Source organism: Bradyrhizobium sp. C9, assembly GCF_002532045.1.
Lineage (GTDB): Bacteria > Pseudomonadota > Alphaproteobacteria > Rhizobiales > Xanthobacteraceae > Bradyrhizobium.
In genome coordinates this window covers 57,672-114,024 of sequence record NZ_NWTG01000004.1, presented here as the reverse complement: position 1 = coordinate 114,024, position 56,353 = coordinate 57,672, and the positions used below count along the sequence as shown (strand labels likewise).

The 56,353-nt window shown below is 65.3% G+C and carries 50 protein-coding genes and 1 tRNA gene (1 of these 51 running past the window's edge); 25 read left to right on the top strand and 26 right to left on the bottom strand.

What is annotated here, in order from left to right; all coding sequences use genetic code 11:
• The 3 genes from CO675_RS10850 to CO675_RS10840 form a co-directional block, all read left to right on the top strand.
• Positions 1-5,880, top strand: partial view of a HAMP domain-containing protein gene (locus CO675_RS10850; RefSeq protein ID WP_502693374.1) — the 3' portion only. Its footprint begins 405 nt before the window's first position; 5,880 of the gene's 6,285 nt are visible here — the last part of the coding sequence; its start codon lies off the left edge, out of view; its stop codon occupies positions 5,878-5,880.
• A gap of 16 nt (positions 5,881-5,896) precedes the next feature.
• A complete protein-coding gene (locus CO675_RS10845; protein ID WP_097672276.1) occupies positions 5,897-7,390 on the top strand; it encodes a sensor histidine kinase in 1,494 nt (497 codons plus the stop codon).
• Between the two features lie 139 nt (positions 7,391-7,529).
• Positions 7,530-8,873, top strand: coding sequence for a PQQ-dependent sugar dehydrogenase (locus CO675_RS10840; protein ID WP_097671927.1), 1,344 nt, complete (start codon positions 7,530-7,532; stop codon positions 8,871-8,873).
• 18 nt (positions 8,874-8,891) lie between these two features.
• Here the strand turns inward: CO675_RS10840 and CO675_RS10835 are convergent, their stop codons facing one another.
• Entirely contained in the window at positions 8,892-9,149 is a 258-nt protein-coding gene (locus tag CO675_RS10835; protein WP_028340659.1) for a hypothetical protein, read from the bottom strand.
• A 200-nt stretch (positions 9,150-9,349) separates the two neighbouring features.
• Here CO675_RS10835 and CO675_RS10830 point away from each other — a divergent pair, with 200 nt between their 5' ends.
• Complete coding sequence (locus CO675_RS10830) at positions 9,350-10,168, top strand: aminoglycoside phosphotransferase family protein (protein WP_097671925.1); 819 nt, start codon at positions 9,350-9,352, stop codon at positions 10,166-10,168.
• A gap of 12 nt (positions 10,169-10,180) precedes the next feature.
• Here the strand turns inward: CO675_RS10830 and CO675_RS40915 are convergent, their stop codons facing one another.
• Both CO675_RS40915 and CO675_RS10825 read right to left on the bottom strand, forming a co-directional pair.
• Positions 10,181-10,348, bottom strand: coding sequence for a hypothetical protein (locus tag CO675_RS40915; protein WP_176531327.1), 168 nt, complete (start codon positions 10,346-10,348; stop codon positions 10,181-10,183).
• Positions 10,349-10,433: 85 nt separating this feature from the next.
• Positions 10,434-10,904 carry a winged helix-turn-helix transcriptional regulator gene (locus CO675_RS10825; protein ID WP_097671924.1) on the bottom strand — a complete coding sequence of 157 codons (471 nt, stop codon included), beginning with the start codon at positions 10,902-10,904 and terminating at the stop codon, positions 10,434-10,436.
• Positions 10,905-11,039: 135 nt separating this feature from the next.
• On the opposite strand from CO675_RS10825, the gene CO675_RS10820 reads away from it, so the two are divergent.
• On the top strand, positions 11,040-11,960 hold the full coding sequence (locus CO675_RS10820) for an alpha/beta fold hydrolase (RefSeq protein ID WP_097671923.1): 921 nt from the start codon (positions 11,040-11,042) through the stop codon (positions 11,958-11,960).
• 103 nt (positions 11,961-12,063) lie between these two features.
• On the opposite strand, the gene CO675_RS10815 is transcribed toward CO675_RS10820, so the two are convergent.
• The 3 genes from CO675_RS10815 to CO675_RS10805 form a co-directional block, all read right to left on the bottom strand.
• The gene (locus CO675_RS10815; protein WP_245452719.1) at positions 12,064-12,351 is read right to left on the bottom strand and encodes a DUF5658 family protein; all 288 of its coding nucleotides are present in this window, start codon (positions 12,349-12,351) and stop codon (positions 12,064-12,066) included.
• A gap of 156 nt (positions 12,352-12,507) precedes the next feature.
• Positions 12,508-13,488: an acyltransferase family protein gene (locus tag CO675_RS10810; protein WP_097671922.1), complete on the bottom strand. Its 981-nt coding sequence runs from the start codon at positions 13,486-13,488 to the stop codon at positions 12,508-12,510.
• Between the two features lie 161 nt (positions 13,489-13,649).
• A tRNA-Ser gene (locus tag CO675_RS10805) sits at positions 13,650-13,739 on the bottom strand.
• A gap of 237 nt (positions 13,740-13,976) precedes the next feature.
• Between CO675_RS10805 and CO675_RS10800 the strand changes: the two genes are divergently transcribed.
• Positions 13,977-14,414 carry an arsenate-mycothiol transferase ArsC gene (locus CO675_RS10800; RefSeq protein ID WP_245452718.1) on the top strand — a complete coding sequence of 146 codons (438 nt, stop codon included), beginning with the start codon at positions 13,977-13,979 and terminating at the stop codon, positions 14,412-14,414.
• Here the strand turns inward: CO675_RS10800 and CO675_RS10795 are convergent.
• Positions 14,407-14,841, bottom strand: coding sequence for an NUDIX domain-containing protein (locus tag CO675_RS10795; RefSeq protein WP_097671921.1), 435 nt, complete (start codon positions 14,839-14,841; stop codon positions 14,407-14,409). The genes CO675_RS10800 and CO675_RS10795 overlap by 8 nt on opposite strands.
• Positions 14,842-15,692: 851 nt before the next feature.
• Here CO675_RS10795 and CO675_RS10790 point away from each other — a divergent pair.
• Entirely contained in the window at positions 15,693-16,625 is a 933-nt protein-coding gene (locus tag CO675_RS10790; RefSeq protein WP_097671920.1) for a septal ring lytic transglycosylase RlpA family protein, read from the top strand.
• A 51-nt stretch (positions 16,626-16,676) separates the two neighbouring features.
• Here the strand turns inward: CO675_RS10790 and CO675_RS10785 are convergent, their stop codons facing one another.
• Entirely contained in the window at positions 16,677-17,612 is a 936-nt protein-coding gene (locus CO675_RS10785; protein ID WP_097671919.1) for an alpha/beta fold hydrolase, read from the bottom strand.
• A gap of 162 nt (positions 17,613-17,774) precedes the next feature.
• On the opposite strand from CO675_RS10785, the gene CO675_RS10780 reads away from it, so the two are divergent.
• The 8 genes from CO675_RS10780 (at position 17,775) to CO675_RS10745 (ending at position 25,830) form a co-directional block, all read left to right on the top strand.
• On the top strand, positions 17,775-19,034 hold the full coding sequence (locus CO675_RS10780; protein ID WP_097671918.1) for a D-alanyl-D-alanine carboxypeptidase family protein: 1,260 nt from the start codon (positions 17,775-17,777) through the stop codon (positions 19,032-19,034).
• Between the two features lies 1 nt (position 19,035).
• Positions 19,036-19,722, top strand: a complete 687-nt coding sequence (tmk, locus tag CO675_RS10775) for a dTMP kinase (RefSeq protein WP_097671917.1) — start codon at positions 19,036-19,038, stop codon at positions 19,720-19,722.
• The gene (locus CO675_RS10770) at positions 19,719-20,759 is read left to right on the top strand and encodes a DNA polymerase III subunit delta' (protein ID WP_097671916.1); all 1,041 of its coding nucleotides are present in this window, start codon (positions 19,719-19,721) and stop codon (positions 20,757-20,759) included. Before tmk ends, CO675_RS10770 begins: the two co-directional genes overlap by 4 nt.
• Before the next feature lie 102 nt (positions 20,760-20,861).
• Complete coding sequence (gene metG, locus CO675_RS10765) at positions 20,862-22,862, top strand: methionine--tRNA ligase (RefSeq protein ID WP_097672273.1); 2,001 nt, start codon at positions 20,862-20,864, stop codon at positions 22,860-22,862.
• A 14-nt stretch (positions 22,863-22,876) separates the two neighbouring features.
• Positions 22,877-23,668, top strand: coding sequence for a TatD family hydrolase (locus tag CO675_RS10760; RefSeq protein WP_097671915.1), 792 nt, complete (start codon positions 22,877-22,879; stop codon positions 23,666-23,668).
• Positions 23,665-24,471: an MBL fold metallo-hydrolase gene (locus CO675_RS10755; protein ID WP_097671914.1), complete on the top strand. Its 807-nt coding sequence runs from the start codon at positions 23,665-23,667 to the stop codon at positions 24,469-24,471. Before CO675_RS10760 ends, CO675_RS10755 begins: the two co-directional genes overlap by 4 nt.
• A gap of 152 nt (positions 24,472-24,623) precedes the next feature.
• Positions 24,624-25,382 (top strand): nitroreductase family protein, encoded by a 759-nt coding sequence (locus tag CO675_RS10750; RefSeq protein ID WP_097671913.1) that lies wholly within the window; start codon positions 24,624-24,626, stop codon positions 25,380-25,382.
• Positions 25,363-25,830: a MarR family winged helix-turn-helix transcriptional regulator gene (locus tag CO675_RS10745; protein ID WP_097671912.1), complete on the top strand. Its 468-nt coding sequence runs from the start codon at positions 25,363-25,365 to the stop codon at positions 25,828-25,830. Before CO675_RS10750 ends, CO675_RS10745 begins: the two co-directional genes overlap by 20 nt.
• A 9-nt stretch (positions 25,831-25,839) precedes the next feature.
• On the opposite strand, the gene CO675_RS10740 is transcribed toward CO675_RS10745, so the two are convergent.
• The 5 genes from CO675_RS10740 to CO675_RS10720 form a co-directional block, all read right to left on the bottom strand.
• Positions 25,840-27,489, bottom strand: coding sequence for an acyl-CoA synthetase (locus CO675_RS10740; RefSeq protein ID WP_097671911.1), 1,650 nt, complete (start codon positions 27,487-27,489; stop codon positions 25,840-25,842).
• Between the two features lie 24 nt (positions 27,490-27,513).
• Positions 27,514-29,400 carry a TRAP transporter large permease gene (locus tag CO675_RS10735; RefSeq protein ID WP_097671910.1) on the bottom strand — a complete coding sequence of 629 codons (1,887 nt, stop codon included), beginning with the start codon at positions 29,398-29,400 and terminating at the stop codon, positions 27,514-27,516.
• A 34-nt stretch (positions 29,401-29,434) separates the two neighbouring features.
• Positions 29,435-30,454 carry a TRAP transporter substrate-binding protein gene (locus CO675_RS10730; protein ID WP_097671909.1) on the bottom strand — a complete coding sequence of 340 codons (1,020 nt, stop codon included), beginning with the start codon at positions 30,452-30,454 and terminating at the stop codon, positions 29,435-29,437.
• Between the two features lie 403 nt (positions 30,455-30,857).
• Complete coding sequence (locus tag CO675_RS10725) at positions 30,858-31,418, bottom strand: phosphatase PAP2 family protein (RefSeq protein WP_097671908.1); 561 nt, start codon at positions 31,416-31,418, stop codon at positions 30,858-30,860.
• A 115-nt stretch (positions 31,419-31,533) separates the two neighbouring features.
• Positions 31,534-31,737, bottom strand: a complete 204-nt coding sequence (locus CO675_RS10720) for a CsbD family protein (RefSeq protein ID WP_097671907.1) — start codon at positions 31,735-31,737, stop codon at positions 31,534-31,536.
• Positions 31,738-31,910: 173 nt separating this feature from the next.
• Between CO675_RS10720 and CO675_RS10715 the strand changes: the two genes are divergently transcribed.
• Positions 31,911-32,399, top strand: a complete 489-nt coding sequence (locus CO675_RS10715) for a YciE/YciF ferroxidase family protein (RefSeq protein WP_050404515.1) — start codon at positions 31,911-31,913, stop codon at positions 32,397-32,399.
• Positions 32,400-32,486: 87 nt separating this feature from the next.
• On the opposite strand, the gene CO675_RS10710 is transcribed toward CO675_RS10715, so the two are convergent.
• The gene (locus CO675_RS10710; protein WP_097671906.1) at positions 32,487-33,188 is read right to left on the bottom strand and encodes a L,D-transpeptidase; all 702 of its coding nucleotides are present in this window, start codon (positions 33,186-33,188) and stop codon (positions 32,487-32,489) included.
• Positions 33,189-33,423: 235 nt separating this feature from the next.
• Between CO675_RS10710 and CO675_RS10705 the strand changes: the two genes are divergently transcribed.
• Positions 33,424-34,671, top strand: coding sequence for a DUF763 domain-containing protein (locus tag CO675_RS10705; protein WP_097671905.1), 1,248 nt, complete (start codon positions 33,424-33,426; stop codon positions 34,669-34,671).
• Between the two features lie 9 nt (positions 34,672-34,680).
• On the opposite strand, the gene CO675_RS10700 is transcribed toward CO675_RS10705, so the two are convergent.
• Positions 34,681-35,487, bottom strand: a complete 807-nt coding sequence (locus CO675_RS10700; protein ID WP_097671904.1) for an enoyl-CoA hydratase/isomerase family protein — start codon at positions 35,485-35,487, stop codon at positions 34,681-34,683.
• Between the two features lie 74 nt (positions 35,488-35,561).
• Here CO675_RS10700 and nthA point away from each other — a divergent pair, with 74 nt between their 5' ends.
• From nthA to CO675_RS10685, 3 genes are read left to right on the top strand one after another with little or no spacing between them, the layout of a single operon-like run.
• Positions 35,562-36,191, top strand: coding sequence for a nitrile hydratase subunit alpha (gene nthA, locus CO675_RS10695; protein WP_050626492.1), 630 nt, complete (start codon positions 35,562-35,564; stop codon positions 36,189-36,191).
• Entirely contained in the window at positions 36,188-36,847 is a 660-nt protein-coding gene (nthB, locus tag CO675_RS10690) for a nitrile hydratase subunit beta (protein WP_097671903.1), read from the top strand. Before nthA ends, nthB begins: the two co-directional genes overlap by 4 nt.
• Positions 36,847-37,224 (top strand): nitrile hydratase accessory protein, encoded by a 378-nt coding sequence (locus CO675_RS10685; protein WP_198964566.1) that lies wholly within the window; start codon positions 36,847-36,849, stop codon positions 37,222-37,224. The genes nthB and CO675_RS10685 overlap by 1 nt, the downstream gene beginning before the upstream one ends.
• A gap of 340 nt (positions 37,225-37,564) precedes the next feature.
• On the opposite strand, the gene queC is transcribed toward CO675_RS10685, so the two are convergent.
• Positions 37,565-38,284 (bottom strand): 7-cyano-7-deazaguanine synthase QueC, encoded by a 720-nt coding sequence (queC, locus tag CO675_RS10680; RefSeq protein ID WP_097671902.1) that lies wholly within the window; start codon positions 38,282-38,284, stop codon positions 37,565-37,567.
• 128 nt (positions 38,285-38,412) lie between these two features.
• Here queC and mazG point away from each other — a divergent pair, with 128 nt between their 5' ends.
• Positions 38,413-39,252: a nucleoside triphosphate pyrophosphohydrolase gene (gene mazG / locus CO675_RS10675; protein WP_097671901.1), complete on the top strand. Its 840-nt coding sequence runs from the start codon at positions 38,413-38,415 to the stop codon at positions 39,250-39,252.
• Here mazG and CO675_RS10670 read toward each other — a convergent pair.
• The gene (locus CO675_RS10670; RefSeq protein WP_143278942.1) at positions 39,244-40,233 is read right to left on the bottom strand and encodes an SMP-30/gluconolactonase/LRE family protein; all 990 of its coding nucleotides are present in this window, start codon (positions 40,231-40,233) and stop codon (positions 39,244-39,246) included. The two genes, mazG and CO675_RS10670, sit on opposite strands and share 9 nt — an antisense overlap.
• Positions 40,234-40,342: 109 nt before the next feature.
• Here CO675_RS10670 and CO675_RS10665 point away from each other — a divergent pair, with 109 nt between their 5' ends.
• Positions 40,343-41,230, top strand: a complete 888-nt coding sequence (locus CO675_RS10665; RefSeq protein ID WP_097671899.1) for a LysR substrate-binding domain-containing protein — start codon at positions 40,343-40,345, stop codon at positions 41,228-41,230.
• Between the two features lie 6 nt (positions 41,231-41,236).
• Here the strand turns inward: CO675_RS10665 and mgtE are convergent, their stop codons facing one another.
• The 9 genes from mgtE to dusB all read right to left on the bottom strand — a co-directional run bounded on the left by mgtE (position 41,237) and on the right by dusB (position 53,683).
• The gene (mgtE, locus tag CO675_RS10660) at positions 41,237-42,607 is read right to left on the bottom strand and encodes a magnesium transporter (protein WP_097671898.1); all 1,371 of its coding nucleotides are present in this window, start codon (positions 42,605-42,607) and stop codon (positions 41,237-41,239) included.
• A 158-nt stretch (positions 42,608-42,765) separates the two neighbouring features.
• Complete coding sequence (locus CO675_RS10655) at positions 42,766-43,941, bottom strand: FAD-dependent oxidoreductase (RefSeq protein ID WP_097671897.1); 1,176 nt, start codon at positions 43,939-43,941, stop codon at positions 42,766-42,768.
• A gap of 43 nt (positions 43,942-43,984) precedes the next feature.
• Positions 43,985-45,379 carry a GTPase HflX gene (gene hflX / locus CO675_RS10650; RefSeq protein ID WP_097671896.1) on the bottom strand — a complete coding sequence of 465 codons (1,395 nt, stop codon included), beginning with the start codon at positions 45,377-45,379 and terminating at the stop codon, positions 43,985-43,987.
• A gap of 11 nt (positions 45,380-45,390) precedes the next feature.
• The gene (hfq, locus tag CO675_RS10645; protein ID WP_006020546.1) at positions 45,391-45,639 is read right to left on the bottom strand and encodes an RNA chaperone Hfq; all 249 of its coding nucleotides are present in this window, start codon (positions 45,637-45,639) and stop codon (positions 45,391-45,393) included.
• Between the two features lie 373 nt (positions 45,640-46,012).
• A complete protein-coding gene (gene ntrX / locus CO675_RS10640; RefSeq protein WP_028331957.1) occupies positions 46,013-47,383 on the bottom strand; it encodes a nitrogen assimilation response regulator NtrX in 1,371 nt (456 codons plus the stop codon).
• A gap of 17 nt (positions 47,384-47,400) precedes the next feature.
• Positions 47,401-49,869, bottom strand: coding sequence for a sensor histidine kinase NtrY-like (locus tag CO675_RS10635; RefSeq protein ID WP_097671895.1), 2,469 nt, complete (start codon positions 49,867-49,869; stop codon positions 47,401-47,403).
• A 188-nt stretch (positions 49,870-50,057) separates the two neighbouring features.
• Positions 50,058-51,500, bottom strand: coding sequence for a nitrogen regulation protein NR(I) (gene ntrC / locus CO675_RS10630; RefSeq protein WP_029084144.1), 1,443 nt, complete (start codon positions 51,498-51,500; stop codon positions 50,058-50,060).
• Positions 51,501-51,509: 9 nt separating this feature from the next.
• On the bottom strand, positions 51,510-52,685 hold the full coding sequence (locus CO675_RS10625) for a two-component system sensor histidine kinase NtrB (RefSeq protein WP_097671894.1): 1,176 nt from the start codon (positions 52,683-52,685) through the stop codon (positions 51,510-51,512).
• Complete coding sequence (dusB, locus tag CO675_RS10620; RefSeq protein WP_097671893.1) at positions 52,682-53,683, bottom strand: tRNA dihydrouridine synthase DusB; 1,002 nt, start codon at positions 53,681-53,683, stop codon at positions 52,682-52,684. The genes CO675_RS10625 and dusB overlap by 4 nt, the downstream gene beginning before the upstream one ends.
• A 287-nt stretch (positions 53,684-53,970) precedes the next feature.
• On the opposite strand from dusB, the gene CO675_RS10615 reads away from it, so the two are divergent.
• The 3 genes from CO675_RS10615 (at position 53,971) to CO675_RS10605 (ending at position 56,331) form a co-directional block, all read left to right on the top strand.
• Positions 53,971-55,167, top strand: coding sequence for a bifunctional 2-C-methyl-D-erythritol 4-phosphate cytidylyltransferase/2-C-methyl-D-erythritol 2,4-cyclodiphosphate synthase (locus CO675_RS10615; RefSeq protein WP_097671892.1), 1,197 nt, complete (start codon positions 53,971-53,973; stop codon positions 55,165-55,167).
• A 1-nt stretch (position 55,168) separates the two neighbouring features.
• Positions 55,169-55,768 carry a CinA family protein gene (locus CO675_RS10610; RefSeq protein ID WP_097671891.1) on the top strand — a complete coding sequence of 200 codons (600 nt, stop codon included), beginning with the start codon at positions 55,169-55,171 and terminating at the stop codon, positions 55,766-55,768.
• Between the two features lie 173 nt (positions 55,769-55,941).
• Positions 55,942-56,331 carry a BA14K family protein gene (locus CO675_RS10605; protein ID WP_097671890.1) on the top strand — a complete coding sequence of 130 codons (390 nt, stop codon included), beginning with the start codon at positions 55,942-55,944 and terminating at the stop codon, positions 56,329-56,331.
• The last annotated feature ends 22 nt before the right edge of the window (positions 56,332-56,353 follow it).

The window sequence follows — 56,353 nt, the reverse complement described above, 5'->3', positions numbered from 1 at the left end:
CAGACCGTGCAACTCGACGTCGAGGGCAGGCCGCTGCGCGGCGAATTCCTGCAGTCGGCGAACATCGTCAACACGATGATCAAGCAGCTCTCGGTGTTCACCTCGGAGGTCACGCGCGTGGCCCGCGAAGTCGGCACCGAGGGCAAGCTCGGCGGCCAGGCCCAGGTGCCGGAAGTGACCGGCGTCTGGAAGGACCTGACCGAGAGCGTCAACTCGATGGCCAACAATTTGACCGGCCAGGTCCGCAACATCGCCGAGGTGACGATCGCGGTCGCCAACGGCGACCTGTCCAAGAAGATCACGGTCGACGTCCGCGGTGAGATCCTGCAGCTGAAGGAGGCCATCAACACGATGGTCGATCAGCTGCGTTCATTCGCCTCGGAAGTGACGCGCGTGGCGCGCGAGGTCGGCACCGACGGCAAGCTCGGCGGCCAGGCGATCGTGCCCGGCGTTGCCGGCACCTGGAAGGACCTCACCGACTCCGTGAACGCGATGTGCGGCAACCTGACCGCCCAGGTCCGCAACATCGCCAACGTGACCACGGCCGTGGCGCGCGGCGACCTGTCGCGCAAGATCACGGTCGACGTCAGCGGCGAGATTCTCGAGTTGAAGGACACCATCAACACGATGGTGGACCAGCTCAACTCGTTTGCGTCGGAAGTGACGCGCGTCGCGCGCGAGGTCGGTACCGAAGGCAAGCTCGGCGGCCAGGCCCAGGTGCCCGGCGTCGCCGGCACCTGGAAGGATCTCACCGACAACGTCAACTTCATGGCGTCGAACCTGACCGCGCAGGTCCGCAACATCGCCGACGTCGCGACCGCGATCGCCGGCGGCGACCTGTCGAAGAAGATCACGGTGAACGTGTCGGGCGAGATCCTTCAGCTGAAGGAAACCCTCAACACGATGGTCGACCAGCTCAACGCCTTCGCGTCGGAAGTGACGCGCGTCGCGCGCGAGGTCGGTACCGAAGGCAAGCTCGGCGGCCAGGCCAACGTGCTCGGCGTCGCCGGCACCTGGAAGGACCTCACCGAAAGCGTGAACTCGATGGCGTCGAACCTGACCGCCCAGGTCCGCAACATCGCAGCGGTCACGACCGCGGTCGCCAACGGCGACCTGTCGAAGAAGATCACGGTGGACGTGCGCGGTGAAATTCTCGAGCTGAAGGACACCATCAACACGATGGTCGACCAGCTCAACGCCTTCGCCGGCGAGGTGACGCGCGTGGCGCGCGAGGTCGGCACCGAAGGCAAGCTCGGCGGTCAGGCCATGGTGCGCGGCGTCGCCGGCACCTGGAAGGACCTGACCGACAGCGTCAACTCGATGGCCTCCAATCTCACGGGACAGGTGCGCAACATCGCGGAGGTCGCAACCGCGGTGGCGAAGGGCGACCTGTCGAAGAAGATCACGGTGAACGTGTCGGGTGAAATCCTTCAGCTGAAGGAAACGCTGAACACGATGGTCGACCAGCTCAACGCCTTCGCCGGCGAAGTGACGCGCGTGGCGCGCGAGGTCGGCACCGACGGCAAGCTCGGCGGCCAGGCCGAAGTCCCCGGTGTCGGCGGCACCTGGAAGGACCTGACCGACAGCGTCAACTCGATGGCCGGTAACCTCACGGCGCAGGTCCGCAACATCGCAGAGGTCGCGACCGCGATCGCCGGCGGCGACCTGTCGCGCAAGATCACGGTCGACGTCCGCGGCGAGATCCTTCAGTTGAAGGAAACGCTGAACACGATGGTCGACCAGCTCAACCGCTTCGCGGGCGAGGTGACGCGCGTGGCGCGCGAGGTCGGCACCGAGGGACGTCTGGCCGGCCAGGCCAACGTGCCCGGCGTTGCCGGCACCTGGAAGGATCTGACCGACAGCGTCAACTCGATGGCCGGTAACCTCACGGCGCAGGTCCGCAACATCGCCGAAGTGACGACCGCCGTGGCGCGCGGCGACCTGTCGCGCAAGATCACGGTCGACGTGAAGGGCGAAATCCTCGAACTGAAGAACACCATCAACACGATGGTCGACCAGCTCAACGGTTTCGCGGGTGAAGTGACGCGCGTGGCGCGCGAGGTCGGCACCGAAGGCAAGCTCGGCGGCCAGGCCGAAGTGCCCGGCGTCGCCGGCACCTGGAAGGATTTGACCGACAACGTCAACTTCATGGCCTCGAACCTGACCGCGCAGGTCCGCAACATCGCCGAGGTCGCGACCGCGATCGCCGGCGGCGATCTGTCGAAGAAGATCACGGTGGACGTGCGCGGCGAGATCCTGCTGCTCAAGGACACCCTGAACACGATGGTCGAGCAGCTGCGCTCGTTCGCCGCCGAAGTCACGCGCGTGGCGCGCGAGGTCGGCACCGAGGGGCGACTGGGCGGCCAGGCCGTGGTGCCCGGCGTCGGCGGCACCTGGAAGGACTTGACCGACAACGTCAACCTGCTGGCCGCCAACCTGACCACGCAGGTCCGCAACATCGCCGAAGTGACGACCGCCGTGGCGCGCGGCGACCTGTCGCGCAAGATCACCGTCGACGTGAAGGGCGAAATCCTCGAGCTGAAGAACACCATCAACACGATGGTGGACCAGCTCAATGCCTTCGCCGGCGAGGTGACGCGCGTGGCGCGCGAGGTCGGCACCGAGGGCAAGCTCGGTGGCCAGGCCGAGGTGCGCGGCGTCGCCGGCACCTGGAAGGACCTGACCGACACCGTCAACGTCATGGCGGCGAACCTGACCGAGCAGGTGCGCGGCATCGTCAAGGTGGTGACCGCGGTCGCGGACGGCGACCTCAAGCAGAACCTGACGGTGAAGTCGAAGGGCGAGGTTGCCGCGCTCGCCGACACCATCAACAACATGACCGAGACGCTTGCGACCTTTGCCGATCAGGTCACCAGCGTGGCGCGCGAAGTCGGCGTCGAAGGACGCTTGGGCGGCCAGGCCAACGTGCCCGGTGCGGCCGGCACCTGGAAGGATCTGACCGGCAACGTCAACCTGCTGGCCGCCAACCTGACGTCCCAGGTCCGCGCCATCGCGGAGGTGGCGACCGCCGTGACCAAGGGAGACCTGACGCGCTCGATTCAGGTCGACGTACGCGGCGAGGTCGCGGAGTTGAAGGACAACATCAACACCATGATCGGCAACCTCCGTCTCACCACGGAGCGCAACACCGAGCAGGACTGGCTGAAGACCAACCTCGCACGCTTCACCAACATGCTGCAGGGCCAGCGCGACCTTGCGACCGTCGGCCGCCTCCTGTTGACCGAGCTGGCGCCGCTGATCAACGCGCATATGGGCGTGATCTATCAGGTCGACAATCCGGAGAGCCCGCAACTGCGGCTGCTTGCTGCCTACGCCAACGACAGCAGCAACCCGCATTCGCAGATCGTCCAGCTCGGCGAGGGCTTGATCGGTCAATGCGCGCTCGACAAGCGCCAGCGTCTGGTCTCGGACATTCCGGGCGACGCAGTGCCGATCAATTCGGCGCTGATGCGGATCATGCCGAAGAACCTGGTCGTGTTTCCGGTGCTGTTCGAGAACCAGGTCAAGGCGGTGATCGAGTTGTCCTCGATCTCGTCGTTCACGACGTCGCAGATCACCTTCCTCGAACAGCTGACCGACAGCATTGGCATCGTGCTCAACAGTATCGAGGCGACGATGCAGACCGAGGCCTTCCTCAAGCAGTCGCAGACGCTCGCCGGCGAGCTTCAGACCCAGCAGAGGGAGCTGCAGCAGACCAACGACCAGCTCGAGCAGAAGGCCCAGCAGCTCGCCGAGCGCAACGTCGACGTCGAGCGCAAGAACCAGGAAATCGAGCAGGCCCGCCGCGCGCTGGAGGAAAAGGCGACCGAGCTTTCGCTGACCTCGAAGTACAAGTCCGAATTCCTCGCCAACATGTCGCACGAGCTGCGCACGCCGCTGAACTCGATCCTGATCCTGGGCCAGCAGCTGACCGAGAATCCGGACGGCAACCTGACCGGCAAGCAGGTCGAGTTCGCCCGCACCATTCATGGCGCCGGCACCGACCTGCTGAACCTGATCAGCGACATCCTCGATCTCTCCAAGATCGAGTCCGGCACGGTGACGGTCGACGCCGAGGAAATCCTCACATCGAGCCTGCTCGAGACCGTCGGGCGGCCGTTCCGGCACGAGGCGGAGAACCGGCACCTCTCTTTCAGCATCGACGTCGACGGCAACCTTGCGCGCAGCATGGTGACCGACTCCAAGCGGCTGCAGCAGGTGCTGAAGAACCTGCTGTCGAATGCGTTCAAGTTCACCGCGGACGGCGGCGTCAGCCTGACCGTGTCGGCCGCGGTCGGCGGCTGGAGCGCCGAGCACCCGATCCTGAACGCCGCGCCGGCCGTCGTTGCATTCGAAGTGTCCGATACCGGCATCGGCATTCCCCAGGACAAGCAGAAGCTGATCTTCGAGGCGTTCCAGCAGGCCGACGCCGGCACCAGCCGCAAATATGGCGGCACCGGCCTTGGCCTTGCCATCAGCCGCGAGCTGGCCGGCCTGCTCGGCGGCGAGATCCATCTGCGCAGCGCGCCGGGCAAGGGGTCGACCTTCACGCTCTATCTGCCGCTGAAATATGCCGGACCGTCGGCGGCCTTGCGCCCGCAGGCACTGGCGATGCCGCACACGGCAGCGCCGTCGCTGCAGTCGTCCAGCGTGCAAGAGCGCGTGATCGAGCAGCTGCCGGACGACCGGCTCGATCTCGAACCCGGCGACACGATCCTCTTGATCGTCGAGGACGACCCGCATTACGCGCGGGTGCTGATCGATCTGGCGCGTGACAAGGGCTTCAAGGTGCTGGTCGCAAGCCGCGGCGCCGAGGCGCTTGATCTCGCCAAGCAGTTCCAGCCGAGCGCGGTTTCGCTCGACGTGTTCCTGCCCGACATGCTGGGTTGGACGGTGCTGAGCCAGCTCAAGCACAATCCGCTGACCCGTCACATTCCGGTCCAGATCATCACGCTCGACGAGGACCGGCAACATGCGCTGGCGCGCGGCGCGTTCTCCTTCGTCAACAAGCCGACCACGACCGAGGGCGTCAGCGCGGCGCTGTCGCAGATCAAGGAGTACGCCAGACCGCGTCGCAAACGCCTGCTGATCGTGGAGGACAATGCAGCGGAGCAGCTCAGCATCACCGAGTTGCTCGGCCACGAGGATATCGAGATCGTGACCAGCGGAACCGGGGCAGGGGCGCTCTCAACGTTGCGCGAGCATCCGTGCGACTGTGTCGTGCTCGACCTGCGGCTGCCCGACATGAGCGGCTTCGAGGTGCTGGATCAGATCCGCAAGGACGAGACGCTCTCCAATATTCCGGTTGTGGTATTTACGGGGCGGGAACTTTCGGCCGAGGAGGACGCGGAACTGCACACGATGGCGCGCAGCATCGTCGTCAAGGGCGTGGAGTCGCCGGAACGTCTGCTCGACGAAACGTCACTGTTCCTGCACCGTGTGATCACGGAATTGCCCGTCGAAAAACAGAGGATGCTGGAGAAGCTCAATAGTTCCGATGAGGATCTTATTGGCAAGACGGCGCTCCTGGTCGACGACGACGCCCGCAACATCTTCGCGCTGTCGAGCGTGCTTGAGCGGCGAGGTATGAAGGTGTTGACTGCGACAACCGGTCACGAGGCGATCTCGCTGGTCGAGTCCAATCCGAAGATCGCGATCGTGCTGATGGACATCATGATGCCGCAGATGGACGGTTACCAGACCATCGGCGCCATCCGGCTCAATCCGGCCTTTGCGCGGCTGCCGATCATTGCACTGACCGCGAAGGCGATGAAAGGCGATCGCGAGAAATGCCTGGAGGCAGGCGCATCCGACTATCTGGCGAAACCCGTGAATACCGAGCAACTGCTGCTGGCGATCCGCATGTGGCTGCACCGCTGATCGGCGATCGAATATGATGGACCATGAAAAGGTAAACATCCTTCTGGTCGATGACCAGCCGGCCAAGCTGCTGGCTTATGAGGTCATCCTGAAAGAGCTCGGCGAGACGTTGGTTGCCGCTTCGTCGGGCCGCGAGGCACTCGAGTTCCTGCTCAAGAACGAAGTCGCGGTCATCCTGGTCGACGTCTGCATGCCCGAGCTCGACGGCTTCGAACTCGCAGCAATGATCCGCGAACATCCGCGTTTTCAAAAGACCGCGATGATCTTCATCTCGGCAATCCAGGTCAGCGATATCGACCGGCTGCGCGGCTATGAGATGGGTGCGGTCGATTACGTGCCGGTGCCGGTCGTGCCGGAAGTGTTGCGCGCAAAGATCCGCGTGTTCGCCGAGCTGTACCGCAAGACGCGGCAACTCGAACGCCTCAATGCCGAACTGGAAGACCGGGTGCGCGCGCGCACCGCCGAGCTCGAGCAGTCGACCACCCGGCTGGTCGAGAGCGAAGCACGTCGCAGCATGGCGATTGCCGCAGGCAAGATGGGCTCGTGGGATTGGGATTGGGTCAACGGGGACTGGATGTGGGACGAAGGGCAATACAAGATCTTCGGCGTCGATCCGAAATCCTTCGCACTGACCTCCGACAATATCCGGGCGCTGTTTCATCCCGACGATGTCGAACAACTCCGGCAGGGCTGGACCGGCTTCGGCAACGGCCACACCTCCTATGAGGCCGAATTCCGCGTCGTGCGGCCGGACGGCGAGATCCGCTGGTGCGTCGGCACGGCTGCGGCGACCAGCGACCGGAGCGGCAGGGTAGTGCGGGTCAGCGGCGTCACCGTCGACATCACCGATCGCAAGAAGGCCGAGGAACGGCAGAGCCTCCTGACCCGCGAGGTCGACCATCGCGCCAAGAACGCGCTCGCGCTGGCGCAGTCGATCGTGCGCCTGACGCGCGCGCACAACGTGACCGCCTATGTGCGGGCGGTCGAGGGCCGCATCACGGCGCTGGCGCGGGTTCACACCGTGCTGTCGCTGTCGAGCTGGCAGGGCGCCGAGATCCGGCGGCTGGTGACCGAGGAGATTGCGCCTTATTCCGAGGCCGGGCAGATTCAGATCGCCGGCGGAGAGGTGCAGCTGCAGCCCGCGACCGCGCAGACGCTGGCACTGGCGCTGCACGAGCTCGTCACCAACTCGGCCAAATATGGCAGCCTGTCGGTGTTGCCGGGCCGGCTCGCGATCACCTGGGAAGTGGCGGACGACACACTGATCCTGGCCTGGGTGGAATCCGGCGGGCCTCCGGTGACCAAGCCCAAGCAGAAAGGCTTCGGCACACGAAGTGTCATCGCCAGCATCGAGACTCAACTCGGCGGACGGGCCGACTTCGATTGGCGTACCGAGGGCCTGATCTGCCGGCTCACGGTTCCTCTCAAGCCGCTTGTTGGAGATACGCCGGCGTTCCGCGACCCGACGACGGCCGAGCGCAAGCCCATGGTCCGTTCCAGGGCCGTGTAGTGCATCCTGCGGAGCAGCTCACCTGCTGATGTGACAGCGCCTCCCGATGGACATTGATGCAGACGACATTGTGAACGCAGCCTGCGCGCGAACTGCGCTATGAGCTGCGCGTCTGACCGGGACCTCGCGCGAGGAGCAAATGCGTAAGACAAATCTTGCCGGCGCCTGCATTTCCGTCGTCATCTTCGCAGCGACCGGCATCGCGCGGTCGGGCGCTGAACCTGTGCTGAAAGGCGCGGAGGCATTCGGCGACTGGCAGCGCGACAGACCCGGCACGGTGCGCCTGATCACGCCGCAGGACCTGCCCAAGCCGGGCGCAACGGCCTCCAGCAGCAATTCGTCCCGCGTCGTATCGCGCCCCGCATCGGCGGTGCCGCAGGTGCCGGCGGGCTTCAGGGTCGAGTTGTTTGCGAGCGGGCTGAGCGGTCCGCGCATTATCCGGACCGCGCCCAACGGCGACGTCTTCGTCGTGGAAACCGGCTCCGGCCGTATCCGTGTCCTGCGCAGCGCCGACGGCGGCACCAGGCCGGCGACCAATGAGGTCTACGCATCCGGACTGAACCGGCCGTTCGGCATCGCGTTCTTTCCAAACGGCGACAATCCGCAATGGCTCTACGTCGCCAACACCGACAGCGTCGTGCGCTTTGCCTACCGCAACGGCGATCTCAAGGCGTCGGGAAAGCCTGAGAGCATCGTCGCAAACCTTCCGCACGGCTACGGCCACTCGACGCGCGACATCGTGTTCACGCCGGACGGCAAACGGATGCTGGTGTCGGTCGGCTCCGCCGGCAACGCAGGCGAGGGCCTTGGCCGGCCGCCGGAAGGTATCGAGAGCTGGAGCCGCGACCACGCGCTTGGCGCGGCCTGGGGATCGGAAACCGACCGAGCGGCCGTGCTGGCCTTCGATCCCGACGGCAAGAACCAGAAACTGTTCGCCACCGGTATCCGCAACTGCGTCGGACTTGCGATCCAGCCCGGAAGCGGCACGCCCTGGTGCTCGACCAACGAGCGCGACGGCCGCGGCGACAATCTCGTGCCCGACTATGTGACGCGTATCCGCGAGGGCGCGTTCTACGGCTGGCCCTGGTACTATATCGGCGCCAACGAAGACCCCGCGCATGCCGGCGCGCGACCCGATCTCAAGGACAAGGTGACTACTCCCGACGTGCTGTTGCAGGCGCACTCGGCCTCGCTCGGCCTGACCTTCTACACCGGCAGCAGTTTTCCGGCCGAATATCGCGGCGATGCGTTCGCTGCCGAACACGGCTCGTGGAATCGCGCGAAGCGCACCGGCTACAAGGTCATTCGCATCAGGTTGAAGGACGGCGTGCCGACCGGCGAGTACGAGGATTTCGTCACCGGCTTCGTCATCGCCGACAACGAGGTCTGGGGCCGTCCGGTGGGTGTGACCGTGGCGCGGGACGGCGCGCTGCTGGTCTCCGAGGACGGCAACGGCACGATCTGGCGCGTCAGCCACGACTAGCCGTTCAGTTGGCGGCTGCTAGCCCAGCCCGTCCTTGAGGCCGTATTCCTCGTAGATGGTCAGGGGATCGGTATCGGGAAACAACCGGCACTTGGCTTGGGCAAGATGCAGCGTGACGGCGCCGGCCTCACATCTCGCGGTCAGGATCTTCCGGACGTCCTCCATATGCGCGCGCGGCTGGTGCTTCGAGGGCAACTGCTCGAGCGCGACCAGCGCGGTGGCCAGAGCTTCCGTGACCACCCATTCGTCGTGTCCGGTAATTCCCTTTCGCGGCATCACCACACCCTCCATCGCACCGGCTGCGACATTGTAGCGCGAGATGGGTGGGGGCTGTCATCAGCCAACATGGCCAGGGCGGCCAGGAACCGGCTGCCGCGGCCCTGCCACGATGCGCCGCAGGGAACCAGCGTGGCAGGGTGCGCGGGCAATGCTTACAACGATGGTTACATCCTCTCATTACCCGATCAGCCCGCCCGATGTTCGAACCCTATCTCTCGGCCTGGAGCCTCGTCCCCGACGGCGCGCCAATCGTGACGCACGCCGCACGGTTGCTGCCGGTGCGACAGCTCGGCGAACCGGCGATGCTCAAGCTCTCGCACGAGCCGGACGAACGCCTCGGCGCCATCGTCATGGAATGGTGGGATGGCGACGGTGCGGCGCGCGTCCTTGCGCGTGACGGCGAGGCGCTGCTGCTCGAACGGGCGATGGGTTCGGCTTCGCTCAGCGACATGGCGCGAACCGGCCGGGACGATGAGGCCTGCAGAATTCTCTGTGCAACAGCCGATCGGCTTCACGCCCGGCGGGCGAAACCGCGGCCGGACCTGACGCCACTGAAGGACTGGTTTCGCGAGCTGTGGCCGGCGGCGAGGGCGCATGGCGGCATCCTGAAGCGATCGGCGGACATCGCCGAAGCGCTGCTCGGCGACGTCAGCGAGATCGTGGTGCTACATGGCGATCTGCACCATGACAATGTACTCGACTTCGGCGCGCGCGGCTGGCTCGCGATCGATCCCAAGCACCTCGTCGGCGAGCGTGGCTTCGACTTCGCCAACATTTTCACCAATCCGGATCTTGCCGATCCGGCACGGCCGGTCGCGACCGAACCCGGACGTTTTACGCGGCGTCTCGACATCGTCGTGGAAGCAGCCAAGCTGGATCGCCGGCGCTTGCTGTCATGGATCGTCGCCTGGACCGGCTTGTCGGCAGCATGGTTCCTCGGCGATCACGATCCGCTCGCCGAAATCGACCTGCAGATCGCAAACCTTGCCGCAGCTGAGCTCGACCGGATGGCGTAGGGCGCGCAGCGACTATGCCGCCGCGGCGCTGGCTCCGCTCAGCGACACGCTCAAGATCCGCCACTTCGATATGTCAAAGAAATAGGCGGCCTTGATACGCGCGGACGCGGGATCCGGCGCTTGAATCGCCGTGTGGAATTTCCGCTCCCCATCGCTCAGCGAAATCCGGAATGTCTGCATTGATCGAACCTCCACGCGCGGATGCTGCGGCAAGGAGGGTTAAGATCCGGTTGCTGACGGCGGTCCTGCGTGGCGCACGCGCGTCTCACGCGCTGCCGTTCTCATGCGAAGCCTGCGGCAGTCGCACCATCGTGTCTTCTGCGCCGACGACGCGTCCGTCCTGCGCTCTCAGCTCGAGCCGGCGCACCGGCAGTCCGTTCTTTCGATCGACCAGCAGCACGTGCGCCTCGTCGGGCTCGAAGAAGAAATCCTCACCCCACTGCCGGAGCGCGACAAGGAGCGGGAACAGCCCGCGTCCCTTTTCGGTCAGCACATATTCCTGATACGCGCTGCCGTCCGCCGCAGGCACGGTCTCCATGATTCCGTGCGCCAGCAGATTGCGGAGCCGGGCGGAGAGGATGTTCTTGGCAAGCCCGAGGCTCTTCTGAAATTCGCCGAACCGGCGCAGCCCATCGAATGCATCGCGGACGATCAACAGCGACCACCAGTCGCCGATCGCATCCAGCGGCCGGGCCACGCCGCACATCGAGTCCCTGTGGCTCACTCGCTTCGCCATCCGCTCCTCGTTCTGCGTCCTGAATCGGTGGCGCGGCCCCGAAAGGCCGCTCAAGTCGGACCTCGATATATCGGTTGCAAAGTAAAACCTCAAGGGTTACAGGATGGTTTCAAATTAAAACCATTCGAGGCCGCCATGATCCAACCCGACGCCACCTTCGACGGCACCTTTCCGTTCACACCGCATTTCAGCACGGCGCCGGGTTTCCGGATGCACTATCTCGACGAAGGTCCGCGGGACGGCGAGGTGGTGCTCTGCCTCCATGGTGAACCGACCTGGGGCTATCTGTTTCGCCATCTGGTGCCGGTCCTGCGCGCGACGCACCGCGTGGTCGTTCCGGATCACATGGGGTTCGGCAAGAGTGCGACGCCGGCCGAGCGCAGCTATTGGCTGCAGGACCATGTCGACAATCTCGAAGCGCTGGTTCGCGCGCTCGACCTCGCCGACATCACGCTGGTGATGCATGACTTCGGCGGTCCCGTCGGCATGGGGTTTGCGGCGAGGCATCCGGATCGCATCCGCCGCATCATCTCGGCCAACGGGCCGACGCCGTTCGGGCAGAGCGATCTGTTCGAGCGCGTCACCGCCAATGCGCTGGCTTCGCCGTGGTTTCAATGGATCGCAAAGGCCGAAGCCAACGGTGAGCTCGAGCCGGTACTCGGCCAGCTCGGCTTCAACATCCTGAGCACGCTCAAGCTCAACGGCTTCGAGAACAACGCCGTCATCACCGACGCCTGGCTCGCCGCCTACGGCGCCCCCTTCGCACGTCCGGCCGACTGCCGCGGTGCGATCGGATGGGCTAGGGGCTTTGCGACCGGCGCGCACAGGTTCGACGCGCCGGATCACGCCGCCGACCGCGCGATCCGCAGCAAGCCTGCACTCGCCATCTGGGGCGAAGCAGACCGCACGCTGCACGCAGAGCATTTGCTACCGCTGTTTTCCGCGATCTTCCCGGCCGCGCCGGTCAGGCGTCTTGCCGGCGTCGGGCACTATTGCTTTGAGGATGCCCCGGAGGAAATCGGCAGCCTGATCGCGGAGTTCATCCGGCAGACCTGACCGCGTGCCCGATCGCATGCGAGGGGCAGGGCAACAACAGCGCTGCTCGCAACAAACGAGCACGACGATCACATCGCCAAACTGCGATCGGCGTGCGGCTCGTTCAGCTCGCGCCAGCGATAATGACGAGGTTGTTGATGACAGGCGTTGAGCAGAACGCCACGACGAGGGCAATCCTGGAGAGGCTTTGGCTGCGCCAAAGCAACGCGATGACGAGGTACGTCAAACCCAATTTCGGGATCAGCCACCAGGCACCGAACCAGGTCTGGGCCATCTCCATGAACGGGTTTGCCTCGTTGAACCCGAGCTCCAAAATCCTGTTGGTGGTCGCGAGGTCCGCGCATCCAAGGAGCAGCACGGAGAACAGCAGCAGTGCCTTGACCCAATTCATTTCAGCCTCTTGGTGCCGGGCGCCAGCCCGGCAATGCTCCTAATCATTGGGCTGATTCGTTAATTGTCGGTTCCGGCAGGAGATTCAACCGCGGCACCCACATGAGCGCTCGGCCATTTGGCATGGCCGCGGCTCCGGTCACCCCTTGCATTTGCTCTAGACGACACCAACGACCCTGATCGTCGCTGGCTCGGCTCGCGCAAATCGTCTCCTCGCGTAGCCGATCAGCGGAGACTCGATCGTGCGCCACGTGATCTCCGCCAAGAGGCAGACGACCGGAAGTGCAAGGCAACCGGCAAGCGGACGGCCGAAGTCAAAGAACACATCGTAGACGAGCATATGGAAGAGGTAGAGCGAATAGCATCGGCGTCCCGGCCATACGAACGGACGCAGCAGTTCTGTGCGTTCCATGTTGGCGCCCAGCCAGACGATCGCGCAACATGCCGACGCCGCGATGGAGAGAAAGCCGAAGGGTTCAACCATGACAGCATACGCCACGTCGCAAAGCGCCGGCACGCAGGCCAGCATCAACCACACGATGCGGGAGCGGCAGTAGCCGCGCATGAAGCAGGCGAGCAGGACGCCGCCGAACAGTTCATCGAGGCGGCCGGGCAGCAGAAACTGCCAGGAATGATCCGGCAGATAGGCGTGAAACAGCCAGCGCCAGACCGGCGCCAGCAGCACGCCTGCCCAAATGGTGCGGATCAGCCATCGGCGTGGCAGCCAGTAAATCAGGATCGGCAGGATGAGGTAGAACTGCTCTTCGATGGCCAGCGTCCAGGTGACGAAGGTCAGGTCGGACTGCGGATAGCCGAACTCCAGCCACGGGATGGCCTGGATGAAGAACAGGTAGTAGCCCCAGTGATCCGGCGGCAACAGCGCCAGCAGCAACCAATAGAGCGGCAGGATCCGAAACGCTCTCCGCCCATAGAAGGACGAGAAATAGCCGGGCTGTTCGCGGCTATCCAGCAGGATGCCGCCGATCAGAAAGCCGCTGAGGACGAAGAACAGGTCAACGCCCAGCATGCCGTATTTGAAGCCGAAATAGTGCCGGGCGATGACCAGCGAAATCGCCAGCCCCCTGAGCGCGTCAAGCGGTTCGGAACGGTCGGACTGATCTTTGCGTTCCGTGCTCATCGATCGCCGATGGCTGCAGTGTCCATCTTGCCCCGCCTTCAGGAGGAGCGGGAAAACTCCCGCACCCGACAGCGCAGGGCAACCCGGGACTCTACGGAGCCTTCCGGTCCTTGCTGAACGGCAAGGTCTGGCTTGGGCGATCGTGCCCGTCGGGTGTGAATTGGCGGAAGGGGTGGGATTCGAACCCACGGTACCCTTGCGGGCACGCCGGTTTTCAAGACCGGTGCCTTAAACCACTCGGCCACCCTTCCGGATCATTCGGATCAGGCCCTTAGCGTAGGGCGACGCCGAACGCAACGCGAACTTGGCGAGAACGTCGGTGCCACGCAGGCCGCTTGCTCGCTGCACCGGCAGCGAACCGACTGAATTTGAGCGCGAGGACAAGTTGGCCTTCAGCCGATGCTATGGAGCCGAGACCAGAGCAATTGGCTGCGGGTCATCGTCGCAGGCACCACCGTTGACCGCGACCACTGCCGTTGGCCATCATGATGGCCATGAAGCGCGTCCTCTTCCTTTGCACCGGCAACTACTACCGCAGTCGCTACGCAGAGGAGCTGTTCAATCATCTTGCGCGCGGCGAAAACCTGTCGTGGCGCGCCTCATCGCGAGGCGCCGCCGAACGGGGATCGCCCGACAATGTCGGCGCCATGTCGGTGTTTGCCGATGACCGCCTTCGCGCCAACGGCATCGTTCCGGAGGGCGCAGCGCGCTATCCGCAGCCATGTTCATTGGCTGACTTCGACGGCGTGGACCTGGTGATCGCGCTCAAGGAGGCCGAGCATCGTCCGCTCATCGAACGGCGGTTCCCCGAGGTCGCCGGCAGGGTGACCTACTGGCATGTGCACGATATCGACGTTGCCCATCCCGCCGTTGCGCTGCCGATGATCGACGATCTCGTCCGCGAACTGGTTTCATCGCTCAGGTAGTCGGTTCGCGCTTCAGGAAGATCGCCAGCGCGTATTCCGCCGGGCGTGCGAGCCGGCCGCTGATCCGTTCGAGGTCATCGACGGCGACGATCTCGAGGCGGCCTTCGGTGACCTTCAACCGGTCGATCGGCACCTCCCGCGCGAGGAACACCTCGCCGTGAAGGGTGCCGCCTCGCGTCGAATGGTCCGGCCCGAAATAACGACCGATCAGCTCAAAACGCTCGGGCGGCAGGTAATAGCCAATCTCCTCGTGGATCTCGCGCACCACGCATTCCAGGAAGGTTTCGCTGCCCTCCCGCCGTCCGCCAAACAGGCTGATCTTGCCGGGATCGGAAACGTGGGGAAGGTCGTCGCGCAATTGCATCAGCAGCCGGCCATCCGTGCTCACCAGCAGTGCAGACGTTCCCTCTCTGACCGAGCCTGTCATTCGCGAATCCTCTCGCTGGGACGGTGGAGGGTGCGTCAGGACTGGGGTTGGGAGAAGACGGCGGATCTGCCTTGCAGATCCTATCGGCCGAGCACCTGCCTGGTCGGTATCGCCAGCACCCAAACACTGAAGCCGGGGTTCGAGCGGCGAGGGGAGGCAGGTTAGCCAAGGTCTTTCGCAAGGGCGCTGACGGCGCCCAGGACGTCATGTGTTCAACCGAAAGCGAAAGCCAGCAGGCTGGAGCACAGCAGCACGAGGCTTGCTGCGGTCAGGGTTAGAAATCCGTCGGAGACCAAATCGTGACTACGCATGATACACCTGCCTTCAACCGATGCTCATCCGAATTGATTAAAGCTTTCCGAACTTCTCTCCTGGAAAGAGGTGACGCGTCTTTCCGCCTTCAACGGACTGTCAGGCCCGGTACCGATAGCCTTCCACGGCATGCGCCAAGAAGATCGCCGCACTCACCAGGCCCATCACCGCTGTAACCGTCTCGATCATCGCAACTTCCTTTGCGCCCCACGTCCGAGAGAAAACGATTGCAGCCTTGCACAGTCAAAAAGATTCAATTGTTGGAATTGAAGAAGCCCCCGACTGATGATTTGCTGCAACAGTGTGTCTGATAGCGGGACAGGCGAGGGCGTTCTGCGCGCATGGAGGTCCGTAGAAGGACGGAGGAAGCGCAACAGACCATTCACCAAGGTGCCACCGCCGGACGGCTCACCCCATTTCCGCCGTGTTCCGGTTGCGATATCTTCACCATCCGGTGCGGAGGTGGGCCGCACAGTGACAGAATCGATCCCGACGCCTCGCAGTAGGCGCGGGTCCGGGCAGAGTGGTACTTGGGGCAGATGGGGATTAGACGGCCAGATTCGATGATCCGGACGGCTCGCGGCGCCGTTGCGGTGGCCTCGTGCCTTGTGCTTGCCAATTGCGCCTCCTCGAACCAGCTCACCAGCCGGATCGATCCCAAATATGGCGTCTCCTCCAGCCCACGCGTCGTGGCGCTCGGTGACCCCGTGCCGAAGGGCGGCGGCACCTACCGCATCGGCAAGCCCTATGTCGTCGCCGGCCGCACCTATGTGCCGGAGGAGAACGAGAACTATCGCGCCGAGGGCATGGCATCCTGGTACGGCGATGATTTCCACGGCCGCCTAACCGCCAATGGCGAGGTGTTCGACATGGGCTCGCTGACGGCCGCCCATCCGACCCTGCCGATGCCGAGCTACGCGCGCGTCACCAATCTGAGCAACGGGAAGTCGCTGGTGGTGCGCGTCAATGATCGCGGACCGTACCACGGCAATCGCCTCATAGACGTCTCGAACAAAGCCGCCGAACTGCTTGATTTCAAAGGAAATGGCGTCGCGCGCGTCCGCGTCGAATATGTCGGGCGGGCGCCGCTCGAAGGCTCCGACGACCGCCAGCTGATGGCGACCCTGCGCACCGGAACGCCGGCGCCGTCCCCGTCGATGGTCCGGGTCGCCTCCGCGCGGCCTTTCGTGCCGGAGATGTCGTCCTCGTCGGGCCGCGTCCGCGGCGACGTTCCGTTGCCGGAGGGGCGGCCCTACAGCCTCGGCAACACCCAGGCCGACTATGCCTCGGCCAACGCCACCTCGGAAATGTCGGCCTCGAGCCGGTCGCACCGCCGCGTACCGAACAATCCGCGCGAAGTCTCCTACGAGGGTGACGCGCGCTACGCCGCGGCCCCGAGCCCGGCCACGGCCTATGTGCCGATCGACGCCCGTGGACCGGCCGAGGTGCTGAGCGGGCGCGGGCTCTACTGAGTCAAGCCACTTACTGAAATCAAGCGGTGGCGAATCAAGCTTTTGGCCTGATCATTTCAGAAATGCGATCAGCGCCGCGTTGACCTCGTCCGGGCGCTCCTGCTGGATCCAGTGGCCGGCGCCCTCGATGATCAGCTTCTGCCGCAGGTTCGGCAGCACGCGCTCCATGTCCGCGACGCGCTTCGCGCCGATCAGCCCGGTAATCACCGAATCGTTCGAGCCGGCGATGAACAGCGACGGCTGATGGATCTGCGCATCCTGCCAGGGCGCGGTCAGCTCCCAGTTGCGATCGAGGTTGCGGTACCAGTTCAGGCCGCCGCGGAAGCCGGACTGCCGATAACCTTCGGCGAATTCGGCGATGTCGGCCTCGGTGAGCCAGGCCGGCAGCGGCATTCCGGTCGGCAGCTTGCCGAGGAAGCCCTTGGCTTCGTCGACGAACATCGAGCTCGGATCGGAGACGCCGCGCCCGAGCACCAGCCGCATGGTATGGGCGATATCGTGCTCGAACTCGGCCTCCGCCACGCCTGATGGCTGGAAGTATTGCCAATAGAAATTGGTGATACCGCTCTCGCGCAGGGTTTGCAGCGGACGGCCGCGGCCGCGGAACGGCGGCGGCACGCTGAGCCCCGCGACCTTGGTGAAGATGTCAGGGCGGAACAGGGCCGCGTGCCAGGCAACCGGCGCGCCCCAATCGTGACCGACAACCATTGCCTTCTGTTCGCCGAGCGCGGCGACCAGTGCGACCATGTCGCCGACGGTATCGAAGATCGTGTAGGCGCCGACATCCGCCGGTGCGGTGGTCCGGCCGAAGCCGCGCATGTCGGGGGCTGCGACCCGAAAGCCTGCCGCGGCGAGTGCTGCGATCTGGTGCCGCCATGAGTAGGACAGTTCCGGCCAGCCATGGCAGAGCACGACCAGTGGGCCTTGCCCGGCCTCGCGCACGAACATGTCGATGCCGTTGGCGGAAATGGTGCGGGAGGATGACATTCGCGTTTCCGCCTTGTTTGCCGGTTCTGCTGTCGTTAGCTGGTTCCAAAGATACGGGCGTTCAGCGCAGCGGGCAATCCGGCCGACCGTGCACAAGCGGCGAAACCTCAGTTGTTTGCGATACTTCCAGCTGTTAGAACGCAGTCTTTCAGGACATCGCCGATGGCAGCCCAGACCGCAATTCCCCGCACGTTGTTCGCTCGCGCCGGGCGTGGCTGGCGTGGCGTGGTCGCGGCCGCCGTCGCGCTGGCGATCGGCTGCGGCGGGGTGGTCTATGCCGCCAACAACAGCGTCCAGGGCGCGAAGAAGGAAGAGGGCGGATTCGACGGCGATGCGCCGACCGCGATCCTGGTCGAGGCCTCCTCGGGCAGCGTGCTGTTCGAGAAGAACGCCGATGAGCTGCGCGCGCCCTCCAGCATGATGAAGCTGATGACGGCCGAGGTGGTGTTCGACGCCATCAAGAAGGGCGATATCAAGCTGACCGACGAGTACCGCATCAGCGAGAACGCCTGGCGGCGGGGCGGGGCGCCGTCCGGAACCTCCACGATGTTCGCGGCGATCAACAGCAAGGTCTCGGTCGACGACCTCCTGCACGGCGCCATCATCCCGAGCGGCAACGACGCCTGCATCGCGCTCGCCGAAGGCATTGCCGGTAACGAGCATACGTTTGCAACCGACTTCATGACCAAGCGCGCCCGCGAGCTCGGCATGACGAAGTCGACCTTCGGCAATTCCAACGGGCTGCCCGACCCGACCAACAAGATGACGGTACGGGAACTCGCGATCCTGGCGCGCCACATCATCCAGGCCTATCCCGACAGGTACAAGCTGTTCGGCGAGAAGGAATTCACCTGGAACAAGATCCGCCAGCAGAACCGCAATCCGCTGCTGAACGCTTTACCCGGCGCCGACGGGTTGAAGACCGGCTACACCAAGGAAGGCGGCTACGGCATGGTCGGCTCGGCCGTGCAGAACGACACGCGGCTGATCGTCGTGGTCAACGGCCTCGAGGATTCCGAAGACCGCGCCACCGAAGCCAAGAAGATGCTTGAATGGGGGTTCCGCAGCTTTGAGACCCGGGTCCTGATCGCGGCCAATCAGCCGGTCGGCTACGCCCGGGTATTCGGCGGCGAGAGCCGTTCGGTCAAGCTGGTCAGCCCCGATCCGATCAAGGTGATGGTGTCGAAGAACGGCAACGACAAGCTGCTCGCGCGCGTCATCTATAGCGGACCAGTCAAGGCGCCGATCACCGCCGGCCAGCAGATCGGCGTCGTCCGGGTCTGGCGCGGCGGCAATGTCGCGATGGAGACGCCGGTGTTCGCGGCGGATGCCGTCGGTACGGGATCGACGATGCGCCGCGCCCTCGACGGCGCCCAGGAGCTTGTGATCGGAATGTTCCGCGCAGGGGTCGAGAAGCTCTGACATGGCGGAAGCAGCAGTCCAACGGCCGAGCTTGCGCGGTCGCTTCATCACCTTTGAAGGCGGCGAGGGATCCGGGAAATCGACCCAGATCCGCAAGCTCGCCGAACGGCTCGATGCCGCCAAGCTGCGCGCGATCGTCACCCGCGAGCCCGGCGGCTCGCCCGGGGCCGAGATCATCCGTCACCTCGTGCTGTCGGGGATGGGCAAGCTGCTCGGGCCGGAAGCCGAGACGCTGCTGTTTGCCGCCGCGCGTGACGACCATGTCCGCACCGTGATCCTGCCGGCACTCAACCAGGGCATCTGGGTGCTGTGCGATCGCTTCTTCGATTCCACGCGCGCCTATCAGGGCCAGCTCGGGCAGGTGTCGCCCGGCCTCGTCAACGCCATGCAGCGCGTCACCATCGGCGATCTGAAGCCTGACCTGACTTTCATCCTCGATGTGCCGGTCGAGGTCGGACTGCAACGCGCCGCTCTGCGCCGCGGCAACGCCACGGCGGATCGTTTCGAGGCCGAGGGCCTCAAGTTCCATCAGGATTTGCGCGACGCCTACCGCCGGATCGCGGCTGACGATCCGCAGCGCTGCGTGCTGATCGACGCGACCGCCGATCCGGACACGGTCGCGGCGCGGATATGGGCCGCGCTGCGCGAGCATTTGCGCGCAACGCTCACCGCAGACACTCCCGCATGAGCGCTCGCAAGGTCGAACAGGAGAGCCCCGCTCGCCACCCGCGCGAAACCCCCGATCTGTTCGGGCATCGCGAGGCGGAGACCGCACTGCTCGATGCCTATCGCAGCGGTCGAATTCCGCATGCCTGGCTGATCGGCGGCGCGCAGGGCATAGGCAAGGCAACGCTGGCCTATCGCATGGCGCGGTTCGTGCTGGCGTTCCGCAATCCGAAGTCGTCCCAGGTTCAGGCGGCGCCGACGCTGCGGGTTGATCCGTCCGATCCGGTGGCGCGGCAGATCACGGCAGGCGCGCATGGCGGCCTGTTGGTGCTGGAGCGCGGCCTCAACGATCGCGGCGTGATGCGCACCGTGATCACGGTCGACGAGACGCGCGAGACGATCTCGTTCTTCGGCTCGACCGCAGCGGTCGACGGCTGGCGCGTCTGCATCGTCGACACCGTCGATGAACTCAATCCCAATGCCGCGAATGCACTGCTGAAGATCCTCGAGGAGCCGCCGCAGCAGTCGCTGTTCCTGCTGGTCAGCCACGCGCCATCACGGGTGCTGCCGACCATTCTGTCCCGCTGCCGCAAACTGCTGCTGCGGCCACTGGAGACGGACGATGTGGTGCGCGCGGCCGCGACCGCAACCGACATTGCACCCGACGATCCTGCGCTGGCGGAAGCTGCGGCAGTGTCCGAGGGCAGCGTCGGGCGGGCGCTGTCGCTGCTCGGCGGCGACGCGCTCAAGCTGCAGCAGCGTACCGCAGCGCTGCTGGCAACGCTTCCGAACGTCGATCCGCGTGAGCTGCACGCGCTTGGCGATGCGCTCGGCACCAGCGACCGCGTTGCGCTTGCGGCCTTCATTGACGGCATCGATCGCTGGATGAGCGAGCGCATGCGAACCGGCGATGCCAATGCCAATCTGCCGCGCCTTGCACGGCTGGCGGAGGTATGGGAAAAGATCGTCCGCGCCGCGCGCGATACCGAAGCCTACAATCTGGAGCGCAAGCCGCTGGTTTTCTCGGTGTTTTCGATGCTCGCGGACGCGACCCGATAGACGCCAAATCTGAAAACAATTCGTCTTACAACACATCCGTCCGAAAACACCTGTCCGACAACACTCCCGACAATCTCGTTTCGATCTGCAAAGGATTCCGTGGTGGCGACCGCTAACAAGAAATCGTCGAAAAAGGCCAAGAAGACGAAGAAGGCATCGCCCGCTCGCGCGACCAGGAAGGCCATTGCGAAATCGCGCGCGGCCAAGACCCGGAAGGGTGCGCGCGTCACCAAGAAGACGAAGAAAGCCGCCAAGGCCAAGACAGGCGCCAAGGGCGCCAAGGCCAAGACAGGCGCCAAGAAGTCGGCAGCGAAGAAGGTCGCCAAAAAGGCCGTCAAGCAGGTTGCGAAGAAGACGGCCAAGAAGGTTGTCACGAAGCCCACCAAAGCTGCGCCGAAGAAGGCCGCCGCGGCGGCCGTTGCTCCGGCCGCAAGCAAGCCGGCTGCGCCGAAAGCTCCGGCTGCCGAGAAGGCACCGAAGGCGGCAGTTGTCCGCGCGCCCAGGCAACCCAAACCCGCCGCGACCGGCGCTGCGCGCGCGTCCGTCCCGGCACCTGCCGCGGACCGCGGCAACGCCTACTACATCACCACCGCGATCGCGTATCCGAACGGCCAACCGCATATCGGCCACGCCTATGAGGCGATCGCGACCGATGCGCTGGCGCGCTTCCAGCGGCTCGACGGCAAGGACGTGTTCTTCCTGACCGGCACCGACGAGCATGGACAGAAGATGATCCAGACCGCGGCCGGCGAGGGGATGACGCCGTACGATCTCGCCACCCGCAACGCCGCGCGCTTCAAGGAGATGGACGAACGGCTCAACGTCTCGTTCGACCGTTTCATCCGCACCTCGGAGCCCGCGCACCACAAGTCGGTGCAGGAAATCTGGCGCCGCATGCAGGACAATGGCGACATCTATATTGACGCCTACGCCGGCTGGTATTCGGTGCGCGACGAGGCCTACTACGCCGAGGATGAGACTGCGGTCGGTGAAGACAATGTCCGCCGCGGCCCGCAGGGTACGCCGGTCGAATGGGTCGAGGAGAAGAGCTATTTCTTCAAGCTCTCGGCCTACCAGGACAAGCTCTTGCATCTGTACGAGAGCCAGCCCGATTTCATCGGCCCGGATTCTCGCCGCAACGAAGTCATGAGCTTCGTGCGGGGTGGGCTGAAGGACCTCTCGATCTCGCGCACGACCTTCGACTGGGGCGTCAAGGTCCCTGATGATCCCGAGCACGTGATGTATGTCTGGGTCGACGCGCTGACCAACTACATCACCGGCGTCGGCTATCCCGACGAGAGCGACAAGCGCTGGCGCTACTGGCCGGCCGACGTCCACATCATCGGCAAGGACATCATCCGCTTCCACGCGGTGTACTGGCCGGCTTTCCTGATGTCGGCAGGCATCCCCTTGCAGAAGCGCGTCTATGCGCACGGCTTCCTGTTCAACAGGGGCGAGAAGATGTCGAAGTCGGTCGGCAACGTGGTCGATCCCTTCAATCTTGCCAATCAGTACGGCGTCGACCAGGTGCGCTACTTCTTCCTGCGCGAGGTGCCGTTCGGCCAGGACGGCAACTACAACCACGAGGCCATCGTCGCACGCATCAATGCCGACCTCGCCAATGATTTCGGCAATCTCGCCCAGCGTTCGCTGTCGATGATCGCCAAGCAGCTCGGCGGCGTGCTGCCGGAGCCCGGCGAGTTCAGCGACAACGACAAGGCGATCCTGGCGCAGGCCGACGCCATGCTGGAGACGTCGCGGACCGCGATGGCGACGCAACAGATCCATCAATGGCTCAACACGGTCTGGGCCGTGGTCGCAGAGGCCAACCGCTACTTTGCCGGCGAGGCGCCGTGGGCCCTGGCAAAGACCGATCCGGCGCGCCAGAAGACGGTGCTGTATGTCACCGCCGAAGTGGTGCGCCAGATCGCGATCATGGCGCAGGCCGTGATGCCGGAGTCCTGCGGCAAGATGCTCGACAGCCTCGGAATCCCTGCGGATGCGCGCAGCTTCACGGCGATCGCGGAGCGGATCAAGCCGGGTACCGTCCTGCCGGCGCCGGTCGGCGTGTTTCCGCGCTACGTGGAACCGAAGACCGAGTGAGCGGTTCGAAAGTCATGCTGGTCGACAGTCACTGCCATCTCGATTTCCCTGATTTCGCCGACGATCTCGACGGGATCGTCGGGCGCGCCGAAGCGGCCGGGATCCGCCGCATCGTCACGATCTCGACCCGGGTGAAGCGGCTCGGCGGCCTGCTTGCAATCACGGAGCGGTTTCCCGACGTTTACTGCTCGGTCGGCACCCATCCGCATCACGCCGACGAAGAGGACGGCATCCCGGCCAGCGAACTGATCGAGCTCACCAAGCATCCGAAAGTCGTGGCGCTCGGCGAGGCGGGGCTCGACTATTTCTACGAGCACGGTTCGCGCGAGGCCCAGGAGCGCGGCTTTCGTGCGCACATCGCCGCGGCCCGCGAAACCGGCCTGCCGCTCGTCATCCATACCCGGGAAGCGGATGAGGATTGCGGCCGCATCCTGGAGGACGAAGTCGCGAAGGGCCCGTTCAAGGCCGTGCTGCACTGCTACACCGGCGGCCGCGAGCTGGCGATGAAGGCGATTGGGCTTGGGCTGTCGATCTCGTTCACAGGCATTCTGACCTTCAAGAAGTCCGAGGCCCTGCGCGCGCTCGCAGCCGAGCTGCCGGCCGACCGCATCATGGTCGAGACCGATGCGCCGTACCTTGCGCCCGGCAAATTCCGCGGCAAGCGCAACGAGCCGTCCTACGTCGTCGAGGTCGCCAAGGTGCTCGCCGAAACCCGGGGCGTCTCGCTGGAGGAGATCTCGCGGCAGACCACCGAAAACTTCTTCCGGCTGTTCTCCAAGGTGCCGGCGCCGAAGGTTGCTGCATGACGCTGACACTGACCATCCTGGGCTGCGGCTCATCCGCCGGCGTGCCGCGTCCGGCGCTCGGCTGGGGCGCCTGCGATCCCAACAATCCCAAAAACCGCCGCCGCCGTTGCTCGATCATGGCCGAGCGCACCATGGAGCACGGCACCACGCGTGTCGTGATCGATACCTCGCCCGACCTGCGCGAACAGCTGATCGACGGCGATGTCGAGCACATCGATGCGGTGTTCCTGACCCATGAGCATGCCGACCAGACCCACGGCATCGACGATCTGCGCTCGGTGGTGCTGCATCAGCGCCGCCGCATCCCGGTCTACTTCAACCAGTCGACCGCAAAGGACATCATGGCGCGGTTCTCCTACTGCTTCATCTCGCCGGAAGGCAGCGACTATCCGCCGATCCTGACCCGGCATTCGATCGAGGCGGGCGAGAGCCACACGGTGCAAGGGAAGGGCGGTCCGCTGAAGCTCGAGGCCTTCCTCGTGAAGCACGGTCAAATTCCCGCGCTCGGCTACCGCATCGGCGATGCCGCCTACACGCCCGACCTGCACGACATCCCCGAGGAGAGCTGGCCGGCGCTGGAAGGTCTCGAGCTCTGGATCGTCGATGGCCTGCGCTATGCGCCGCATCCCAGCCATTTCAGCGTTGCAGACGCGCTGTCGTGGATCGAGCGCTTCAAGCCGAAGCGCGCGGTCATCACCAACATGCATTCCGACCTCGACTACGAGGTGCTGCGGCAGAGCCTGCCGGCCGGCGTGATCCCGGCCTATGACGGCATGCGCCTGACGCTCGATCGGGCAGGCTGAAACCTCAGGCATCGCAGAGCTAGCCGGACTTGGGCGCCCGTCGCGGACGCACGGTTCCGCGCGTCAAGATGATCGCCCGGCGCTGCCATCGGGCATTGACCTTTGGCGCGCTTTCGGTATCGTTATGATCATAACAATATCGAGAGGCCTCGATGGCGAAAGCTGTGGCGGCGCGCGATTACACCGATCGCACGCGATATGACGCACTGATGGATGTCGTGAAGAACCGCCTGACGACCCGGGCGTTCGATTCCAGCTACGCGATGCCGCCGGAGCATTACGACATGATCCTGGAGGCCGCGCGGCACGCGCCGTCCGGCGCCAATGCGCAACCCTGGCACTTCATTGCCGTCACCGATCAGGATTTGAAGAACAGGATCACGGAATATTTCCGCGAGGAGCAGGTCGCGCGCGCCCGGCTCAAGATGAAGTTTCCAACGCCCGATTATCGCGGCCTCGCGTCGGCCCCAGGCTTCATCGTCGTCGCCAGCGACTTCCGCTGGGTCAAGGCGTTTCCCGTCCTCAACGACGGCTCCGAGCTCGACAAGATGTACAAGGAGAATGCCGAGCGCATCCTGTTGCAGAGCGTGGCGGCGGCGACGATGTCGGCGCATCTGGCGGCGGCCGCGCTCGGCTATAACGTCTGGTGGGTGACTGCGATCGGGCAGGAGAAGGCGCAGCAGGCGATGAAGCCGCTGCTCGGCATCCCCGACGAATTGTCCGTGCTCGACATCATGTGCTTCGGTCCGCCGGCCAAGCCGCCGTACAAGCGCTGGAAGAAGAGCCTGGCTGACATCAGTAACTGGAACAGGTTCGATGATCAGCACTTCATGACCGAAGCCCAGATCGACGAATGGGTTTCGACCACGCGCCACAAGGTGATGTACCGCGATGCCGAGAACGTCGACTAAAGCGGCGGCGCCGGTCCGGCGCGTTGCGTCGGACTACCGGCTGGAGGACCAGGTCGGCTTCCTGCTGCGCCGGGCCTACCAGCGCGCCTCGTCCAACCTGGTCGAGCGGATCGGATCCTACGATTTGACGGCCCCGCAATATGCGACCTTGGCCCGGCTCTATGAGCGCGGGGCGCTGTCGCAGAACCTGCTCGGGCGGCTGGTTGCGATGGAGCCGGCCAATATCCGCGACGTCGTGCTGCGGCTGAAGAAGCGGCGGCTGCTTGCGACCCGGCGCGATCCGACCGACAAGCGGCTGATCCTGATCGACCTGACCACAGCCGGCGTGGCGCTGGTCGAGCAGCTGATCCCGATCGAGATCGAATGCACCGCGACGACGCTCGCGCCGCTCAAGGCCGACCAGAGGCGACTGCTGTACGAATTGCTCGGTCGCCTTGCGGAGGGCTGAGCCCGCCGCTCAGGCCGAGATCGCCTTGGCCGATCCGACCTGGTTGCGGAGCAGGAATTTCTGGATCTTGCCGGTGGATGTCTTCGGGATCACCCCGAACACCACCGACTTCGGCGTCTTGAACCCCGGCATGTGCTCGCGGCAATAGGCGATGATCTCGGCCTCGGTTGCCTTGGCGCCGTGCTTCAGTTCGATGAAGGCGCAGGGCACTTCGCCCCATTTCGGGTCGGGCTTTGCCACCACGGCGGCGAACAGCACGGCCGGATGCTTGTAGAGAATGTCTTCGACCTCGACGGACGACACGTTCTCGCCGCCGGAGATGATGATGTCCTTGGAGCGGTCCTTGATGATGACGTAGCCGTGCTCGTCGAGCACGCCGAGATCGCCGGTGTGAAACCAGCCGCCGGCGAACGCTTCCTGCGTCGCCATCTCGTTCTTCAGGTAGCCCTTCATCACGATGTTGCCGCGGAACATGACCTCGCCGATGGTCTCGCCGTCGCGCGGCACCTCGCGCATGGTCTCGGGATCGAGCACCGTGACGTCTTCCTGCAGCGGGTAGGCCACGCCCTGGCGCCGCTTCAACTGCGCACGCGCGTCGGCCGACAGTTCGTCCCAGCCCGGCTGCTCGGCGCAAACCGAGGCGGGGCCGTAGACTTCGGTCAGCCCGTAGACATGGGTCAGCTTGATGCCGATGCGCTCGGCGCCTTCGAGCACGGCGACCGGCGGCGCCGCGCCCGCGATCAGGCCGACGACGGGCTTCGCCTTGCCGCCCATCGGCGCATCGGGCGCGTTGATCAGCGTGTTGTAGACGATCGGCGCGCCGCACATGTGGGTGACGCCGTGCTTTGGGATCAGCTCGAAGATTTTTGCCGGATCGACCTTGCGCAGGCAGACATTGACGCCGGCGGTCGCCGCGATGGTCCAGGGGAAGCACCAGCCGTTGCAGTGAAACATCGGCAGTGTCCAGAGATAGACCGGATGCTGGCCGAGATTGCCGGCGAGGATGTTGCTGACGGCGTTGAGATAGGCACCGCGGTGATGGGTGACGACGCCCTTCGGATTGCCCGTCGTGCCCGACGTATAGCTCAGCGCGATCGCATCCCATTCGTCGGCCGGCGGCCGCTCCTCGAATGCCGGATCGCCGGAGGCGACCGCCGCCTCATACTCGATCTCGCCGATCCGCTTGCCGCCACTGAAGGCAACATCATCGACGTCGATCACGAACGGCTTTGCGCCCTTCATCAGAGTCAGGGCCTCCGCGATCACGCCGGAGAATTCGGGGTCGACGAGGATGATCTTCGCCCCGCCATGATCGAGCTGGAACGCAATCGATTCCGCATCGAGGCGGATGTTGAGCGCGTTCAGCACCGCGCCGGTCATCGGCACCGCGAAGTGCAGCTCGTTCATCGCCGGGATGTTCGGCAGCATCGCCGCGACCGTGTCGCCATGGCCGATGCCACGGCCTGCAAGATAGGACGCAAAGCGCTTGCAGCGCTCAAAGGTCTGTTTCCAGGTGAAGCTGCGGCCCTCATAGACCGCGCTGACGTGGCCGGGATAGACCGCGGCCGAGCGCGCCAGGAAGCTCAGCGGCGTCAGCGGCACGTAGTTGGCGGGCGTCTTGTCGAGCCCGATCGAGTACTGGTTTTGAGCTGCACTCATGGCTCTATCCAATCCGCTAGGTTCTCAAAGGAAACCGATCGATATCCACGGGAAGATGGCGACGATGATCAGGCCGATCAACAGCGCCAGCATGTAACCCCAGATCGGCCGGATACCCTCGGCCGGATCGACGCGCCCGATGGCGCAGGCGGCATAATAGCCGACGCCGAACGGCGGCGCGAACAGTCCGATGCCCATCGCCAGGATGATGATCATGGCGTAGTGGACCTCGTGGACGCCGACCTGGCGCGCGATCGGAAACAGCAGCGGCCCGAACAGCACGATCGCCGGAATGCCCTCGAGCACGCTGCCCAGGATCACGAAAGCCAGGATCGAGACCGCAATGAAGGTCGCCGAACCGCCGGGCAGCCCGGCCATCGACGCGGCCAGCGCGCGCGAGAAGCCGGACTGGGTCAGGCCCCAGGCCATGCCGGTCGCGGTGCCGATGATGAACAGGATCGCGCCCGACAGGCACGCCGTGTCGATCAGCATCGGCACCAGCCGCCGCCAGTTGAACTTGCGGTAGATCAACAGGCCGATGACGAAGGCATAGACGATGCCGATGGTCGAGACTTCGGTCGCAGTCGCGATGCCCTCGACCACGGCGTAGCGGATCACGAAGGGCAGGGCCAATGCGGGCAGGGCGAACACCAGCGCCTTGCCGATCTCGCCGCCGGTGGCGCGCTGGACGTGGCTGAGGTCCTCGCCGCGGTAACGCCACCACACCAGCGCCGACAGCGTGATCGCCAGCACCACGCCCGGCAGCAGGCCGCCGGTGAACAGCGCCGAGATCGAGACGCCGGTGACCGAGCCGATCGTGATCAGGACGAGGCTCGGCGGAATGGTTTCGGTCTGCGCGCCGGTGGCGGCGAGCAGGGCGACCAGATCGCCTGGCCTCGCGCCACGCTCCTTCATTTCCGGGAACAGCACGGGAGCGACCGCCGCCATGTCGGCGGCCTTCGATCCGGAGATGCCGGAGACCAGGTACATGGCGCCAACCAGCACGTAATGCAGGCCGCCGCGGACATGCCCGAGCAGGCTCGCCAGGAACGCCACCATCGCGCGCGCCATGCCGGTCATCTCGATCAGCAGGCCGAGGAAGACGAACAGCGGCACCGACAGCAGGATCAGGTGGCTCATGCCCTCGTCCATCCGGCCGACCAGCACCATCAGCGGCGTCCGCGTGGTCAGCGCCAGATAGCCGAAAATCGCCATGCCGAAGGCAAAGCCGATCGGCACGCCGGCGAACACGCAGAAACCGACCACGCCGACGAAGAAGATGATCAGGTTGAGGTTGCCGAGCGGCCGCAGCATCGGCTGCGCCAGCCAGAATACGCCGATCAGCGCGACAACAGTCAGCACCGCCAGCAGGAAGGTCTTGAAATCGCCGACCCGCGCCAGCCGCAGCAGCGCAAACAGCCCCATCAAACAGGTGCCAACCGGCAGCGCCGCGGCGCGCCAGGTGTTGGAGATCTGCAGCGCCGGCGTCGTGATGAAGCTCTCTTCGTAGGCGTATTCATAGGCCGGCCGCACGATCAGGATCAGGAACGCCAGCGCGGCACAGGTCGCGACAACGTCGAGGTAGGCCCACAACTTCGGCCCGGCGCTTGCGACCAGCGCCGTCATCCGCATGTGCTCGCCGCGGCGGAACGCGACCGCCGATCCCAGCATGGCGAGCCACAGGAACAGGATCGACGCCAGCTCGTCCGACCAGATCAGCGGCGCATGCAGCACGTAGCGCGACACCACGCCGGCGAACAGGATGACGACCTCGGCAACGACGAGGATCGCCGCCGGGATTTCGACCAGCCATCCGAGTGCAGCCTCGATGGAACCGAGAACGGAGCGGCGGCGAGGGGGCTGTGACGCCGCCTCGCCGGCCACGGCCGGCGTCATCTCGACATGAGCCATGGCAATCCTCCTGGCAAGCCTCCCGCGTGATCGATCAGGACAGTTTGCCGACCGACTTCTCGAGCAGATCCCAGGCCTTCTCGCCGTACTTGCCCTTCCACTCGGCGTAGAAGCCGGCGGCGCGGAGCTTGTCGCGGAACGGTCCGACCTCGGGCTGGTTGAACACGAGGCCCTTGCCGGTGAGCTCCTGCTTCACGGTGGCGTTGAGCTTCTCGGTGTCCTCGCGCTCCTTGACGGCCGCCGCGTTGACGTTCTTGGCGACGATGGTCTTGATATCGTCCGGCAGCGCCGCCCAGGCCCGGCGGTTCATCAGGAACCAGAAGCCGTCCCACATGTGGTTGGTCAGCGAGCAGTACTTCTGCACCTCGTACAGCTTCGCCGCCGAGATCAGCGCCAGCGGGTTTTCCTGGCCCTCGACGATCTTGGTCTGCAGCGCCGAATAGACCTCGCTGAAATTGATCGAGGCGGGCGATGCATCGAACGCCTTGAACATCGAGGTCCACAGCGGCGACACCGGCACGCGGATCTTGAAGCCCTTGAGATCGTCCGGACCCGTGATCGGCTTGGTCGACGACGTGGTCTGGCGGAAGCCGTTGTCCCAGATCTTGTCCATGACCTCGAGGCCGGCCTTGTTGATCTCGCCGCGCACATAGGCGCCGAGCTCGCCATCCATGGCCTTCCAGACCGTGGGATAATCCGGGAATGCGAAACCAATGCCGTTGATCGAGGCGGCCGGCACCAGGGTCGCCAGGATCAGGCCGGACAGCGTGAAGAACTCGACGCCGCCGGAGCGCACCTGGCTCAGCATGTCCGTATCGGAGCCGAGCTGGCTGTTCGGAAACACCTGCAGGTCAAACCGGCCGTTGGTCTCGGTCTTGATCGCCGCGGCCATCTCCCGGGCGCGCGCCACGAACGGATGCGACTCCGGCAGGTTGTTGGCGAACTTGTACGAGAACTCGGCCGACTGGGCGCGCGCGACATACGGCGCGCCAATTCCGCCCAGGACGGCGGAAGCGGCGGAAACCTTCAGCAGCGTGCGTCGTGAAAAGCTCATTGGTGTTGCTCCCTCGAGAGGCTTGTTGTTGTTCTGAGATGCCATCCTATACGGACCTGATGCCGCGGGGTCACCAGCGATCTCTGCACAGCTGGCGCTTATTGCAGCGTCCGTACGCCGCGGCAATATCGGCTTTCTGACGAGACGCGTGCGCGTGGATCGCTGTGGTGTCTGGACGAGCCGGCCTCATGGTCGGGACAACGGCGGACAGCGCCAAGCTGCGGGCCGGTGCGAAGATTTCCCACTAAATATCTGATCCAATTGCAGATATAAATATTCCATAATATACCTTATGCGAATTACGGATATGGGAGTGGCCACGATCGCCCGGCGGCTATCCCATTGCTTCGCTCGGGCTCGGCCTGTTGGATTTTGTGACTCGGACCTGAGCTAATCGATCGTGTCAGACCTGCTCCCGCCGCCCGTACCCCGTGACGCATCGGATCAACCGCTCGAGCAGAACCCCGATCGCCGATCCCACGACGACGTCACTGGCCCAATGCGCCAGCAACAGCACGCGCGTCGAAATCAGACAAGCGCCGAGCGCCCGGACGATCCCACGCTCGCCCTCGGGAAGCTCGCTCGCCGCCGAACTGATGGCGCCGACCTGAATTGCATGTCCTGACGGAAACGAGTCCTCGGCCCTGCCGGAGATTGGAATGCCGTGCAGATGACCAACGACGGTGAGCCGGTCCGGCCGCTTCTGGTTGAAGACCAATTTGAGCAGGTGCGGAACTAGGGATGCGGTCAACGCCGTGACCAGAAGATGGTCACTCGCCAAGCGTCGCGGCTCTGGCTTGCTTCGACACCACAACCACCATCCAAGTGCCAGGGCGCAGACGACATGCTCGTCCGCCGCCCAAGTCAGGATTGAGGCGGCGCGTTCAGTTGGCGGGGTTGTGTTGCGCGAGATAGCGCGCGCAATGGCGATATCCGGCTGGGTCGGTCGGACCGTGATCGGCATGGATGCCCTTGCTTAAGGCGACGACGGCATCTTTCAAACGTTTCGTATTCGCACCTGTTCCAAACGGCGCAAAGCAAAGGGCCCCGCTCAAGCGGGGCCCCGAATGCCGTAGCGCTCACCATTTCTGGCGGCCGTACCAGTCATTCACTTCCTTCGTGGCTTGATCCTTGGCATAGCCGTAGCGCTGCTGCAGGCGGCCTTCGAGTTGATCCTGCTTGCCGGCAATGACATCGAGGTCGTCATCGGTCAGCTTGCCCCACTGCTCCTTGACCTTGCCCTTAACCTGCTTCCAGTTGCCTTCGACACGATTCCAATCCATCGCGGTTCTCCGTTGAAAGATGAGACCGTCCAACGGACGCGCCGACGCTTCGTTCCTCGAAAGGCTTGCGGCAAAGCTACGCAATCGCGATCCGCGGGTGAACCGTCGCAGATAGGAACGAGGTTGCAGAGTGCCCGTTGTGGGTACGGATCACCAAACTCACGGAGCTACCAATGTCGGAGAAAGACCTCAGCGCCCTCTTCCTCGATACCCTCAAGGACATCTACTACGCCGAAAAGCAGATCCTCAAGGCGCTGCCACGCATGGCCAAAGCAGCCGGGTCGGACCAGCTGCGTGCCGCCTTCGAGAAGCATCATGACGAGACCGAAGGACAGATCGATCGGCTGGAGCAGATCTTCGATCTGATGGGCAAGCCGGCGCGTGGCAAGAAGTGCGACGCCATCGAGGGTATCCTCGACGAAGGCAAGGAGATCATGGAGGAGTACGCCGACACTCCGGCGCTCGATCCGGGCCTGGTCTCCGCGGCGCAGGCGGTCGAGCATTACGAGATCGCACGTTACGGCACACTGAAGGCATGGGCCACCAAACTCAGCATGAAGGATGCCGTCAAGCTCATCGACCAGACGTTGGCCGAAGAAAAGAAGACGGATGAAGCGCTCACCAAGCTCGCCGTCAGCGCCATCAACGCCGAAGCGGCCTGAGGAGATTCGCAACGAAGCGAACCATTCTGGCAGCTGCCCCCGACTGTGCGCTGGCCAAGCCAGCGCTGGGCCGCCGACGGCGTTGGCCTATGCCGGCAGCACGATCACCTTGGTTTTGAGCGGCGTTCGCGAATAGAGGTCGATCATGTCCTGACTGAGGAGGCCGGTACAGCCGCTCGTAATGCCGTTCCCGATCGTTTCGGGGTCGCTGGTGCTATAGATCGTGTAAAGCGTGTACGCGCCGTTTTGATAGAGATAGAGCACGCGGGCACCGAGTGGATTGTCGAGACCTCCCGGCATGCCGCGAGCATATTTGCCCGCCTCCGGCTGGCGCGCGATCATCTCCTTGGGTGGCGTCCAGGTTGGCCATTCGGCTTTGCGCCCGACATAAGCCTCCCCGCTCCACCGGAAGCCGTCGCGGCCGACATTGGCGCCATAGCGGGTCGCGTTGCCCTCGCCTTCGATGCGGTAAACATAGTACTTGCCGGGATCTATGATGATCGTTCCGGGCGCCTCGTCGCTGTCGTAGCGTACTGTCTTGCGAAAATATTGCGGTTTGACCTTGCTGACATCGACCCCAGGGATCGGGAATTTCTCGTCAGGCACGGGCCCGTAGACTTTCTCAGCCTCGGCCAGGCTCATGTAGTCCGATGCACAGCCGGTCAGGCCGAATGCGGCAAGAGCGGCAGCGGAGCCGAACAGAAACGCCCGGCGGTTGAGACGCGGCGACCGAGGCCCAGACAGAGCGCCCTTGCCCATCGCGTCGGCAATTCCATGGTCCACGATCATGATTTCGGGTTTTCCGAGATTTTCCAGAAGGCGCGACAATCCGATGGCGGGGAACCACCCCGTTACGACACTCTTATGGAGGATTTCGCGCTTTTTTATGAAGGGAAACTTTCAAGAAAACGCTAAGGAAATCCGTTCTGTGGGGCGGTCTTATGCGGAGATTCAACAGCCCCCGAAGGCTTTGCCTGATAGTCTGCGCCCGACTCAACGACACCAGTTCGAGGCTTGGAGACCGATGGCCCGACGTACCGGCAGCGCTGATCTCCCGCTCCATGGTGGGCGCGTGCCGCCGTGGCTGGCGGCGCGCATGGCGACGCTGGGCGCGATCATCACGCAGGCCGTGGTCCATCATTACGGCCGCGACGCGTTCCTGCAGCGGCTCTCGCATCCGTTCTGGTTCCAGTCGTTCGGCGCCGTGATGGGCATGGACTGGCATTCGTCGGGTATCACCACGAGCGTCATCGGGGCGCTCAAGCGCGGGCTTGCGCCGCTGCAGGACGAGCTCGGCATCTATGTCTGCGGCGGCCGCGGCAAGCATTCGCGGCGCACGCCGGACGAGTTGACGGCGCTGGGCGAGCGAACCGGCTTCGACGGCGTCGCCCTCACCCGCGCCAGCCGTCTGGTCGCCAAGGTCGACAGCGCCGCGGTGCAGGACGGCTTCGAGCTCTACCTGCATGGCTTCTTCGTCACCGCGGACGGCAAATGGACCGTGGTCCAGCAAGGCATGAACGATCACAAGCGGCAGGCGCGACGCTACCACTGGCATTCCGAAGGGCTGCGCAGCTTCGTCGACGAACCGCACAGCGCGATCGACGGTCCGTCGCAGGGCGAGATCGTCAATCTCACCGATCACCGTGCCGACGCCTCGCGCCAGGCGCAGCTCGATCTGCTTGCCGCGCTCGGTCCCGATGGCATCGCGCATAAATATGCCGAGCTGACCGAGAATGTGGAGGCGCAGGGCGATCTCCTGCACCTGATCATGCCCGCTCATCACGACGTGCGCTCGAGCGATGTCTTCATCCGCCGCCTGCACGGCACCCTCGCCGCCGCCGCGGAACGCGGGCCGCTGGATTTCCCCGAACTGCTCCTTACGCCCGGCGTCGGTGCCCGCACCGTGGAGTCGCTCGCCATGGTCGCCGAGGTCGTCCACGGCACGCCGTACCGTTTCCGCGATCCGGCGCGCTTCTCGCTCGCGCATGGCGGCAAGGACCGTCATCCGTTCCCGGTGCCGATCAAGGTCTATGACGAGACCATCGGCGTGCTGAAATCGGCGGTGCGGCAGGCCAAGCTCGGCCGCGATGAGGAGTTGCAGGCACTGAAGCGGCTGGATGACCAGGCCCGCAGGCTGGAGCTGACCGCAACCGGCCCGTCGTTCGATGCCTTCGTCGCCAATGAGCGCGCGCGTTCGCCGGCGCTTGACGGCCGCTCGGTGTTCGGTTGGGAGGCCGACCTCGCCACGCGCGACCGCATCACCAAACGCTAGGCGTACCGGTCAGCGTCCCCTGAAGCGCGGCTTGCGCCGTCCGAGGAAGGCCGCGACGCCCTCCTTGTGATCCTCGGTCAGACTCGCCAGCGCGAACTGGTCGAGATCCATGTGGCTGGCGAGATCGTCGAGCGCATGCGCCAGCCGGTTGACGGTCAGCTTGGTCATCGCCACCGAAATCGGCGGCTGGGCGGCGACCTTGGCCGCGAGCGCCATCGCAGCGTCATAGGATTTGCCCGGATCGGTCACCTGCTCCACCAGGCCCCATTCGTAAGCCTCGTCGGCCGAGATCCGGTCGTCGGCCAGGATCACGGCCTGCTTGGTGCGCGCCGGTCCCATCAGATGCAGCATGCGTGGCACGCTCTGCCAGCTCATGTTCATGCCGAGCGCGATCTCCGGCACGCGCAGATGCGCATCGCGCGCCATGACCCGAAAGTCCAGCGCGACCGCGAGCGCCACGCCGCCGCCGACGCAGAACCCCTCGATCGCGCCGATCGTGACCTGTTCCATCTCCTGCCAGGCGCGCGTCAGCCGCGGCCCGAGCTTCAGGTGGCGGCGCAGCGTGCCCATATCCATGGTCTGGCGCGAACGGCCCTCGGCATCCTTGAGGTCAAAGCCGGCGCTGAACGATTTGGCGCCGCCGGTCAGCACCACCACCGAGGTCTCGCTATCGTCCTCGAAACTGCGCGCCGCATCGGTCAATTGCCGCAGCGCCGCCGGCGACAGCGCGTTGATACCGTCGCCGCGGTCGAACCGCACCACCGCGATGCGGCCCTCAGGTCCGAGGCCCTTCTCGATCGTCACATCGTCAACCACGCATACCTCCCAGCTCGCATTGTTGTGTACTGCTTGCCTCGACATAGCACGGCGATTTCGCCTATTCTGTAGGCATGAGCGAACATGATCATCACCACCACGATCACGACCATTCCGAACTGTCGGAGACCGAGCTGCGCGTGCGCGCGCTGGAATCGATCCTGACCGAAAAAGGCTACGTCGAGGCTGCGGCGCTCGACGCCATCGTGCAGGCCTATGAGACGAAGATCGGCCCGCATAACGGCGCGCGGGTCGTCGCCAAGGCCTGGACCGATCCCGCCTTCAAGAAGGCGCTGCTCGAGGACGCCAGCAAGGCGGTCGGCACCCTCGGCCATGTCAGCCGGGTCGGCGACCATCTGGTCGCGATCGAGAATACGCCCGGCCGACACAACATGGTCGTCTGCACTTTGTGCTCCTGTTACCCTTGGGAGATGCTCGGCCTGCCGCCGGTCTGGTACAAGGCCTCGCCGTATCGCTCGCGCGCGGTCAAGGATCCGCGCGGCGTGCTGGCCGATTTCGGCGTCAGCCTGCCGAAGGAGACGGAAATCCGGGTCTGGGACTCGACGGCCGAAACACGCTTCCTGGTGCTGCCGATGCGGCCCGCAGGCACCGAGGGCTGGAGCGAAGAGCAGCTCGCCGAACTCGTGACGCGCGATTCCATGATCGGCACCGGCTTCCCCAAAACTCCGGGAGCACCGTCGTGAACGGCGTCCACGACATGGGCGGCATGGACGGGTTCGGCAAGGTCGAGCCCGAGCCGAACGAGCCGATGTTCCACCAGGAATGGGAATCGCGGGTGCTCGCGATGGTCCGCGCGATGGGTGCGGCCGGCGCCTTCAACATCGACGCATCGCGCTTCTATCGCGAGACCCTGCCCCCGCAGGTCTATCTGTCGAGCTCCTATTACAGGAAATGGCTGCTCGGGCTGGAAGCCCTGCTGCTCGACAAGGGCTATATCTCCAAGGACGACGTCGCGGCCGGTCATGCCGTCGCGCCGGCGAAATCGCTCAAGCACGGCAAGTTCTCGATTCCCGACGTCGAGCGCATCATGGTGCGCGGCAAGTTCGGCCGCCCCGCCCCGGCGCCGGCGAAATTCAAGGCCGGCGATCGGGTGCGGGCGAAGAACATCCATCCCGTCACGCATACGCGGCTGCCGCGCTACGTGCGCGGGCACGTCGGGGTGGTCGAGCGCGATCACGGCTGTCACGTGTTTCCCGATACGGTCGCCAACGATGCCGGCGAGCATCCGCAATGGCTGTACACCGTCGTGTTCGATGGACGCGAGCTGTGGGGACCGGATTCCGATCCGACCATCAAGGTCTCGATCGACGCGTTCGAGCCGTATCTGGAGGCCGTCTGATGGATGCCGTCGCCGCCGCGCGCGCTACCAGCGCCGTGTCCAGCATTCCCCGCGATCAGGACGGCCCGGTGTTCCGCGCGCCGTGGGAGGCGCAGGCCTTCGCCATGGCGTTGACGCTGCATGACCGCGGCGTGTTCACCTGGCCCGAATGGGCCGCCGCCCTCGCCGACCAGATCAAGCGCGCGCAGGCGGCCGGCGATCCCGACACCGGCGAGACCTATTACCAGCATTGGCTCGCGACGCTCGAGCACCTCGTCGCCGCCAAGGGCGTCACGACACCCGAGACGCTGCACCGCTACCGCGACGCCTGGGACCACGCCGCCGACCGCACCCCGCACGGCCAGCCGATCGTGCTGACGGCTAAGGATTTCGGGTAGCGGCACTTCCGCCGTAGCACCAGATAGCGCCGCATTCACAGCTGTCGTCCCGGCGAAGGCCGGGACCCATACTCCGCGGCGGATATTTTGTGAACACGACTCGTCGTTCCACCATCGCTCAACAATAACCATTCGTGGTTATGGGTCCCGGCCTTCGCCGGGACGACGATGACGACGGGTTTGCGATCAAGCCGCACCCGCACAATTTCGGAATAATAGAAGATTACCGCTGAGTTGCCCGACGTGTCAAGTTGCCGTGTCGAACGCCGGCAGCCGCCGGCTACTGTGCATGGGGTTGTTTTCGATATTTTGGCAGCGGCGGGCGGCGATCCGCCCACGGTTACGGGCCATCCTGCGCGACATACTCCCGCCAGCCCTTGGCCCGCAGGCTGCAGGCCGGGCATTCGCCGCAGCCATAGCCCCAATCGTGCTGCGCGCCGCGTTCGCCGAGATAGCAGGTGTGCGAGTGCTCGCGGATCAGATCGACCAGCCCTGCCCCGCCGAGCTGGTGCGCGAGCCGCCAGGTGGCGGCCTTGTCGAGCCACATCAGCGGCGTGTGCAGCTCGAAGTCCCTCGCCATGCCGAGGCTGAGCGCGGATTGCAACGCCTTGATGGTCTCGTCGCGGCAATCCGGATAGCCGGAATAGTCGGTCTCGCACATGCCGCCGATGATGTGGCGGATGCCGCGCCGATAGGCCAGTGCGCCGGCGAAGGTGAGGAACACGAGGTTGCGGCCGGGCACGAAGGTGTTCGGCAATCCGTCCGCGCCCATTTCGATGGCGACGTCGCGGGTCAGCGCGGTATCGGATATCTCCGACAGCGTCGGGATCGCGAGCGTGTGGCTGTCGCCTAGCTTTGCTGCCCAATCCGGCCGCAGCGCCCGGATGCCGTCCAGCAGGCGGTCGCGGCAATCGAGCTCGATCGCATGACGCTGGCCGTAGGTGAAGCCGAGCATCTCGACGCGCGCGAAGCGGTCCAACGCCCAGGCCAGACAGGTGGTGGAATCCTGGCCGCCGGAAAACAGCACCAGCGCGGTGTCGGAATTGTTCTGATCGGTCATGTGAGGCGATTTAGCACCTGACGGCGCCGCGGCCAATCCGTGGACAGTGCCGTGTTTCCGGCGTGTTTTGCTGGGATCGGGAGGGGTGTTTTGGCATAAAGCCAGGACCTCCCTGATGCCGGTGTTCCATGACCCCTTCCCGCGACATTTCCCGCCTGATCGAGATCATGGCCGCGCTGCGCACGCCGGTGACCGGCTGCCCGTGGGACCTCGTGCAGAATTTCGAGACCATCGTGCCTTACACGATCGAAGAGGCCTATGAGGTCGCGGATGCGATCGCCCGCGGCGATTTCGAGGATTTGCGCGAGGAGCTCGGCGACCTCCTGCTGCAGGTGGTCTATCACGCAAGGATGGCCGAGGAGCAGAACGCCTTTGCGTTCGGCGACGTGGTCGAGGCGATCACGAAGAAGATGATCCGCCGTCATCCGCATGTCTTTGCCGACAAGGACGGCAACATCCAGCCCGCGGGCGTCAAGAGCGCCTGGGAGCGGATCAAGGCCGAGGAGAAGGCCGAGCGCGCCGCGCGGCGCCCGCCGGAGGAGACCGCACACAAATCCCTGCTGGCCAGCGTGAAGGCCGGCCTCCCTGCCCTGACCCGGGCGATGGAGTTGCAGCGCAAGGCATCCACGGTCGGCTTCGACTGGAACGACCCGCGCGCCGTGCTCGCCAAGATCCGCGAGGAGGCCGACGAGATCGAGGCCGCGCTCGACCGCAACGACAAAGCGGAGATTGCGGAAGAGACCGGCGACCTGATGTTCGCACTGGTCAACCTCGCCCGCCATGTCGACGCCGATCCGGAAACCGCGCTGCGCGCGACCAACACCAAGTTCGAGCGGCGGTTTGCCTATATCGAGCAGGCGCTGGCCGCGAAGGGCCGCTCGCTCGACGGCGCAACGCTCGATGAGATGGACGCGCTGTGGAACGAGGCCAAATCTGCGGCGACGCCGGTCGGCGCGCCCTTACGCTGACGAGGGGCTGAATATTCCGATCCGCTGACCGGTGAAGCTGCCGACCCAGATCTGCTCGCCAACCTGCATCGCCCCCGTCGCGCCGCCGAAGCCCTCGGCCTTCGCGCCAGCCTCGTCGATCGCGATCAGGGATTCGATCGCGAGGCTCGTCGGATCGAGCCGCACGACCTTGAAGGCCAGCGGGCAGCGATCGCCGCGCGCTTCGCAACCGAACAGAACCTCCGGCCGCGTGGATTGTCCCGCGAGCAGCAGCCGCCCGTCTGCAGTCCAGCGCAAATTGTCGGGCAGGAAATCCGTCTCGACGCTTGCGACCGCTCGGCCGTCGCGGTCGAGCCGCCAGACGCGGCGCGCGGCCCATTCGCAGGCGATGACGAAACCATCGCGCGACACCGCGATGCCGTTGGCGCCGGACATCGGCCGATCGCCGAACCGGCTCCAGCCCTTCGCCGGTGACCAACGCCATACCTGCCCGGTCGGCTCGGCGCGCGCAAACCGCGACACGAACTCGCGGTCCGTCGGATCGAACATGCTGGTCATGACGAAGCCGCCATCCGGCAGATACGCCACCGCGTTCGCCGACGTCCGCGGCGGCTGCACAAGGCGCTCGCCCGTTGCAACGAAGGGCCCCTCCTCGCCGAGCTCGATCACCAGGCGGTCGATGGCTTCGCCGCCGCCATGATCGACCACCAGCAGTTCGAACGTCTCATCGGCGAGACGCCGCGCGGCAATTCCGTGCGGGTCGAAGATTTGAGGTCCGAGCCGCGCCTGCTGCGCGGCAGGCGCCCAGCGCAGCTCCGTCGCGTGTGACGGCTGCGCCGTATCGACCTTGAACAGGCCGCCGGCATGGTCTGCCGATCGCATGCAACTGACGATGACCCACGACGTTCCCGGCAGTTCGACCAGGTCCTCCGGATGCCAGACGCCGTCGACAAATCCGCTCAATTGGTAGCTTGCATGATCCGTGTGGATGTCTCGTGCCATCGTTCGCGCCTCGGTGAGTTCGACTGAACCGAGGATAGAAAGTCGCGGGCCGCCGATCATCGGGCGGAAACTCGCGACATCCGCGACCGGAATTCGCTAATCTGCCGCCATGGAAGACCCGCCGTCACTCGTCACCTTCGTCACCGTCGCCGAAACGCTGAGCTTTGCGGCTGCAGCGAGAAGGCTCGGCCTGTCGCCGTCAGCCACCGGAAAGGCGATCGCCACGCTGGAAGCGCAGCTCGGCGTGCGCCTGTTCACGCGAACGACGCGGCGGGTCAGCCTGACGCCCGAAGGCGAATTGCTGCTCGGCCGCGCACGACGGCTGCAGGACGATTGGCGCGAGACCACCGCGCTGCTGTCGGCGTCGGCGAGCGAACCGCAAGGCCTGCTGCGCATCAGCCTGCCCGCCGCCGGCTATCGCTTCCTCGCGCCGCATCTGGCGGCCTTCGCGCAAACGCATCCGAAGATCCGGCTCGATCTGGATTTCGACGACCGCATCCGGGATCTGGTGACGGAGGGCTTTGATCTTGCGATCCGCAGCGGCGCCCTGCCCGATTCCGGCCTGATGTCGCGCAGGCTGCCGCCATTCCGTCTCTCGGTCTACGCCGCGCCGTCTTACCTCGCCGAATGCGGCGAACCCGCCGATCACGCGGCGCTGTCAGGGCATCGCCTGATCCGCTTCCGCCATCCCGACACCGACGTGCTGCAGGCGTGGCAACTGGCTAGCGGCGCGCAGGCCGCGATCGAGGAAGCAACACCCCACGTGATCTGCTCGAACATCGAGGCGGTCCGTGCGGCAGCGGTTGCAGGCCTGGGACTGGCCTGGGCGCCCGATTTCCTGATGCGCGACGCGCTCGAAACCGGTCAGTTGCAGATCGTGCTGCCGCAAGAGACGATCGAAGCCGCGTTCTGGATGCTGTGGCCCTCCGGCAGATACGGCTCGACGCGATTGCGCGCCTTCATCGATTTTGCCGCAAGCCATCTGTTTGCGGCATGACGCGGCTCACAGCAGCGTGCCGTGCAGGATGACCGCCGCAACGCCGAAATAGATCACGAGGCCGGTGACGTCGACCAGCGTCGCGACGAACGGCGCGGACGCGCTGGCCGGATCGAAGCCGATGCGCTTGAGGATGAACGGCAGCATCGATCCGGACAGCGAGCCGAAGGTGACGATGCCGACCAGCGCAGCACCGACAGTGATCGCCACCAGCATCCAATGCGGGCCGTAGTCGAACAGGCCCATCGTCTGCCAGAGCGTGATCCTGACGATGCCGATCAAGCCCAGGATCGAGCCGAGCACGACACCGGTCGGCAGTTCGCGCATGGCGACGCGCCACCAGTCGCGCAGACGGACCTCGTGCAGCGCCAGCGAGCGGATCAGGAGCGAGGTGGCCTGCGAGCCGGAATTGCCGCCGGAGCTCATGATCAGCGGGATGAACAGCGTCAGGACGATCGCCTTCTCGAGTTCGCTCTGGTACGACTGCATCGCGGTGGCGGTCAGCATTTCCGACAGGAACAATGCGCACAGCCAGCCGCCGCGCTTCTTGATCATTTCGAGGAAGCCGATCCGCAGATAAGGCTCGTCGATCGCTTCCATGCCGCCGAACTTCTGGGCGTCCTCGGTCGATTCCTCGACGATGGCGTCGATGACGTCGTCGACCGTGACGATGCCGAGGATATGGCCGGGGCCGTCGACGACGGCGACCGCGAGCAGATCGTAGCGCGAGATCAGCCGCGCCGCCTCCATGCGGTCGGCCTCGGGCGAGATCATCAGCGGCTTGCGCGCCGGTGCCGCGGTCAGCACATTGGCATGCGGATCGGCCGAGATCAGACGGCGCAGCGGCACGGCCTGGATCAGCGTCTTCTTGACCGGGTCGATCACGAAGATCGAGTAGACGGTCTCGCGGGTGCGCTCGACCATCCGGATGTGATGCAGGACCTCGGCGATGGTCCAGTTCGAGGGCACGCTGACGAATTCGGTCGTCATGATGCTGCCGGCGCTGCGCTCGGGATAGGCCAGCAGCCCGGAGATGACGTTACGGGTATCCGGATTGAGGCCGTTCAGCAGCGCGGTACGCAGCGGCTCGACCAGTTCCTTGAAGATGTCGGCGGCACGGTCGTCGGAGACGCCTGATAGCAGCGACACCGCGGTGTCCTTCGGCAGCTCGGCCAGGATCTCGCAGGTGTTGTCGAGCCCGGGCAAGTCGAGCACCTCGATCGCCTTCTCGGCCGGCAGCGACTGCAGCAGCTTCGCCGCATCCGCCGGCTCCCGGGCATTGAGGGCATCGACGATCTCGGGCGCCCGCACATGGGCGAGGTCCCCATTCTGGCCGGCGAGCGTGTCGTGGGTGATGGTTTCGCTGGTGTCCTGCATCGATCGGCCTCGGCATTGCGTCCAGCAGCGCAATGAACCAAGGCGGCGCAGATTTCAAACAGAAAGTGCGGCGGCACGCCGCAGGCGCGATCGAGTGAGGCCGCGTCACGGCACCGTCACATTTCGGGCGACGGCGAGGTGTCGTGCCGTGGGGCCGCTCAGGCCCGAGTGAACAGCTTCGCGGCGTCGTCCACCGCCTGGCGCGCGGCGGCGAGATCGGGCGTTTCGTTGTCGTCGTTGAAGCCGAAATAGTCGTTCTCGCCGACCGGCTGGACGACGATCCCGTCGCGTCGGCCGAGGACGCTGAGGTTGCGGTAGAAGACGCCGTAATTGACATCCGGCTGGGGAATGAGCCAGGCGATCTGGCCGCGCACCGGAACGATGCTCTCGTCGCGAAACAACGCACGGGCGCCGTAGCCGGTGCAGTTGACGATGACGGCTTCGCGGATCTTCGAAAGATCGGACGGCGCGTGCAACTCGATCGGCACGAAACGCCCGCCGGTGCGCTGAAACTCGGCTTCAAGCTGGCGGTAGAGATCGGTGACGTTGTAGGTGAGCGAGGCGCTCTTCCAGGCGTATGGCGCGGGAAACGGATTCGATCCGGCGGCCAGCAGGTCCCATCGCGGCGTGAGCGACCTGATCCGGTCGCGCAATTCGAGAAATTTCTTCTGGCCGTCGCCCGCGGCATGCTGGCGCCGGTGCGGACGGCCGTCGGCGTCGGGAGCGTCGTCGGAGAGCAGATAGCGATCGGTCCATTCGATCGGATTGCCGGCAAGGCCGAGATAGCTCTGATGGGTGGCAAAGGTCGTGCGCGCCATCCGCTCCCAGCGATCGGCAAAGTCCGGCGTGACGTCCGCTTCCATCGCGATCCGCGAATCCGGCGACCAGTCCCCGGTCGCACGCGCCGAGCGCACCTGCGGGAAGCGCTCCTTGGCGTAGATCGTGACGGTTGCGCCCATCCGCTGGGCGGTGATCGCCGTGGTCAGACCGATCGCACCGGCGCCGAGGACGGCAATGTTACGCGCGCTCAATTGCAAAGCGAGCGGCACGGCCTCCTGCGCGGCGCCCCAGGATAGCGACCAGCCGCTGCCGCCGTGCCCGTAATTGTGCACGACGTATTTGCTGTCGATCCATTCCGCCTCGATGCGCGGACCGGCGGCGCGAAACGGACGCAGGCATACCGTGACCCGAAACATGCGGTCCGAACGCGCAAGCACCGGCCGCAGCGCGGGTGCGTCGACGAAAGCGGCGTTGTCGGCAACCCCACGCGTTGAAATCCCTGCGACCGCAGCGCTCGCCAGGCCGCCGCCGAGAAATGCTCGACGATTGAACATCGATCCCCCTTCGATCCCCTCGCCGCCACGGATGTCCGGGACACTAGGTCCCGTGCGGCAGAGCATCGAATCGTGACATGACGATGTCGCGCTTGGTCTCGTCGACCCGCACCGTCATGTCGAAGCGCTCGCCATTGAGCTCCTTGCTCAGGACCTCGGCATTGCGATGCAGCCAGCTGATGCCGGCGCCATCGGAGGCGTCGATCGAAAGATTGAGCGTGATGCGCTTGGCCGCGAGGCGATCCTCGATCGCGGTCAGGAGCTCCTTGATCCCCTCGCCTGTGACGGCCGAGACCAGGAAGCACGGCCGCTCGGGCGGCCGGCGTGCGGCGATGTTGCGCAGATTGTCCCGCTCCTCCGGATCGAAACGATCGATCTTGTTCCAGACCTCGATGATGCGCTGGCCGCCGTCGGCGTCGGGATCGATGCCGAGCTGGTGCAGCACCGCCTCGACGTCGCGCTCCTGCGCCTCCGCATCCTCGTGGGAGATGTCGCGGACATGCAGGATGATGTCGGCCTCCAGCACCTCCTCCAGCGTGGCGCGGAACGCGGCCACCAGCTGGGTCGGCAGATTGGAGATGAAGCCGACCGTGTCCGACAGCATCGCCTTGCCGCCATGCGGCAGGTTGAGCGCACGCAAGGTCGGGTCGAGCGTCGCAAACAGCATGTCGGCGGCCTGCACGTCGGCGCGCGTCAGGCGATTGAACAGGGTCGATTTGCCGGCATTGGTGTAGCCGACCAGCGCCACGACACGGTACGGCACGCGCTGGCGGCCGGCACGATGCAACCGCCGCGTCGCCTGCACCTTCTTCAGCTCGTTCTCCAGCCGCGTGATGCGGTCGCCAATCAGGCGGCGGTCGGCCTCGATCTGGGTTTCGCCCGGACCGCCCATGAAGCCGAAGCCGCCGCGCTGGCGCTCGAGATGGGTCCACGACCGCACCAGGCGGCTGCGCTGGTAATTGAGATGGGCGAGCTCGACCTGCAGCGCGCCTTCCTTGGTCTTGGCGCGGCGGCCGAAGATTTCCAGGATCAGGCCGGTGCGGTCGAGCACCTTCGTGCTCCAGGCTTTCTCGAGATTGCGCTGCTGGATCGGCGACAGCGCGCAATCCATCACCACGAGCTCGACCTTGTCGCCGGCGACGAGCCCGTTGATCTCCTCGACCTTGCCCTTGCCGAGATAGGTCGCGGGCCGGATCTGGCTGACCGGCGCGACGATGGATTCCACCACGGTGAGGTCGATCGCACCGGCGAGGCCAGCGGCTTCCTCGATCCGCGCTTCATAGTCGCGGACAGAGGAATCCGTTTGCGCATCGCCGTCGCCACGGCGCGTGCGCAGGTACGGGCCGATGACGATCACCCGCCCGGTGCTCTGGTCCCCCGCCGACCCGGGCCTAGACTTGGTCCGGTCGGCGTCCCCTTCACGATTGAAGGGTTCCAATCAGTTCACTCTCAAGCCGGTGCGTCCTCACCACCTTCGAACAGCTGAATCGGAGCGCCGGGCATGATGGTCGAGATCGCGTGCTTGTAGACAAGCTGCGAGTGACCGTCGCGCCGCAGCAGCAAGCAGAAATTGTCGAACCATGTGACAATGCCCTGCAGCTTTACCCCGTTGACCAGAAATATCGTCAGTGGCGTTTTTGTTTTACGAACGTGATTAAGGAAGGTGTCTTGTAGATTTTGTGCGCGGTCTGCCGCCATTGTTTTTGTCCCGCAAGCTTGTGCTTCTTTTTATTGAACCGGTTGCGGCTCTCTGACGGAGCCTCCTCCGGCTGCCCGCCTGCCCTGAGATCCCCCTCTGGCAGACGTAGCGGTAGGATTAGAGGCTACGCGCGGTTTTTAGGCAAGCCGGTTCGCGCAGCAGTCGGTAGGAACACGGTGGCAATTCTAAGAAAGCGCGGGGAAAGAGACGAATATTCTCGTGGAGAGTGGATAATTCCCCCGGTTGCGCCGGACCTGCCCTCACCTCGCACGCCGGCCCGCCAGGACCCGAGCCGAGCCCTGCTTCCCCGGCGGGTGACCGCCGGGGCTTCGCGCCAAGGGGCCGGCGGTTGCCGGACCAGGTGTACCGGGGTCAACCGACCCCGAGCGCCTTCAGCTTGCGATGCAGCGCCGAGCGCTCCATCCCGACGAACTCCGCGGTGCGCGAGATGTTGCCGGAGAAGCGGCTGATCTGGGCGATCAGATAATCGCGCTCGAACACTTCGCGCGCCTCGCGCAGCGGCAGGCCCATGATGTGCTCGCCATTGTTGGAGGTCGGCATTGCCGGCACCATCGAGCCGACGTCCTGCGGTAGCATGTCGGCAGTGATGATCGCCTCCGGGCCGCCGCCGGCCAGGATCATCACGCGCTCGACGTTGTTGCGCAGCTGCCGGACGTTGCCCGGCCAGACATGCGATTGCAGCACGGCCATCGCGTCCTGTCCGATCTGCCGTTTCGGCAAGCCGGTGGCAGCCGAGATCTGGTCCATGAAATAGTCGATCAGCTCGGGGATGTCCTCGCGGCGCTCTGACAGCGGCGGCACCCGGATCGGCACCACCGAGAGGCGATGATAGAGATCCTCGCGGAAACGGCCCGCCGCGATCTCCTCCTCGAGGTTGCGCGCGGTCGAAGAAATGATGCGGACGTCGACATGGACCTTGCCGGTGCCGCCCTGGCGCTGGAAAGTCTGGTCGACCAGCACGCGCAGGATCTTGTTCTGGGTCTCGCGCGGCATGTCCGCGATCTCGTCGATGAACAGCGTGCCGCCATGCGCTTCCTCGAGCGCGCCGGCCTTGCGCTGCTGCTCGCCGTTCGATCCCTCGATGCCGAACAGCTCGATCTCCATGCGCTCAGGCGTGATCGCGGCCGCATTGATCACCACGAACGGCCCCTCGGCGCGCCCGGATGCATGATGCAGCGTGCGCGCGGCGAGCTCCTTGCCGGCGCCGGACGGGCCGACGATCAGGATGCGGCTGTTGGCCTTGGCGGCGCGGTCGATGGTCTGGCGCAGCTGGTTCATGCAGGCCGAGCGGCCGGTCAGGACGCTCGCCGCCGGCGCCAGCTGCTTGAGCTCCTTGACCTCGCGCTTCAGCCGCGAGGTCTCCAGCGCCCGGGTCGCCACCAGGATCAGCCGGTCCGACTTGAACGGCTTCTCGATGAAGTCATAGGCGCCGCGCTTGATCGCGGCGACGGCGGTTTCGATGTTGCCGTGGCCGGAGATCATCACGACCGGCAGATCGGCATTGTCCTTCTTGATCTGCTCGAGCAGCTGCAGACCGTCGAGCTTGGAGCCCTGCAGCCAGATGTCGAGGAAGACCAGGTTCGGGCGGCGGTTGGCGATCTCGGCAAGCGCCGAATCGCTGTCGCGCGCGGTGCGCGTGGAGAACCCCTCATCGTCCAGGATACCCGCAACGAGGTCACGAATGTCAGCTTCGTCGTCGACAATCAGAATGTCACTTGCCATGGGTTACACCTGCGTTGTCAGTCGCCCGTCGCGGCTTTGATTCTTGGCTCTTGGCTTGTTGGCTCTTGTGCATTTGGCTCTTGGTTATTTGGTTCTTGCTGATCGGGTTCTTGGATTCGTTCTTGGATTTTTGGTTCATTGTTGGTCGCCTGTGCCGGGCCGTTGGTCGGCTCTTGCGGCGGATTTTTTTCACTGTCGGGGTCGGATGATTTCACGTCCGGCTTTTGTTCCTTGCTCTCCGGCTTGTTCTCGGGCTTGGCCGCCTGACCGGTGACGGAAAAGCGCAGCCGCATCCAGGCACCGCGCTGGCCTTCGCGGAAATCGGACGCGTCCTTGAGCTCGATGCGGCCGCCATGGTCCTCCAGAACGCGGCCGACGATCGCCAGTCCGAGCCCGGTGCCCTTGGCCCGCGTCGTGACATAGGGCTCGAGCAGGCGCGCACGGGCGACCTTGGGCAGGCCGATGCCGTTGTCGACGACATCGATCAGGATGTCGTCGCCCTCGCGCTGCGCCACGACGTCGATGCGGCCCTTGCCGAGCTCCTCGCGCGGAACCTGCTCGATCGCCTCGGTCGCGTTCTTGATGATGTTGGTCAGCGCCTGCGAGATCAGCCTGCGGTCGAACTGCGCCGGCAGCGGCGACTGCTTGATGTCGGCCTCGATGTCGAGATCGGGATGCGCGACCTTCATCAGGAACACCGCCTGGCGCACCACGTCGGCGACGTCCTCGCCTTCCATCACGGGCTTCGGCATCCGCGCAAAGCGTGAGAACTCGTCGACCATCCGCCGGATGTCGTCGACCTGGCGCACGATGGTGTCGGTGCACTGCTCAAAGATCGACTTGTCCTTCTCCTCGGTGATGGTCTTGCCGAACTTGCGGCGGATGCGCTCGGCCGAGAGCTGGATCGGGGTCAGCGGGTTCTTGATCTCGTGGGCGATGCGGCGGGCGACGTCACCCCAGGCCGAGGTGCGCTGCGCCGACACCAATTCGGTGATGTCGTCGAGGGTGATGATGTAGCTGTCGCGCGACTGGCTGGTCTGCTCGGCGGAGACCCGAACCGACAGATTGCGCTCATTGCCGTCGCGCAGGATCGTGACCTGGCCCTGCACCAGGCGCTGCGTGCCCTCGCGCGCCGTCTTCATCATCTCGTCGAGCTCGGGCAGCACGTCCGAGAGCGGATGGCCGAGCGTCTCCGACTCGGCATGCCCGATCAGCTTCTCCGCCGAGCGGTTGAGAATGCCGACGCTGCCGGAGGCATCGACCCCGATGATCCCTGCGCTGGCCGACGACAGCACCGCCTCGATGAAGCGGCGGCGGCTGTCGATGGTCTCGCTGGCATCGACGAGCTCGTTGCGCTGGGTGCGCAGCTCCTGGGTCATCTTGTTGAAGATCTCGCCGAGCAGCGCGAGGTCGCTTGCCGATTTGTGGACCGGCACCTGGACATTGAGGTTGCCGGTCGAGACCTCGCTCGCCGCACCCATCAGCTGGCGGATCGGCGATACCAGCCCGTTGGCGAAGTTGAGGCCGATCAGCACCGAGGCCATCAGGATGGTCAGCGCGATCACCGCGAACATCAGCGCGAACGCCACCTGGATGCCGAGCCGGCGGGTCTCAAGCTGGGCGTATTCGGCGGCGCTGGTCTGGGTCTGCTTGAGCTGGGCGACGACAGCCGGATCGAGCAGCCGCGCCACGTACAGGAACATGTCGTCATAGGCCCGCAGCCGGACCACGGAGGCGACGTAGTTTTCGGGGAAGACCGAAATCTTCGGCTCGGTCTCGTTGATGTCCTTGAGGATATCAGGCGGCGGCGCCTCATAGTTCAGGCGGACGCCGGTTTCGGCGCTGGCTACGATCTTGCCGTCCTTGTCCATCAGCACCGCGACCGGCAGGTTGCGGGACTCGGCGCCGGCCGTCATCAGCTGCAGGAAGGTCATGCGATCCTGGTCGTAGAGCGGCCGCGCATGGGCGAGATCGTTGGCCATCGCCAGCGTATCGCCGTTGATGAGCTGCGCGTGCTCCTGCATGTAGGCGCTGGCAATCGTCAGCGAGTTCTGGATCACCTGTTTGGTGGGGCCCGAGAACAGCCGGTCGAGGCCGCGCTCGATGGTGACGTTGGCGACGATCGACACCAGCACGGCCGGCAGGACCGCGATCACCGAGAACAGGCCGACGATCTGGACGTGCAGCCGCGCCGCCGCCCGGCCCCGCCGCCTCGCCTGCACCATCTGCCAGACTTCCCGGACGATGATGCCGACCAGCAGCAGAATGGTGGCGGCGTTGATCATCAGGAAGGAGCGGACGACCTCCGAGGTCGGCTCGATCGGGGTCAGGCCGGTCAGCACCACGAAGGTCAGGAAGGCCGACAGCAGCGCGATCGCCACGGCGAACGGCGCCAGCCAGCGCCGCAGCGGGAAGCCCCGCGCCTCTGCAGTGGGCTCGGCCAGGGGCGCGTGTAACGTTGAAGCGGTGGTGTCTGCGCTGGTCATACCGGCAATTGAGCTGAGAGCGATCGCCCGCGGGAATTGCGAACTGATGCAATCATATCACAATGTTGCCGAATTGCGACATTTCCGCGGCGCAAACCGAGGTGCGGCGCCGTGTCCTCAAAACCATTTGTGACTACTCAAAAACGGTGACGGGGCTTCAAGCCAGGCTTGCGCCCCGCCCATCAGCCCTAGCCACCACTCCGGTAGACCTGGATATCGAGGTCGCGGATCTTCTTGCGCAGCGTATTGCGGTTCAATCCGAGCAGGTCGGCGGCCCGGATCTGGTTGCCGCGGGTCGCCGCCAGCGCGGCCGTCAGCAGCGGTATCTCGATCTCCTTGAGGATCCGGTGGTAGAGGCCCGGCGGCGGCACGCCGTTCGGGAAGCCGGAGAAGTGCGAGGACAGATAGGCCTCGACCGCGCCGCCGAGATTGTCGACGCCGACGGTCGCGGTGCTGCCCGAGGTGACCGCCGGTGGTGCCAGCTCGCCGTCGATCACGGAGGCAGTGATGACGTCCTGCGGATAGAGCGCGGCGAGCCGCCGGGCGAGGTTTTCCAGCTCGCGGACGTTGCCCGGCCAGCGGTGCTGCTTGAGCCGCTCCAGCGCCTGGGTGTCGAGCTTCTTCGGCGGCAGGCCGTCCTTCTCGGCGAGCGAGAAGAAGTGCCGGATCAAATCGGGCAGATCCTCGATGCGCTCGCGCAGCGGCGGCAGCCGCAGCGGCACCACGTTGAGGCGGAAGAACAGATCCTCGCGGAACAGGCCCTGCTGGATCAGGATGCGCAGATCCTTGTTGGAGGCCGCGACGATGCGCACGTCGGTCTTGATCGGGGTGCGGCCGCCGACCGTGGTGTATTCGCCCTGCTGCAGCACGCGGAGCAGACGGGTCTGCGCCTCCATCGGCATGTCGCCGATCTCGTCGAGGAACAGCGTGCCGCCCTCGGCCTGCTCGAAGCGGCCGGAGGCGCGGGTGTTGGCGCCGGTGAACGCGCCGCGCTCATGGCCGAACAATTCGGATTCGATCAGGTCGCGCGGGATCGCCGCCATGTTGACCGCGACGAACGGGCCGTTGCGGCGCCGGCCGTAGTCGTGCAGCGCGCGGGCGACCAGCTCCTTGCCGGTGCCCGACTCGCCCGAGATCATCACGGTGAGGTCGGTCTGCATCAGCCGCGCCAGCACGCGGTAGATCTCCTGCATCGCCGGCGAGCGGCCGACCAGCGGGATCGAGTCGAACTCGCCGTCGTCGGCAGGACTGGAGACCCGCTCCTTCGGCTCGGCCAGCGCGCGGCCGACGATGGTGATCAGCTCCTTCAGGTCGAACGGCTTCGGCAGATATTCGTAGGCGCCGCGCTCGGAGGCGCGGATCGCGGTCATGAAGGTGTTCTGCGCGCTCATCACGATGACCGGCAGATTCGGCCGCATCTTCTTGATCCGCGGCAGCAGGTCGAACGCGTTCTCGTCGGGCATCACCACGTCGGTGATGACGAGATCGCCCTCGCCCTGGCTGACCCATCGCCACAGCGTGGCGGCGTTGCCGGTCAGGCGCACCTCATAGCCGGCGCGCGACAGCGCCTGGTTCAGGACGGTCCGGATGGCGGTGTCGTCGTCAGCGACAAGTATGCTACCTGCAGGCATTGGTGTTCCTCATCGTGCGTCCTGAGAGGCAGGCGAAGACGTACCCGGAACGTCATCGCGGTTGCTTTGGTCGTGGTGTTTGGCGGCGCTGTACATCGGCATCAGCACGCGGAAGGTGGTCTTGCGCGGCTGCGACTCGCATTCGATGATGCCGCCGTGATCGCCGACGATCTTGGCGACCAGCGCGAGGCCGAGCCCGCTGCCGGTCTGCTTGGTGGTGACGAAGGGATCGAACAGGTTCGGCAGCAGGTCTTCCGGCACGCCTGAGCCGTTGTCCTTGACGCAGAACTCCAGCGGCAGCGAGACCCGCGATTTCTTGCCGGGCACCGACAGCCGCACGCCCGGCCGGAACGCGGTGGTAAGGTGGATCTCCGCATCGGTGCCGAGATCGGCGACCGCTTCGGCCGCGTTCTTCACGAGGTTGAGGAACACCTGGATCAGCTGGTCCTGATTGGCCAGCACCGGCGGCAGCGACGGATCGTAGTCCTCGATAAAGCGGACGTTGCGGGCGAAGCCGGACTGCGCCAGCCGCTTCACATGGTCGAGCACCGAATGGATATTGACCGGCCCGCGCGCCACCGGACGGTCATCGCCGAACACTTCCATGCGATCGACCAGCGTTACGATGCGGTCGGCCTCGTCGCAGATCAGCCGCGTCAGCAGCCTATCCTCGGAGGACGCCTGCTGCTCAAGGAGCTGGGCCGCGCCGCGGATGCCCGACAACGGATTCTTGATCTCATGGGCGAGCATTGCGGCCAGCGCGATCACCGAGCGCGCCGCGCTGCGATGGGTGAGCTGGCGATCCATCTTGTCGGCGATGGTGCGCTCCTGCAGCATCACCACGATATGCCCGGGCCGCTCGGTCAGCGGCGCGACGTGCAGGTCGACCTGGCGATCGCCGCCGATCCGCGGCGTGCCGAGATCGACCTTGTATTCGTTGACCGGCGAGCCGCTCGCCCGCACCTGCTCGATCAGCGCGAGCAGCGGGCTGCCGAACGGCACCAGTTCCTTCAGCGACTGCCGGCGCAAGAACTGCGTCGAGATCTCGAAGAAGGACTCGGCGGCGATGTTGGCATCGACGATCCGCCCATCGGGTGCGACCAGCAGCACCGGATTGGGCAGCGCGTTGAGGATGGCCTCGCCGTCGGTGGGCACGGGCCGGCGAAATTCCATGGCTGACGTCATGCGGCAGCACTCCAGGCAAAATCGTCGTAGGCGTCCGCGAGCGCGCGATGCACGCTGGACGGCTGCTCTGAGGTGAGGATTGCCTGCCGCCAGGTCTTCAAGGTTGCTGCAGGCGCGCAGCTGTAGACGGCAGCGGTCTCCAGCGCCCAGCCGAGATGCTTGCGCGCATGCTTGAGCCCGATGCGCAGGCCATAATGGCTGCAGACCTCGTCATAGAGCGCGCGAACATGCTTGAGCTGTTCGGCGAGCGACGGCGCAGCCTCGGCAACCCCGGTCTCGAGCCGGCGGCCGATCTGGCCGGGCAGCCAGGGCTGGCCCTGCGCGCCGCGTCCGATCATGACGGCGTCGGCGCCCGACATCTCCAGCGCGTCGAGCGCCTTGTCGAACGAGGTGATGTCGCCGTTGACCACGACCGGGATCGCCACGGCATCCTTGACCGCGCGCACCGCGTTCCAATTGGCCTCGCCCTTGTAGAACTGGCAGCGGGTGCGGCCATGCACTGTGATCATCTGCACGCCCGATGCCTCGGCGCGGCGCGCCAGTTCGGGCGCATTGAGCGAGCGATCGTCCCAGCCGAGCCGCATCTTCAGCGTCACCGGCACCTTGACCGCCGCCAGCGTCGCCTCGATCAGCGTCACCGCGTGGTCGAGGTTGCGCATCAGCGCCGAGCCGGACTGGCCGCCGGTCACGTGGCGCGCCGGGCAGCCCATGTTGATATCGATGATGTCGGCGCCGGCGCCTTCGGCGATCCGCGCGCCCTCCGCCATCCAATGGGTCTGGCAGCCGGCAAGCTGGACCACGTGCGGCCCGATCCCGGCTGCCTCACAACGCAGCTTCGACATCGGCTTGCCGTTCACCAGATCGTCGCTGGCGGTCATCTCGGAGACCACCAGTCCGGCTCCCAAAGTGGCAGCGAGTCGCCGGAAAGGCGCGTCGGTGATGCCGGACATGGGCGCGAGGAGAACCCGGTTGGCGACAGCAATATCGCCTATCTTCAATGGGTTACGAGGAGTACTTTGCACGCCGGTCACAGCCGTCTCGTCGTTCTGTCAGCCACGCCATTGCAGCTGACGTTGTCTATTCTGCGCACAATTCTTGTGCAGTCAAGGCTCATGCCTACGGTTTAGACATTCCTACCACCTGTGCAGGTGCACTGCAACAAAATCTGCTTTTCCCACAGTCATCGGCAAACGCTCTGTTTTTGCGCAGCGGTCATGCTAAGGGCTGTGCGCGGCGGTCCCCCGCCGTCCCCCTCATCCCCGATTTCGTTTGTCACTGGTTCAACATGCCGAAGCCTGAGCGTACCGCAGCCATCCTTGTCGCAGCCGGCCGTGGATTGCGCGCCGGCGCAGGCGGACCCAAGCAGTACCGGACGATCGGCGGACAGACGGTGATCTACCGCGCCATGGAGGCGTTCTCCGGCCACCCCGAAGTGTTCGCGGTGCAGCCGGTGGTCAACCCCGACGATGCCGCGCTGTTCGATGAAGCAGTGGCTGGCCTCCGCCATCAACCGCCGACCCCGGGCGGCGCGACCCGGCAGGCCTCGGTCCATGCCGGGCTCGAGGCGCTCGCCAGCGCGAAACCCGACATCGTGCTGATCCACGATGCCGCACGGCCCTTCGTCACGTCGGCAGTGATCTCGCGCGCGATCGCCGCGGCCGGCCGGACCGGCGCTGCGATCCCCGTGATTCCGGTCACCGACACGATCAAGCTCACCGGCGATGCCGGCGATGTCGAAGCAACGCCCGAGCGTGCCCGCTTGCGGATCGCGCAGACACCGCAGGCATTTCGTTTCGACGTAATATTGGAGGCGCATCGTCGTGCCGCGCGCGAGGGCCGCAGCGATTTCACCGACGATGCCGCGCTTGCCGAATGGGCGGGATTGACCGTTGCGACGTTTGAAGGCGATGCTGCCAACATGAAACTCACCACCCCCGAAGATTTCGTGCGCGAGGAAGCGCGGCTCGCGAGCCAGCTCGGCGACATCAGGACCGGCACCGGCTACGACGTGCACGCCTTTGGCGACGGCGACCATGTCATGATCTGCGGCGTCCGCGTGCCGCACACCAGGGGATTCCTGGCGCATTCCGACGGCGATGTCGGGCTGCATGCGCTGGTCGACGCGATCCTCGGCGCGCTGGCCGACGGCGACATCGGCTCGCATTTCCCGCCGAGCGACGCCAAGTGGAAGGGCGCCTCCTCCGACCAGTTCCTGAAATATGCGGTCGAGCGCGTCACCGCGCGCGGCGGACGGATCGCCAATCTCGAGGTGACGCTGATCTGCGAGCGGCCGAAGATCGGCCCGCTGCGCGACACCATGCGGGCGAAGATCGCGGAGATCTCCGGCGTCCACATCTCGCGCGTGGCGGTGAAGGCCACCACCAGCGAGCGGCTCGGCTTCACCGGCCGAGAGGAAGGCATCGCGGCGACCGCGAGCGCCACGGTCCGTCTGCCCTGGGATGAAAAAGGCTGGAGTGCCTGACATGGGCGGCAGCGACGCTCGTGCCCTCTCCCGCGCGCTGCTCGACCTGTGCCGGATGCGCAAGCTGACGATCGCGACCGCCGAATCCTGTACCGGCGGCCTTGTCGCCGGCGCGCTCACCGACATCCCCGGATCGTCCGACGTGATCGACCGTGGCTTTGTCACCTATTCGAACGAGGCCAAGCGGGTGATGCTCGGCGTCAAGGCGGCGACGCTGGAGACGTTCGGTGCCGTCAGCAAGGAAACCGCGACCGCGATGGCGATCGGCGCGCTCGAAAAGGCCGGCGTCGACCTCGCGGTCTCGATCACCGGGATCGCGGGCCCGGGCGGCGCGACGCCGGGCAAGCCGGTCGGCCTGGTGCACTTTGCGGTCGCCGCGCGCGACGGCCGCATCCTTCACCGCGAGCAGCGATTTGGCGCGATCGGCCGCAGCACGGTGCGGCAGCGCTCGGTGGTCGAGGCGCTGCGCATGCTGATGGAGCTCGCGCGCCCGCCGCAGGCGGCAAAGCCGCGCCGCGAGACCGCCAGCCGGTTGCGGACGCGGGTGGCGCGGTCGCCACGAAGCCATGCCGCGAAACGCCGGCGGCCGCCGCGCGGATAGGCCTAAGCAAGTCGAATCGCGCGAAGGCCAGCCTCGCACTACCCTCAAGTCAACTGCGACCCAGTGCCGCCTATCTCAGGTGGAACTGCGACGTCGCTTCGCCGTTTTCTATTGTTCCAACTCTGCCGTTTGAATTGTTTTTCCAAACAGCAAAATCCCACAACAAGGAGAAAATGATGAAGTTGGGAACTTTGGTCGTGGCCGCAATCACCTCTGGTGCCATGACGCTGTCGTCTGTTGCCCCCTCGTTCGCCGCACCGCTCGCGCCCGCCCGGTTGCAGGATCAGCCGACCTCCGTCGAGCACGTCCAGTATCGTCACTGGCACGGCGGCCCGCGTTACGGCTACCGCGGTGGCTATTATGGTCATCACCACCATGGTGGCGGTGGCAACGGCGCTGCGATCATCGGCGGGCTTGCAGCCGGTGCGATCATCGGCGGCGCCATCGCGGCAAGCCAGGCCAAGGCCAACAACGACGCCTATTGCTCCCAGCGTTTCCGCTCCTACGACCCGGGTTCAGGCACCTACATCGCAAAGGGCGGCGTGCGGCGTTCGTGCCCGTAGCGCCGGCGGACGCACCCATCGC

What these genes read in the sequence shown, in the direction of transcription:
- CO675_RS10845 (WP_097672276.1), top strand. Translation starts at nt 5,897, where the DNA reads ATGGACCATGAAAAGGTAAACATCCTTCTGGTCGATGACCAGCCGGCC.
- CO675_RS10840 (WP_097671927.1), top strand. Translation starts at nt 7,530, where the DNA reads ATGCGTAAGACAAATCTTGCCGGCGCCTGCATTTCCGTCGTCATCTTC.
- CO675_RS10835 (WP_028340659.1), bottom strand. Translation starts at nt 9,149, where the DNA reads ATGCCGCGAAAGGGAATTACCGGACACGACGAATGGGTGGTCACGGAA.
- CO675_RS10830 (WP_097671925.1), top strand. Translation starts at nt 9,350, where the DNA reads ATGTTCGAACCCTATCTCTCGGCCTGGAGCCTCGTCCCCGACGGCGCG.
- CO675_RS40915 (WP_176531327.1), bottom strand. Translation starts at nt 10,348, where the DNA reads ATGCAGACATTCCGGATTTCGCTGAGCGATGGGGAGCGGAAATTCCAC.
- CO675_RS10825 (WP_097671924.1), bottom strand. Translation starts at nt 10,904, where the DNA reads ATGGCGAAGCGAGTGAGCCACAGGGACTCGATGTGCGGCGTGGCCCGG.
- CO675_RS10820 (WP_097671923.1), top strand. Translation starts at nt 11,040, where the DNA reads ATGATCCAACCCGACGCCACCTTCGACGGCACCTTTCCGTTCACACCG.
- CO675_RS10815 (WP_245452719.1), bottom strand. Translation starts at nt 12,351, where the DNA reads ATGAATTGGGTCAAGGCACTGCTGCTGTTCTCCGTGCTGCTCCTTGGA.
- CO675_RS10810 (WP_097671922.1), bottom strand. Translation starts at nt 13,488, where the DNA reads ATGAGCACGGAACGCAAAGATCAGTCCGACCGTTCCGAACCGCTTGAC.
- CO675_RS10800 (WP_245452718.1), top strand. Translation starts at nt 13,977, where the DNA reads ATGGCCATGAAGCGCGTCCTCTTCCTTTGCACCGGCAACTACTACCGC.
- CO675_RS10795 (WP_097671921.1), bottom strand. Translation starts at nt 14,841, where the DNA reads ATGACAGGCTCGGTCAGAGAGGGAACGTCTGCACTGCTGGTGAGCACG.
- CO675_RS10790 (WP_097671920.1), top strand. Translation starts at nt 15,693, where the DNA reads ATGGGGATTAGACGGCCAGATTCGATGATCCGGACGGCTCGCGGCGCC.
- CO675_RS10785 (WP_097671919.1), bottom strand. Translation starts at nt 17,612, where the DNA reads ATGTCATCCTCCCGCACCATTTCCGCCAACGGCATCGACATGTTCGTG.
- CO675_RS10780 (WP_097671918.1), top strand. Translation starts at nt 17,775, where the DNA reads ATGGCAGCCCAGACCGCAATTCCCCGCACGTTGTTCGCTCGCGCCGGG.
- tmk (WP_097671917.1), top strand. Translation starts at nt 19,036, where the DNA reads ATGGCGGAAGCAGCAGTCCAACGGCCGAGCTTGCGCGGTCGCTTCATC.
- CO675_RS10770 (WP_097671916.1), top strand. Translation starts at nt 19,719, where the DNA reads ATGAGCGCTCGCAAGGTCGAACAGGAGAGCCCCGCTCGCCACCCGCGC.
- CO675_RS10760 (WP_097671915.1), top strand. Translation starts at nt 22,877, where the DNA reads ATGCTGGTCGACAGTCACTGCCATCTCGATTTCCCTGATTTCGCCGAC.
- CO675_RS10755 (WP_097671914.1), top strand. Translation starts at nt 23,665, where the DNA reads ATGACGCTGACACTGACCATCCTGGGCTGCGGCTCATCCGCCGGCGTG.
- CO675_RS10750 (WP_097671913.1), top strand. Translation starts at nt 24,624, where the DNA reads ATGGCGAAAGCTGTGGCGGCGCGCGATTACACCGATCGCACGCGATAT.
- CO675_RS10745 (WP_097671912.1), top strand. Translation starts at nt 25,363, where the DNA reads ATGCCGAGAACGTCGACTAAAGCGGCGGCGCCGGTCCGGCGCGTTGCG.
- CO675_RS10740 (WP_097671911.1), bottom strand. Translation starts at nt 27,489, where the DNA reads ATGAGTGCAGCTCAAAACCAGTACTCGATCGGGCTCGACAAGACGCCC.
- CO675_RS10735 (WP_097671910.1), bottom strand. Translation starts at nt 29,400, where the DNA reads ATGGCTCATGTCGAGATGACGCCGGCCGTGGCCGGCGAGGCGGCGTCA.
- CO675_RS10730 (WP_097671909.1), bottom strand. Translation starts at nt 30,454, where the DNA reads ATGAGCTTTTCACGACGCACGCTGCTGAAGGTTTCCGCCGCTTCCGCC.
- CO675_RS10725 (WP_097671908.1), bottom strand. Translation starts at nt 31,418, where the DNA reads ATGCCGATCACGGTCCGACCGACCCAGCCGGATATCGCCATTGCGCGC.
- CO675_RS10720 (WP_097671907.1), bottom strand. Translation starts at nt 31,737, where the DNA reads ATGGATTGGAATCGTGTCGAAGGCAACTGGAAGCAGGTTAAGGGCAAG.
- CO675_RS10715 (WP_050404515.1), top strand. Translation starts at nt 31,911, where the DNA reads ATGTCGGAGAAAGACCTCAGCGCCCTCTTCCTCGATACCCTCAAGGAC.
- CO675_RS10710 (WP_097671906.1), bottom strand. Translation starts at nt 33,188, where the DNA reads ATGATCGTGGACCATGGAATTGCCGACGCGATGGGCAAGGGCGCTCTG.
- CO675_RS10705 (WP_097671905.1), top strand. Translation starts at nt 33,424, where the DNA reads ATGGCCCGACGTACCGGCAGCGCTGATCTCCCGCTCCATGGTGGGCGC.
- nthA (WP_050626492.1), top strand. Translation starts at nt 35,562, where the DNA reads ATGAGCGAACATGATCATCACCACCACGATCACGACCATTCCGAACTG.
- CO675_RS10685 (WP_198964566.1), top strand. Translation starts at nt 36,847, where the DNA reads ATGGATGCCGTCGCCGCCGCGCGCGCTACCAGCGCCGTGTCCAGCATT.
- queC (WP_097671902.1), bottom strand. Translation starts at nt 38,284, where the DNA reads ATGACCGATCAGAACAATTCCGACACCGCGCTGGTGCTGTTTTCCGGC.
- mazG (WP_097671901.1), top strand. Translation starts at nt 38,413, where the DNA reads ATGACCCCTTCCCGCGACATTTCCCGCCTGATCGAGATCATGGCCGCG.
- CO675_RS10670 (WP_143278942.1), bottom strand. Translation starts at nt 40,233, where the DNA reads ATGGCACGAGACATCCACACGGATCATGCAAGCTACCAATTGAGCGGA.
- CO675_RS10665 (WP_097671899.1), top strand. Translation starts at nt 40,343, where the DNA reads ATGGAAGACCCGCCGTCACTCGTCACCTTCGTCACCGTCGCCGAAACG.
- mgtE (WP_097671898.1), bottom strand. Translation starts at nt 42,607, where the DNA reads ATGCAGGACACCAGCGAAACCATCACCCACGACACGCTCGCCGGCCAG.
- CO675_RS10655 (WP_097671897.1), bottom strand. Translation starts at nt 43,941, where the DNA reads ATGTTCAATCGTCGAGCATTTCTCGGCGGCGGCCTGGCGAGCGCTGCG.
- hfq (WP_006020546.1), bottom strand. Translation starts at nt 45,639, where the DNA reads ATGGCGGCAGACCGCGCACAAAATCTACAAGACACCTTCCTTAATCAC.
- ntrX (WP_028331957.1), bottom strand. Translation starts at nt 47,383, where the DNA reads ATGGCAAGTGACATTCTGATTGTCGACGACGAAGCTGACATTCGTGAC.
- CO675_RS10635 (WP_097671895.1), bottom strand. Translation starts at nt 49,869, where the DNA reads ATGACCAGCGCAGACACCACCGCTTCAACGTTACACGCGCCCCTGGCC.
- ntrC (WP_029084144.1), bottom strand. Translation starts at nt 51,500, where the DNA reads ATGCCTGCAGGTAGCATACTTGTCGCTGACGACGACACCGCCATCCGG.
- CO675_RS10625 (WP_097671894.1), bottom strand. Translation starts at nt 52,685, where the DNA reads ATGACGTCAGCCATGGAATTTCGCCGGCCCGTGCCCACCGACGGCGAG.
- CO675_RS10615 (WP_097671892.1), top strand. Translation starts at nt 53,971, where the DNA reads ATGCCGAAGCCTGAGCGTACCGCAGCCATCCTTGTCGCAGCCGGCCGT.
- CO675_RS10610 (WP_097671891.1), top strand. Translation starts at nt 55,169, where the DNA reads ATGGGCGGCAGCGACGCTCGTGCCCTCTCCCGCGCGCTGCTCGACCTG.
- CO675_RS10605 (WP_097671890.1), top strand. Translation starts at nt 55,942, where the DNA reads ATGATGAAGTTGGGAACTTTGGTCGTGGCCGCAATCACCTCTGGTGCC.